The organism is Thioclava sp. GXIMD2076, from assembly GCF_037949795.1.
Classification (GTDB): Bacteria; Pseudomonadota; Alphaproteobacteria; order Rhodobacterales; family Rhodobacteraceae; genus Thioclava; species Thioclava kandeliae.
In genome coordinates this window covers 57672-114419 of sequence record NZ_CP149932.1, presented here as the reverse complement: position 1 = coordinate 114419, position 56748 = coordinate 57672, and the positions used below count along the sequence as shown (strand labels likewise).

Annotated in this window: 52 protein-coding genes and 1 pseudogene (2 of these 53 running past the window's edge); 37 read left to right on the top strand and 16 right to left on the bottom strand. The window is 61.4% G+C overall.

The window, feature by feature from the left end; translation table 11 throughout:
* The 3 genes from WDB91_RS00570 to WDB91_RS00560 form a co-directional block, all read left to right on the top strand.
* Window positions 1-247: the 3' portion of a DUF6691 family protein gene (locus WDB91_RS00570; protein ID WP_339113241.1), read on the top strand. 158 nt of this gene lie to the left of the window's left edge; only the last 247 of its 405 coding nucleotides appear in the window; its start codon lies off the left edge, out of view; it ends in the stop codon at window positions 245-247.
* 166 nt (window positions 248-413) lie between these two features.
* On the top strand, window positions 414-1790 hold the full coding sequence (locus tag WDB91_RS00565) for a nucleobase:cation symporter-2 family protein (RefSeq protein WP_339113240.1): 1377 nt from the start codon (window positions 414-416) through the stop codon (window positions 1788-1790).
* Between the two features lie 105 nt (window positions 1791-1895).
* Entirely contained in the window at window positions 1896-2900 is a 1005-nt protein-coding gene (locus tag WDB91_RS00560) for an FUSC family protein (RefSeq protein ID WP_339113239.1), read from the top strand.
* A gap of 89 nt (window positions 2901-2989) precedes the next feature.
* Here WDB91_RS00560 and ilvD read toward each other — a convergent pair whose 3' ends face one another.
* The gene (gene ilvD, locus WDB91_RS00555) at window positions 2990-4831 is read right to left on the bottom strand and encodes a dihydroxy-acid dehydratase (RefSeq protein WP_339113238.1); all 1842 of its coding nucleotides are present in this window, start codon (window positions 4829-4831) and stop codon (window positions 2990-2992) included.
* A 505-nt stretch (window positions 4832-5336) separates the two neighbouring features.
* Between ilvD and WDB91_RS00550 the strand changes: the two genes are divergently transcribed.
* Window positions 5337-6263, top strand: a complete 927-nt coding sequence (locus WDB91_RS00550; protein WP_339113237.1) for a lipid A-modifier LpxR family protein — start codon at window positions 5337-5339, stop codon at window positions 6261-6263.
* A 207-nt stretch (window positions 6264-6470) separates the two neighbouring features.
* Window positions 6471-7091, top strand: coding sequence for a 30S ribosomal protein S4 (gene rpsD, locus WDB91_RS00545; RefSeq protein ID WP_339113236.1), 621 nt, complete (start codon window positions 6471-6473; stop codon window positions 7089-7091).
* A 127-nt stretch (window positions 7092-7218) separates the two neighbouring features.
* Here rpsD and WDB91_RS00540 read toward each other — a convergent pair whose 3' ends face one another.
* Entirely contained in the window at window positions 7219-7509 is a 291-nt protein-coding gene (locus WDB91_RS00540) for a hypothetical protein (RefSeq protein WP_339113235.1), read from the bottom strand.
* Window positions 7510-7856: 347 nt separating this feature from the next.
* On the opposite strand from WDB91_RS00540, the gene hisC reads away from it, so the two are divergent.
* Both hisC and WDB91_RS00530 read left to right on the top strand, forming a co-directional pair.
* Entirely contained in the window at window positions 7857-8960 is a 1104-nt protein-coding gene (hisC, locus tag WDB91_RS00535; RefSeq protein WP_339113234.1) for a histidinol-phosphate transaminase, read from the top strand.
* Entirely contained in the window at window positions 8957-9880 is a 924-nt protein-coding gene (locus WDB91_RS00530) for a prephenate/arogenate dehydrogenase family protein (RefSeq protein WP_339113233.1), read from the top strand. Before hisC ends, WDB91_RS00530 begins: the two co-directional genes overlap by 4 nt.
* Window positions 9881-9907: 27 nt before the next feature.
* Here the strand turns inward: WDB91_RS00530 and WDB91_RS00525 are convergent, their stop codons facing one another.
* Complete coding sequence (locus WDB91_RS00525) at window positions 9908-10969, bottom strand: DUF2125 domain-containing protein (protein ID WP_339113232.1); 1062 nt, start codon at window positions 10967-10969, stop codon at window positions 9908-9910.
* A 63-nt stretch (window positions 10970-11032) separates the two neighbouring features.
* On the opposite strand from WDB91_RS00525, the gene WDB91_RS00520 reads away from it, so the two are divergent.
* The 4 genes and pseudogenes from WDB91_RS00520 to WDB91_RS00505 form a co-directional block, all read left to right on the top strand.
* A complete protein-coding gene (locus WDB91_RS00520) occupies window positions 11033-11572 on the top strand; it encodes a gamma-glutamylcyclotransferase (RefSeq protein ID WP_339113231.1) in 540 nt (179 codons plus the stop codon).
* A gap of 79 nt (window positions 11573-11651) precedes the next feature.
* Window positions 11652-12824, top strand: coding sequence for a biopolymer transporter ExbB (locus tag WDB91_RS00515; protein ID WP_339113230.1), 1173 nt, complete (start codon window positions 11652-11654; stop codon window positions 12822-12824).
* 1 nt (window position 12825) lies between these two features.
* Window positions 12826-14208, top strand: coding sequence for a peptidoglycan -binding protein (locus WDB91_RS00510; protein ID WP_339113229.1), 1383 nt, complete (start codon window positions 12826-12828; stop codon window positions 14206-14208).
* Between the two features lie 193 nt (window positions 14209-14401).
* Window positions 14402-15415 (top strand): annotated as a pseudogene (locus WDB91_RS00505) (IS3 family transposase); the annotation flags it as partial.
* 383 nt (window positions 15416-15798) lie between these two features.
* Here the strand turns inward: WDB91_RS00505 and clpA are convergent.
* Window positions 15799-18132: an ATP-dependent Clp protease ATP-binding subunit ClpA gene (clpA, locus tag WDB91_RS00500; protein ID WP_339113228.1), complete on the bottom strand. Its 2334-nt coding sequence runs from the start codon at window positions 18130-18132 to the stop codon at window positions 15799-15801.
* 487 nt (window positions 18133-18619) lie between these two features.
* On the opposite strand from clpA, the gene WDB91_RS00495 reads away from it, so the two are divergent.
* Window positions 18620-19984: a chloride channel protein gene (locus WDB91_RS00495; RefSeq protein ID WP_339113227.1), complete on the top strand. Its 1365-nt coding sequence runs from the start codon at window positions 18620-18622 to the stop codon at window positions 19982-19984.
* Here the strand turns inward: WDB91_RS00495 and gloB are convergent.
* Window positions 19975-20745 (bottom strand): hydroxyacylglutathione hydrolase, encoded by a 771-nt coding sequence (gloB, locus tag WDB91_RS00490; RefSeq protein WP_339113226.1) that lies wholly within the window; start codon window positions 20743-20745, stop codon window positions 19975-19977. The two genes, WDB91_RS00495 and gloB, sit on opposite strands and share 10 nt — an antisense overlap.
* A 62-nt stretch (window positions 20746-20807) precedes the next feature.
* On the opposite strand from gloB, the gene WDB91_RS00485 reads away from it, so the two are divergent.
* From WDB91_RS00485 to WDB91_RS00455, 7 genes are all read left to right on the top strand, one after another.
* A complete protein-coding gene (locus tag WDB91_RS00485) occupies window positions 20808-21623 on the top strand; it encodes a methyltransferase domain-containing protein (protein WP_339113225.1) in 816 nt (271 codons plus the stop codon).
* Between the two features lie 309 nt (window positions 21624-21932).
* Window positions 21933-22493: a F0F1 ATP synthase subunit delta gene (locus tag WDB91_RS00480; RefSeq protein ID WP_339113224.1), complete on the top strand. Its 561-nt coding sequence runs from the start codon at window positions 21933-21935 to the stop codon at window positions 22491-22493.
* Entirely contained in the window at window positions 22493-24022 is a 1530-nt protein-coding gene (gene atpA / locus WDB91_RS00475; protein WP_339113223.1) for a F0F1 ATP synthase subunit alpha, read from the top strand. Before WDB91_RS00480 ends, atpA begins: the two co-directional genes overlap by 1 nt.
* A gap of 21 nt (window positions 24023-24043) precedes the next feature.
* Complete coding sequence (locus tag WDB91_RS00470; RefSeq protein ID WP_339113222.1) at window positions 24044-24922, top strand: F0F1 ATP synthase subunit gamma; 879 nt, start codon at window positions 24044-24046, stop codon at window positions 24920-24922.
* A 22-nt stretch (window positions 24923-24944) separates the two neighbouring features.
* Complete coding sequence (gene atpD, locus WDB91_RS00465) at window positions 24945-26363, top strand: F0F1 ATP synthase subunit beta (RefSeq protein WP_339113221.1); 1419 nt, start codon at window positions 24945-24947, stop codon at window positions 26361-26363.
* Between the two features lie 11 nt (window positions 26364-26374).
* Window positions 26375-26773, top strand: a complete 399-nt coding sequence (locus WDB91_RS00460) for a F0F1 ATP synthase subunit epsilon (RefSeq protein WP_339113220.1) — start codon at window positions 26375-26377, stop codon at window positions 26771-26773.
* A 95-nt stretch (window positions 26774-26868) separates the two neighbouring features.
* Complete coding sequence (locus WDB91_RS00455) at window positions 26869-27219, top strand: H-type lectin domain-containing protein (RefSeq protein WP_339113219.1); 351 nt, start codon at window positions 26869-26871, stop codon at window positions 27217-27219.
* An 11-nt stretch (window positions 27220-27230) separates the two neighbouring features.
* Here WDB91_RS00455 and WDB91_RS00450 read toward each other — a convergent pair whose 3' ends face one another.
* From WDB91_RS00450 to groES, 3 genes are all read right to left on the bottom strand, one after another.
* Entirely contained in the window at window positions 27231-28463 is a 1233-nt protein-coding gene (locus WDB91_RS00450; protein WP_339113218.1) for an EAL domain-containing protein, read from the bottom strand.
* A 257-nt stretch (window positions 28464-28720) separates the two neighbouring features.
* Complete coding sequence (gene groL, locus WDB91_RS00445) at window positions 28721-30370, bottom strand: chaperonin GroEL (RefSeq protein WP_339113217.1); 1650 nt, start codon at window positions 30368-30370, stop codon at window positions 28721-28723.
* Between the two features lie 56 nt (window positions 30371-30426).
* On the bottom strand, window positions 30427-30714 hold the full coding sequence (gene groES, locus WDB91_RS00440) for a co-chaperone GroES (protein WP_339109315.1): 288 nt from the start codon (window positions 30712-30714) through the stop codon (window positions 30427-30429).
* Between the two features lie 264 nt (window positions 30715-30978).
* Here groES and WDB91_RS00435 point away from each other — a divergent pair, with 264 nt between their 5' ends.
* Both WDB91_RS00435 and WDB91_RS00430 read left to right on the top strand, forming a co-directional pair.
* Window positions 30979-32001, top strand: coding sequence for a TraB/GumN family protein (locus WDB91_RS00435; RefSeq protein ID WP_339113216.1), 1023 nt, complete (start codon window positions 30979-30981; stop codon window positions 31999-32001).
* A gap of 75 nt (window positions 32002-32076) precedes the next feature.
* Window positions 32077-32997, top strand: coding sequence for a manganese-dependent inorganic pyrophosphatase (locus tag WDB91_RS00430; protein WP_339113215.1), 921 nt, complete (start codon window positions 32077-32079; stop codon window positions 32995-32997).
* 45 nt (window positions 32998-33042) lie between these two features.
* Here the strand turns inward: WDB91_RS00430 and WDB91_RS00425 are convergent, their stop codons facing one another.
* Together WDB91_RS00425 and WDB91_RS00420 are read right to left on the bottom strand one after the other, a co-directional pair.
* Entirely contained in the window at window positions 33043-34161 is a 1119-nt protein-coding gene (locus tag WDB91_RS00425; RefSeq protein ID WP_339113214.1) for an alpha-D-ribose 1-methylphosphonate 5-triphosphate diphosphatase, read from the bottom strand.
* 70 nt (window positions 34162-34231) lie between these two features.
* Entirely contained in the window at window positions 34232-35089 is an 858-nt protein-coding gene (locus WDB91_RS00420; RefSeq protein WP_339113213.1) for a LysR family transcriptional regulator ArgP, read from the bottom strand.
* A gap of 85 nt (window positions 35090-35174) precedes the next feature.
* On the opposite strand from WDB91_RS00420, the gene WDB91_RS00415 reads away from it, so the two are divergent.
* Entirely contained in the window at window positions 35175-35780 is a 606-nt protein-coding gene (locus WDB91_RS00415; protein ID WP_339113212.1) for a LysE/ArgO family amino acid transporter, read from the top strand.
* A gap of 51 nt (window positions 35781-35831) precedes the next feature.
* Window positions 35832-36746: a DMT family transporter gene (locus tag WDB91_RS00410; protein ID WP_339113211.1), complete on the top strand. Its 915-nt coding sequence runs from the start codon at window positions 35832-35834 to the stop codon at window positions 36744-36746.
* 45 nt (window positions 36747-36791) lie between these two features.
* Here the strand turns inward: WDB91_RS00410 and choV are convergent, their stop codons facing one another.
* The 3 genes from choV to choX all read right to left on the bottom strand — a co-directional run bounded on the left by choV (window position 36792) and on the right by choX (window position 39673).
* Window positions 36792-37811: a choline ABC transporter ATP-binding protein gene (choV, locus tag WDB91_RS00405; RefSeq protein ID WP_339113210.1), complete on the bottom strand. Its 1020-nt coding sequence runs from the start codon at window positions 37809-37811 to the stop codon at window positions 36792-36794.
* 1 nt (window position 37812) lies between these two features.
* Window positions 37813-38655 carry a choline ABC transporter permease subunit gene (gene choW / locus WDB91_RS00400; protein WP_339113209.1) on the bottom strand — a complete coding sequence of 281 codons (843 nt, stop codon included), beginning with the start codon at window positions 38653-38655 and terminating at the stop codon, window positions 37813-37815.
* Window positions 38656-38740: 85 nt separating this feature from the next.
* The gene (choX, locus tag WDB91_RS00395) at window positions 38741-39673 is read right to left on the bottom strand and encodes a choline ABC transporter substrate-binding protein (protein WP_339113208.1); all 933 of its coding nucleotides are present in this window, start codon (window positions 39671-39673) and stop codon (window positions 38741-38743) included.
* Between the two features lie 101 nt (window positions 39674-39774).
* Here choX and betI point away from each other — a divergent pair, with 101 nt between their 5' ends.
* The 5 genes from betI (at window position 39775) to WDB91_RS00370 (ending at window position 44645) form a co-directional block, all read left to right on the top strand.
* Window positions 39775-40356 (top strand): transcriptional regulator BetI, encoded by a 582-nt coding sequence (betI, locus tag WDB91_RS00390; RefSeq protein WP_339113207.1) that lies wholly within the window; start codon window positions 39775-39777, stop codon window positions 40354-40356.
* On the top strand, window positions 40353-41798 hold the full coding sequence (betB, locus tag WDB91_RS00385) for a betaine-aldehyde dehydrogenase (protein ID WP_339113206.1): 1446 nt from the start codon (window positions 40353-40355) through the stop codon (window positions 41796-41798). The genes betI and betB overlap by 4 nt, the downstream gene beginning before the upstream one ends.
* 118 nt (window positions 41799-41916) lie before the next feature.
* Window positions 41917-43584, top strand: coding sequence for a choline dehydrogenase (gene betA, locus WDB91_RS00380; RefSeq protein WP_339113205.1), 1668 nt, complete (start codon window positions 41917-41919; stop codon window positions 43582-43584).
* A gap of 50 nt (window positions 43585-43634) precedes the next feature.
* Complete coding sequence (locus WDB91_RS00375) at window positions 43635-44312, top strand: thermonuclease family protein (RefSeq protein WP_339113204.1); 678 nt, start codon at window positions 43635-43637, stop codon at window positions 44310-44312.
* 81 nt (window positions 44313-44393) lie between these two features.
* Entirely contained in the window at window positions 44394-44645 is a 252-nt protein-coding gene (locus tag WDB91_RS00370; protein WP_339113203.1) for a DUF465 domain-containing protein, read from the top strand.
* Window positions 44646-44702: 57 nt separating this feature from the next.
* On the opposite strand, the gene WDB91_RS00365 is transcribed toward WDB91_RS00370, so the two are convergent.
* Complete coding sequence (locus WDB91_RS00365) at window positions 44703-46094, bottom strand: short-chain fatty acyl-CoA regulator family protein (protein WP_339113202.1); 1392 nt, start codon at window positions 46092-46094, stop codon at window positions 44703-44705.
* A 105-nt stretch (window positions 46095-46199) separates the two neighbouring features.
* Here WDB91_RS00365 and WDB91_RS00360 point away from each other — a divergent pair, with 105 nt between their 5' ends.
* From WDB91_RS00360 to WDB91_RS00330, 7 genes are all read left to right on the top strand, one after another.
* Window positions 46200-46796 carry a hypothetical protein gene (locus tag WDB91_RS00360; protein WP_339113201.1) on the top strand — a complete coding sequence of 199 codons (597 nt, stop codon included), beginning with the start codon at window positions 46200-46202 and terminating at the stop codon, window positions 46794-46796.
* Window positions 46797-47066: 270 nt separating this feature from the next.
* On the top strand, window positions 47067-48599 hold the full coding sequence (locus WDB91_RS00355; RefSeq protein ID WP_339113200.1) for an acyl-CoA carboxylase subunit beta: 1533 nt from the start codon (window positions 47067-47069) through the stop codon (window positions 48597-48599).
* A gap of 63 nt (window positions 48600-48662) precedes the next feature.
* Window positions 48663-49040 carry a DUF6497 family protein gene (locus WDB91_RS00350; RefSeq protein WP_339113199.1) on the top strand — a complete coding sequence of 126 codons (378 nt, stop codon included), beginning with the start codon at window positions 48663-48665 and terminating at the stop codon, window positions 49038-49040.
* 196 nt (window positions 49041-49236) lie between these two features.
* Window positions 49237-49365 (top strand): hypothetical protein, encoded by a 129-nt coding sequence (locus tag WDB91_RS00345; protein ID WP_339113198.1) that lies wholly within the window; start codon window positions 49237-49239, stop codon window positions 49363-49365.
* A gap of 231 nt (window positions 49366-49596) precedes the next feature.
* Window positions 49597-49989 carry a hypothetical protein gene (locus WDB91_RS00340; protein WP_339113197.1) on the top strand — a complete coding sequence of 131 codons (393 nt, stop codon included), beginning with the start codon at window positions 49597-49599 and terminating at the stop codon, window positions 49987-49989.
* Window positions 49990-50365: 376 nt separating this feature from the next.
* The gene (locus WDB91_RS00335; protein WP_339113196.1) at window positions 50366-50611 is read left to right on the top strand and encodes a hypothetical protein; all 246 of its coding nucleotides are present in this window, start codon (window positions 50366-50368) and stop codon (window positions 50609-50611) included.
* 181 nt (window positions 50612-50792) lie between these two features.
* Window positions 50793-52796 (top strand): acetyl/propionyl/methylcrotonyl-CoA carboxylase subunit alpha, encoded by a 2004-nt coding sequence (locus WDB91_RS00330; RefSeq protein WP_339113195.1) that lies wholly within the window; start codon window positions 50793-50795, stop codon window positions 52794-52796.
* Window positions 52797-52809: 13 nt separating this feature from the next.
* Here WDB91_RS00330 and WDB91_RS00325 read toward each other — a convergent pair whose 3' ends face one another.
* Entirely contained in the window at window positions 52810-53181 is a 372-nt protein-coding gene (locus WDB91_RS00325; RefSeq protein WP_339113194.1) for a DUF4174 domain-containing protein, read from the bottom strand.
* Window positions 53182-53566: 385 nt separating this feature from the next.
* On the opposite strand from WDB91_RS00325, the gene WDB91_RS00320 reads away from it, so the two are divergent.
* Entirely contained in the window at window positions 53567-54412 is an 846-nt protein-coding gene (locus tag WDB91_RS00320) for a hypothetical protein (RefSeq protein WP_339113193.1), read from the top strand.
* A complete protein-coding gene (gene scpA / locus WDB91_RS00315; RefSeq protein ID WP_339113192.1) occupies window positions 54369-56513 on the top strand; it encodes a methylmalonyl-CoA mutase in 2145 nt (714 codons plus the stop codon). Before WDB91_RS00320 ends, scpA begins: the two co-directional genes overlap by 44 nt.
* A gap of 10 nt (window positions 56514-56523) precedes the next feature.
* Here the strand turns inward: scpA and WDB91_RS00310 are convergent, their stop codons facing one another.
* Window positions 56524-56748: the end of an N-acetylmuramoyl-L-alanine amidase gene (locus WDB91_RS00310; RefSeq protein ID WP_339113191.1), read on the bottom strand. 465 nt of this gene lie beyond the right edge of the window; 225 of the gene's 690 nt are visible here — the last part of the coding sequence; its start codon lies beyond the right edge, outside the window; its stop codon occupies window positions 56524-56526.

Here is a 56748-nt window from a genome sequence, read left to right as displayed (position 1 = left end):
GGTGGTGGCGTGGCGTATTGCGGCCAAGCGCGAGCGCTCGCCGCTCGGAGAGCCCTATCCCGCGGCTCCCTCGCACCGGATCGATCGTAAGTTGATCCTGGGGGTGCTGATGTTCGGGGTGGGCTGGGGGTTGGGCGGGTTCTGCCCGGGTCCCGCGATTGCGTCACTCAGCTATGCCGGGCCGGGCGGGCTGGTCTTTGTGATTGCGATGTTCACCGGTATGGCGCTCGAGCGGCGTATCGCCTGATTTCCACTCTGATCCCTATTTGGGCGCGCCAAGCCGGCGCGCTCTTTTTTTTGGCAGAAGTGCGGCGGTTGGGGAAATACGTCTTTCAGTTGCAAGCTCCCATCTTTCCATCCCCATGGCAAACGCGCCCAATCAGGGGGCAATAGCCACCGAGGAGGAGCGCGACATGGCTGATCCCATCTCTCTGATCTACAGGCTGGAGGATCGCCCGCCGCCGGCAAAGGCCGCACTTGCGGGCTTCCAGCATATCCTCGCCGCCATCGTCGGGATCGTGACGCCCACTCTAGTGATCGGCGGGGTGCTAGGCTTAGGTGAGCAGGTGCCTTACCTGATTTCGATGGCGATCTTCGTCTCCGGTGTGGCAACCTTTATCCAGTGTCGCAGGATCGGGCCGGTGGGTTCGGGGCTCCTCAGCCTGCAGGGCACTTCCTTTGCCTTCCTCGGCGCGATTCTAGCCGCCGGTATGGCTGTGAAAGGGCGGGGTGGCTCGCCCGAAGATATCCTTGCGATGATCTTCGGCCTGTCGCTTGTGGGCTGCCTCGTGGAAATCGTGCTCTCGCAATTCATGGACAAGCTCAAGCGCATCATCAACCCGACCGTGACGGGTATCGTCATCACCATTATCGGGCTAAGCCTCGTGAAGGTGGGCTTTACCGACTTTGCCGGTGGCGCGATGGCGGGCGAGAATCTTGGCCAGCCGGTCAACCTGTTGCTGGGCGCGATCGTGACCGTGGTGATCCTGATCTGCACCTTCATGGGCAAGCCCATGCTGCGGATCGGGGCGATCATGGTGGGGCTGATCGTGGGCACTCTGGTGGCCATGGCGCTTGGCATGGTAAATTTCGCGCCGCTTGCCAATGCGCAGATCTTCGCGCTGCCGATCCCGTTCCGTTATGGTCTGAATTTCGACTTCGGGCTCTTCATTCCGATGGCCTTCCTCTATCTGGTGACCGCCATCGAGACCTCGGGGGACCTTACCGCCAGCTCCGTTGTGTCAGGCCAGCCGGTCTCGGGGCCGCTCTATCTCAAACGTATCAAAGGTGGTGTGCTGGGCGATGGGGTGAATTCGGGGATCGCGGCGATCTTCAACACTTTCCCCAACACGACCTTCAGCCAGAATAACGGCGTGATCCAGATGACCGGTGTGGCCTCGCGTCATGTCGGCCTTTATGTCGCGGGTATTCTGGTGATCATGGGCTTCTTCCCGATCCTCGGTGCGATCTTCATGCTGATTCCGAAGCCGGTTCTGGGCGGCGCGACGCTTGTGCTGTTCGGCACGATCGCGGTGGCCGGTATCCGCATCCTCTCGACCCAACCGATGGACCAGCGCCGCGTCTATATCATGGCGGTCAGCTTCGGTCTCGGCCTCGGTGTGACGCTGGTGCCCGAGGCGACCCAGCATCTGCCGACTCTTCTCAAGCAGGTCGTCGCGACGCCGATCACCCTGTCGGGCCTGAGCGCGATCATCCTGTCGCTGGTCCTGCCAGAGCCCAAGACCGCGCCCGAGGCTTCGGATCAGGAGGCGCATGCGCCTGCCGAATAAGGCGTTTCCCGAAAGAAGCTGAGACAGGCCTTCCTTCAGGGGGAGGCCCTTTGACTTGCAGCCTCGCCCGCGGCATCTAGCTATGACCGGATATGGGGGCGCGTGGTGGAAAAGCTGGAGACATTGAACTGGGTGCAGGCTGTGCCTGCCTTTATCGCGCTTTCTGTCGCGACATGGCTCTCGCAGGCAGGAGATCTGTCGCGTCCCGAACAGATCGCTGTGCTGGGGGTAACCTTCTCGGCCTCGACCGGGTTGGGGCGGCAGGTCGCCGGACGGCGTTGGTTGCTGGCGGTGCTGGATGTTCTGGGGAAGGGCTTCGCCATCGCTGCGGGTGTCCTGCTTGGAACGCTGACGCTCGGCGGCGTCAGCCTTGTCTGGCCCGCGATGATCTTTGGGGCCTGTCTGGTCGGGGCGTTGTCGCGGCTCGATAAGGCACTGTGGTGGCTCTCGATCCAGAGCTGGCTGTTTTTTGGCCTTTCTGCGCTATTTTTTGATCAGGCGGAGGCTCCGTGGCAATTGGTTATGCTGGTTGTGGCGACCCATATCCTTGTGCTGGGTTTCGAGCATTGCGTGATCCGGGGGCTGCGGTCCTGGTCGGGCTTCCGCCGCTGGGATAATGTGATGGGAGTTGATCACGAAGGGGCGCCGATCCTGACAATGGGGTGGCAGGCGGCACAATCGGGGGTGGCCGTGGCGCTGGCCTTGGGGCTGGCGTTGATGATGGGGCTGTCGCGGCCCTATTGGGCTCCGATGAGCACGCTTTTTGTCCTGCGCCCCGACCTGAAGGCCACCCGCGCGAGCCTTGTGACGCGATGTGTGACCACGGTGCTGGGCTGTTTGGCGGCGACGATAGTGGTGATGGTCCTGCCGGGCCATTGGGTGCTGCCGGTCCTGTTCGTGCTGACGGGCACCGCGGCGATCCTGTTTCTACCCTTGGGCTTTCCGGTCTTTGTCGCACTTCTATCGGCCACTATCGTCCTGATGGTCACGATGGGCAATGCGGCCTTGGTCGAGAATGCCGAGGTGCGGGTGATTGGCACTCTGATCGGCGGGGTGATGGCGCTGCTGACCCAGGTCGTGGCGCATGTCCTCTTCCGGCGCGCCGTTTAGCAAATGGAAAAACCCGTCCCTTGCGGGACGGGTTTTGCGCGATATGTCGGACAGGCCTTGCGGCCGGTCCTCCTGTTGGTGCCCCTTGGTTACTGGTCCTCGGGGAGGATACGCACGCCGCCTTTGGCTGCCGAAGAGGCCAGCATCGCGTAGGCTTTGAGCGCGGTCGACACGGCGCGTTTGCGCGGGGCGGCCGGTTTCCACGGCAGCGGACCCATTGCCTCGCGGCGCGCGGCCAGCTCGTTATCGGCCACAGCAAGGTTGATCGTGCGGTTCGGGATGTCGATCTCGATCAGATCGCCATCTTGCACAAGGGCGATCGTACCGCCTTCTTCTGCCTCCGGCGAGACGTGGCCGATGGAGAGGCCCGAGGTGCCGCCCGAGAAGCGCCCATCGGTCAGCAGCGCGCATTTCGCGCCAAGACCTTTGGATTTGAGATAGGAGGTCGGGTAGAGCATTTCCTGCATGCCCGGACCGCCGCGCGGGCCCTCGAAGCGGATCACCACCACCTCGCCTTCTTTCACCTTGCCGGTGAGGATGGCCGAGACGGAATCGTCTTGGCTCTCGAAGACGCGGGCAGGGCCCGAGAATTTGAGGATCGAGTCGTCCACGCCTGCGGTTTTCACGATACAGCCGTTTAGGGCGATATTCCCGAACAGCACCGCAAGGCCGCCATCCTTGGAAAACGCATGTTCGCCCGAGCGGATCACGCCATTCACGCGGTCACGATCGAGTTCCTTATAGCGGTTCTCGGTGGAGAAGGCTTCGGTGGTGCGCACGCCGCCCGGGGCCGCGCGATAGAAGCTGTCGACCTTGTCCGAATTCGAGGTGACGATATCCCATTTGGCCAGTGCCTCGGACATCGTCTCCGAGTGCACGGTGCGGCAATCGGCATGGATCAGCCCTGCGCGGTTCATCTCGCCAAGGATGCCCATGATGCCACCGGCGCGGTGGACATCTTCCATATGGACATCGGCCTTGGCGGGCGCGACCTTGCACAGGACCGGCACCTTGCGCGAGAGACGGTCGATATCGTCCATCGTGAAATCGACCTTGCCCTCATATGCGATGGCGAGGAGGTGCAGCACGGTATTGGTCGAACCGCCCATCGCGATATCGAGCGACATGGCGTTCTCGAAAGCGTTGAAATTGGCGATGTCGCGGGGCAGGAGGCCCGGCTTCTCGTCCTCGTAATGCGCCTTGGTGATCTCGACGATCTTGCGGCCCGCTTCGAGGAACAGCTCCTTGCGGTCGGCATGGGTGGCCAGAACCGAGCCGTTGCCCGGAAGCGCGAGACCGAGCGCCTCGGCGAGGCAGTTCATCGAGTTGGCGGTGAACATGCCCGAGCAGGAGCCACAGGTGGGGCAGGCATTGGCCTCGAACTCGGCCACTTCCTCATCGGTATATTTGTCATCGGCGGCCACGACCATCGCATCGACGAGGTCTACGGCCTTCTCGAGATCGTTGATGGTGACCTTGCCCGCTTCCATCGGGCCACCCGAAACGAAGATGACCGGAATATTGAGGCGCATCGCGGCCATCAGCATACCGGGGGTGATCTTGTCGCAGTTGGAGATGCAGACCATCGCATCGGCGCAATGCGCATTGACCATATATTCGACCGAATCCGCGATGATCTCGCGCGAGGGGAGCGAATAGAGCATGCCGTCATGGCCCATGGCGATCCCGTCATCGACCGCGATGGTATTGAATTCCTTGGCAACGCCGCCCGCGTTCTCGATCTCGCGGGCAACCATCTGGCCCAGATCCTTCAGGTGGACGTGGCCGGGGACGAATTGCGTGAAGGAGTTGACGACCGCAATGATCGGCTTGCCGAAATCGCCGTCCTTCATGCCGGTTGCGCGCCACAATCCGCGCGCCCCCGCCATATTGCGGCCATGGGTCGATCTGCGGGAACGATAATAGGGCATTGGCTGCTCCCTTTCTTTGGGCAATGGCTTGCGGGGATCACGGACACGAGCCCCGCTTTCGGGGCGCAGCTTTAGCGCAAGCGCGATCGGAAGAACAGGCAAAACCGCTATGCGCTTTCGCAATGTCTCGTTATGTGGGGGAAACGGGACATAAAATTTCGTGAGAAAGGGTGCCATCCCCGCGAGCAGCAAAGGATGGCACCCCCAATGCCCTCCGTGGCAGCGGTAGGGCGGATGTCCGTTACGCGTCTGAAGGTACCCGGCATCACGCGGTTTGGGCCGGTGGTGGATTCGCTTCAGGCTGTCGGAACCTTGTCCATCAAGCACCAAGTACAGGCCGGAGCAAGGGCTTTGCAGGGCTGGCGTGACTTATGAGTCACTGACGCGGCGTTCAGCGTGATCTTGCTGCAACGCAGGCCTCGGGCGCGGTGGCGGCGCAGAGGGAATATCTTGCACGTCTGCCCGGCTGTGGCAGTGTCGGTGCAGGGATAGATAGGGACATCCGATGTGCGCATCCTTCAGACTGATTGCCGGCCTTCTGGCGGCATATGCGGGGCTTGCGGCACCTGCCTGCTCCGAGAACGCTTCGGGCTTCCAGTATCTCGGCTGGTCGCGCTTCCAGTATAACGACCTGATCGGGGATGGTCATGACCGCTGGCAGAGCGGGGGGATCAGTGTCTCGGTTCTGGCGGGGCGCGAGCCGGAGGCCACACTTCCCGCGCAGCCCTTTGCCTTGTGGGAGTTCCGCCTGAGCGGGGCAGTGATCGCCCCGCAATCGCTGACCCGTCCCGCCGCGCAGGACCGGCGCTATGTCAGCCGCTCCGAGCTGAGCGCGCGCAGCTATTTCGAGCAAGGTGGCTGGCAGGGCATGGTCGGTTTCGGTCTGGTGGGGATCGGTCCGGACACATTGCCCGGCAAAGTCCAGAAAGAGCTGCATGATCTGCTGGACCAGCCCGATCCGAGCGCCGCGCAGGATGACCAGCTGGGTGACGAGATCTGGCCGATGGTCGCGGCAGAGTTGCGCTATCCGGTGGATCTGGGGCCGCAAACGCGGCTGGTGCCGTTCGTGTCTGGCAAGAGCGGCGACGAGGATCTGTTGACGGCCGGCGTCGATCTGCTGATCAATGCGCCGCAGCCGATGCTGTGGCTGCGCGACGATACGTTGGGCCGGCTCTATATGGGGTTGGGAGATAAATACACCGGCGGAACGACCTTCGGGCTGGGCGCGGATGTGACCCATGTCGGCCATAGCAATCTCTTCCCCGAAGGCGGCGTCGAGGCGGAGGACACTCGTTACCGGCTGCGTGCCTTTGTCAGCCATAGCTGGGACACTATGCGGTTGAGCTACGGGGCGACATGGCTCTCGGAGGAATATGTTGGCCAGCCCGAAGGGCAGGTCGTGGGCGATCTGCGGCTGGATATCCGGTTCTGAGCGCGGCGGGCTTTTCTCGCCTGAATCCCCGGAGGCGCCCGTGTTTTGCGTTGACAGTGGGGAAGGGGGCTGTATAAGCGCGCGGATCGGTGGCGCAGGCTGCCGGTTTTTCATTGGTGTTGGTGGATCTCGCAAGAGAAAACCTGTCGCCGGTCGCAAGGCCGGAGGAGGACAACGCCCTTCGGAACTTAGAGAAGGAGATCAGCCGTGACCAAACGCACGTCTGCCAAGTACAAAATCGACCGCCGCATGGGCGAGAACATCTGGGGCCGCGCAAAGTCCCCGGTCAACCGTCGTGAATACGGCCCGGGTCAGCACGGTCAGCGCCGCAAGGCAAAACTGTCGGACTTCGGTATCCAGCTGCGCGCCAAGCAGAAGCTGAAAGGCTACTACGGCGACCTGACCGAAAAGCAATTCCGTCGCATCTACGGCGAAGCAGAGCGTGTTAAAGGCGATACCGGTGAGAACCTGGTGGGTCTGCTCGAGCGCCGTCTGGACGCAGTTGTCTACCGCGCGAAATTCGTGCCGACCGTCTTCGCCGCACGTCAGTTCGTGAACCACGGCCACGTTCTGGTCAACGGCAAGCGCGTGAACATCCCCTCCTACCGCGTGAAAGAGGGTGACGTGATCGAAGTTCGCGAGAAGTCCAAGCAAATGGCTCTCGTGATCGAAGCTCAAGCGTCCGCAGAGCGCGACATCCCCGACTATCTGGAAGTCGACGGTTCGAAACTGACCGCGACCTTCACCCGTACCCCGGGTCTGTCGGACGTTCCGTATCCGGTCGTCATGGAACCGAACCTCGTCGTCGAATTCTACGCAAAGAACTAAGGGCGTGGGCCTTCGGGCCCCCCTTCGTCTTTGCCGATTACGATCGAAATACGAAAAGCCGCAGTGGATCACTGCGGCTTTTCACGTTTTCAAAGGGTCTGTTTCGCCGCTGTGGCGACGGCTGGCTTCAGCCGTCGTTGAACATGCTGAGGAATGACCAGAGCTGTGCATGGGCTTCCTTCTGGAAATAATCGCCGAAGTCCCCGTTCTGGAGCTTTTCGATATAGATAGCTGTATTCGCTTCGTTATTCAGCCGCGGACGGCTGTAGGAACTCGAGCGATATGCGATTTCCTCGGCACCGCGGCGCAAGGCGCGCTCGGTTCCGGGGGTCCAGCGCTCGTCGATCCGGCCGACAAAGAGCTGGTAACGGCTCAGGGTCTTCTTGACCGCGATCCGTTTGTCCTTGGGTAAGGACATGAAGACATCCTGCAGGCTGTCGGCCCTTGCCAAGGATGGTAGGCCCAATGCGCAGAGGAACGTCGTCGCAAAGGCCAGTGGGGGGGCCGTATATATCAGTGCATGAGACATTTCTGTTGGAGCTCCTTTCGCCTGATAACGCGTAAGTTGTGAATTCTAAATGAGGCGTAAATCTGTCAACGACGGAGCGATAAGCGGGGTGTAATTTTAAAACTTGAGTTAGTTTTTCATAAATATGTGGGGCATCTCCCACGCAATCCGGCCAATTCGGAACACTGGTCAAAGATTGCTGGAAAATCGCTTGGACCGCAGATAAAGAGACGGCGCAAGATGAGGGTAGATGCATCATGAATGACCAAATTCAACCGCAACCCGGAATTATGGATATCGCGCTCTACGAGGGCGGGGCGTCCAAAGTGGCTGGCCGCACGGATGCGGTGAAGCTCAGCTCGAACGAGAACCCGTTCGGGCCGTCCGACAAAGCCAAAGAAGCCTTTGCGCGTTGTGCCCATTCGATGCATCGATATCCGTCCACCGACCATGCGGGCCTGCGTCAGGCCATCGGGGATGTCTATAAGCTCGATCCGCAGAAGATCATCATCGGCGTGGGCTCGGACGAGATCATCCACATGCTCTGTCAGGCCTATGTCGGCGCGGGCTCCGAGGTGGTGTTCACCGAGCACGGTTTCCTGATGTACCGCATTTCGACCATGGCTGCCGGTGGCACGCCGGTAGAGGTGAAGGAACGTGACCGCACGACCGATGTGGATGCGATCCTCGCGGCCTGCAACGAGAACACCAAGCTTGTCTTTATTGCCAACCCGAACAACCCGACGGGCACGATGATCGCGCCCGCCGAGCTGGAGCGTCTGGCCAAGGGGCTGCCGGAGCAGACGATTCTGGTGATCGATTCCGCCTATTCCGAATATGTGGAAGGCTATGATGGCGGCGCCGATATCGCGACCCGTCTGGACAATGTCATCATGACCCGTACCTTCTCCAAGATCTATGGTCTTGGCGGGTTGCGTGTGGGCTGGGGCTATGGCTCGAAAACCATTATCGACGTGCTCAACCGCGTGCGCGGGCCGTTCAACATGTCCACCGCGCAGCTGGAAACCGCCGAGGCCGCCGTGCGCGATCAGGACTGGCTGGAACGCTGCCGCAATGACAATACCCGTCTGCGCGCATGGCTGGCCGAGGCGCTGGCCGAGAAGGGCGTGCCGTCGGATACCTCGACCGCGAATTTCATCCTCGCCCGTTTCACCTCGCCCGCTGAGGCCGAGGCCTGCGACGAGTATCTGAAATCCGAGGGCATTATCGTGCGCCGTGTCGCCAGCTACAACCTGCCGCATTGCCTGCGTATCACCGTGGGCGACGAGCCGTCCTGCCGCCGGGTGGCCCATCTGATCGGCCAGTTCAAGGCACAGTTCATGGCAGGTGATCTCTCATGATCTTTCCGAAAGTCGCGCTGATCGGGATGGGGCTCATTGCCTCTTCCGTGGCGCATGCGACCCGCTGGAAAAAGCTTGCCGGTTCCGTCGCGGGCTTTGACCGCGACGCGGAGGTGCGCGAGACGGCCCGCGAGATCGGGCTCGTGGATACGGTTTGTGACAGTCTGGCCGAGGTGGTGCGCGATGCCGATCTGGTCATGCTTTGCGTGCCGGTGGGCGCGATGGGCGCGGTTGCTGCCGAGATCGCCCCGCATCTGAAGCCGGGCGCGATCGTCACCGATACGGGGTCTGTCAAACAGGCGGTGGTGGAGGCCGTGGGTCCGCATATCCCCGAGGGTGTGCATTTTATCCCGGGGCACCCGCTGGCCGGCACCGAGCAATCGGGGCCGCGTTCGGGCTTTGCCACGCTCTTCGTCAACCGCTGGTGGCTGCTGACGCCATCCGAGGAGACCGAGCCTCAGGCGCTGGCCTTGCTGCGCGCCTATCTCGAGGGGTTCGGGGCGAGCGTTGATACAATGGATGCACCGCATCACGACATAACACTGGCGGTGACCTCGCATTGCCCGCACCTGATCGCCTATACGATGGTGGGTGTGGCTGACCATGTGCGCCGTGTCAGCCATCAGGAAATCATCAAGTATTCGGCCTCGGGCTTTCGCGATTTCACACGGATTGCGGCCTCCGATCCGACAATGTGGCGCGACGTCTTCCTGACCAACAAAGAGGCGACGCTGGATATCCTGGGCCGCTTCGCCGAGGAGTTGTTCGTGCTCCAACGCGCGATCCGCACTGGTGATGGCGAGATGCTGCACGAGTATTTCACCCGCACCCGCGCGATCCGCCGCGGCATCATCGATGCGGGACAGGATACCGACGCGCCCGATTTCGGGCGCCAGCCGAAGCCATCCGAAACGATGTAATGGAAAAGGGCCCCGAGGGGCCCTTTTTTAACCTTCCGCGGAGTCGGGGATCTGGATCACCGGTGCCTCGCCCAGCGGAATGGGCCCGAGCTTCATCTGTCCTGCGCGGATTGTCAGCGGCAGCTCCAGCTCCCCCGATTTTCCCGCCATCTGTGACACGAGGAGTTTCACCATATCCACGCGGTTGCGCGGGATCAGCCCCGCATCCACCGCCACGCCCAGCCAGGCCTGCCAGTCGGGCGTGCCCAGCGTGATCTCGCCCTCGGGCTGACCGGTCTCGGTGATGGTCAGCGCACCTTTGGCAGTGACCAGTTTCGAATCCCAGTCCAGCGTGAAATCATTGATCTTGACGGTCTGCAGGGCAGGGGCGCGCTCGAGGCTGCTATTGTCGAGCGGTGTCGCGGTACCCACCGCGCCATCCAGATGGATCTGGTCGATCTGGTCGGCCAGGAAGGAGCCAGCGGCTTTGGCCTGCGGAAGCAGGTCGGACAGCACATCCAGCGGGATCTGCACGGCGTCCATATCCATGCCGATCTTATAGGCATGGGCAGGGGTGAGCGTGCTGTCGGCCTCGTTCGGATCGGTGATGGCTGCGGCGCTGTCCTCGGCCTTCTGGAGCGATACGACAATCTGGTTGGCTCCGAAATCGATCTTCTCGCCGCTGATCTCGGGCTGGTCCAGCACCAGTTTCGCAGAATTCAGCGGCAGGGTCTTGGCCAGACCCAGAGATACATCCAGCCGGTTTGACAGGTTTGACAGGGTGAAATCGTGACCCGCATAGCCCAGATCCACCTCTTCGGGCAGGTTCATGGTGATATCGGTCGGGCGGAACACACCGGCGTTCAGCTGCGCGTATTCGGCCGACCAGGAGAAACCACCATCAGGCTGTGTCAGCTCGGGCGATTCGAAATTCGCGGTGAAACGGGTCGGGAAACCACCTACGGCCACCGCCTGCGCAGAGCCCCATCCGGCCGCCTCGGCCGTGGCAATCAGCGCTTTGGCCCGTGTTTCGATCTCGCGCGATACCAGCATCCAGTAGGCACCGAAGACCACGCACAGAATGATGATGAGACCTACCAGTTTGCGCATTATACACCTCTTCACAGCTCGTCGTATTTTCTCTATTCGGCCAAAGACGAAAGGACCAGAGGCATGAACAAAACGTTATGGGTCTTCGGATATGGCTCGCTCATCTGGAAACCGGGATTCGAGGTGGCGGAACAGTCCCTTGGTCGGCTCAAGGGCTGGCACCGTTCGTTTTGCATGACCTCCATCCATTATCGCGGCACCGAGGAAAATCCGGGGCTGGTGCTGGCGCTTGATGCACAGGAAAACGCCGTCTGTGCCGGTGTGGCGTTGCGCGCGAAAGCCGGCGAGGAAGCGGACGTGCTGGCCTATCTGCGTGATCGGGAGCTGGTCTCGAGCGCCTATGAGGAGCGGATCCTGCCGGTGGCGCTCGCCGACGGGCGGGTGGTCGAGGCGGTGACCTATGTGGTGGACCCCGCCAATCCCCAATATTGCCACCATACGCTCGAGGAACAGGCGCGGATCATTGCCCGATCCTGTGGCCGGATGGGCCCGAATTGCGACTACCTCTACAATACGGCGCAGCATCTGGGCACACTCGGCATCGCCGATCCCGATCTCGACTGGTTGGCCGCAAGAGTGCGCCATCTGACGGGATGCGCCTGATCTCCTGATAGCCCTTGGACAAATGCGCGCGGGCGGCTAGGGTCAACGCCAAGTTAACAGGTAAATCGGGCCCCTCCCCATGTCCAAGCTGAAACTCGAAGCGCAATTCTCCCAACCGGTCCGGCAGATCTTCATGATGCTGGTGGTTCTGGGGCTGGTGGCCGCAGGGGCCGTCTTCGCCTATGCGCGGATCTTCCCGATCTTCCTGTCGAACCCGTGGCTGAACGGGGTGATTCTGATCACCTTCGTGCTCGGGGTTCTGGCCTGTTTCTGGCAGGTGGTGCAGCTGATCAAGGCGGTCAGCTGGCTCGAGAGCTTTGCCGCTGACCGTCCAGGGCGTCCCAATGTGCGTGCGCCGGTAATGCTGGCGCCGCTGGCGGCTCTTTTGGGAGCACGCCAGCGTGCCGATATCTCGACCTCTGCAGGCCGCTCGATCCTCGAATCGGTGGCCGAGCGGATCGATGAGGGCCGCGATATCACCCGCTATGTTACGGGGCTTCTGATTTTTCTCGGGCTCTTGGGTACGTTTTACGGGCTGGCCACGACGGTGCCCGCCGTGGTCGATACGATCCGCGCGCTGGCTCCGCAGGACGGTCAGTCGGGGCTGAGTGTCTTCGACAATCTGATGACCGGTCTCGAGGGGCAGCTGGGGGGCATGGGCACGGCGTTCTCGTCCTCGCTCCTTGGGCTTGCGGGCTCGCTGATTGTCGGACTTCTGGAGCTGTTCGTGACCCATGGCCAGAACCGGTTCTACCGCGAGCTGGAGGAATGGATCAGCTCGATCAGCCGCCTCAGCTTTGCCGGAGGCGACGGCGAGGAATCGGCCGTGATCGAGGTTCTCGATCATATGGCTGAGCAGATGAACCAGCTCAACGGGCTCTTTGCCTCGAGCGAGGGCTCGCGCCGTCAGGTGGATGTGCGTCTGGGCCAGCTCGCGCATGTGATGGAGGGGCTCTCCGAGCGCCTTGATACGGAGATCGCCGCGCGCGCCGCACAGGCCGAGAGCCTGCAGCGCATGGCCGATGGTCAGGACCGGCTGGTGATGGCGCTCGAGACGATGGCTGCCTATTATGCCTCTGATCTCTCTGCCGAAAATGACGCCGAGATGCGGATGCGTCTGCGCTCGATGGATGGGCAGATGGCGCGGATTCTCGAGGAGATGTCGGCGGGCCGCCAGGAGAGCATGGCCGAGCTGCGCCATGATTTCGCCGCGATGACGCGCGCGATTCTCGCCCGCCCGCGGGAGAGCTGAGATGGCTCTGGCGCGGCGCGGGCGGCAACGCTTTTCTACCAATATCTGGCCCGGTTTCGTAGATGCGATGACCGCGCTTCTTCTGGTCGTGATCTTTGTGCTCTCGATTTTCATGGTGGTGCAATCGGTGCTGCGCCAGCAGGTCGACACTCAGGAAAACGAGCTGGCCTCGCTTAATGATACGGTCGATGGTCTGGCTCAGGCGCTCTCGCTCTCGCGCCAGAAAGTTGGATCGCTCGAAACCCGCCTGACCGATGCCGAGACGGCGGCCCAGCGTCAGGCGACCCTGATCGCCAATCTGACGGGGCAGCTGAAGGAGCGGCAATCCGATCTGGATGCCGCAGGGGAGAAAATCACTGCCTTCGAGGCGCAGGTCGCCCAGCTTCTGGCCGCCCAGCAGGCGCAGGCCGACGCATCTGACGAGAAGCTTCGTGTCTCGCAGGCGACGATCGATGATCTGCGCGCCAAGCTGCAATCCTCGGGCGACGAGATCTCTGCCATGACGCTGGCTTTGGAAGAGGCCCGCAAACAAGCCGAGGACACGCTGACCAAGCTGGCGGCGGCACAGGCCGCGCGGGAGGATCTACAGGGCAGGCTCGACCAACAGCTGACCGAAGCCGAGCGTCAGGCAGCGCTAAAGGCTGTGGCGGATAAGGCTCTGGCAGATCAGAAGTCGATTTCGACAGAGGCCGCCCGCAAGGTCGAGTTATTGAACCAGCAGATCGCTGCGCTTCGCGGGCAGCTCGGCCAGTTGCAAGCAGTGCTCGATGACAGCCAGAGCCGGTCTGTCGCATCCAGAAGCCAGATCGAATCTCTGGGAACTCAACTGAACTCCGCGCTGGCCCAGCTTGCCGCAGAGCAGAAAAGGCGTGCCGCGCTGGAAGAGGCGGCCCGCAAGAAGGCCGAAGCTGAGGCACAAGATCTGGCAAGTTATCGCTCGGAATTCTTCGGGCGTCTGTCGAAGATTCTGCAAGGGCGCGAAGGCGTGAAGGTCGTCGGCGACCGCTTCGTCTTCTCCTCAGAGGTGTTGTTCCCGCAAGGCTCGGCCACGCTGTCGGATGCCGGCAAGGCGCAGATCAAGCAGGTCACCGCGCTTCTTGACGAGCTTGCGTCCGAAATCCCACCTCAGCTCGACTGGATTATCCGTGTGGATGGCCATACCGATGACGTGCCGCTCTCGGGCAACGGACAGTTCCGCGACAACTGGGAGCTCAGTCAGGCCCGCGCGCTCTCGGTGGTGCGCTACATGATCGACGATCTGAAATTCCCGCCCGAGCGGCTTGCAGCGACCGGTTTTGGCCAATACCGTCCGGTGGCAGAGGGCGATAGTGCCGAGGCCCGCGCTGCGAACCGCCGGATCGAGCTGAAACTGACCGAGCGCTAAGGGGGCGATGAGCCTGCCTGCCTGATCCGGCCTGTGGCGCCGATGCGTCTCTATAGGATCATCGCGAGTAGAACCCGTGAGGTAGACGGGTAACCGCTTGGCGCAGGGGGAAGTCGTTGAGGTGGCCCGCGAAACCCGGAGAGTCTGGCTCGAGCTTGCCGTCAACGACGACGAGGAGGAACGGCATGGCTGGATAACGGAAGAACTATGGGGGCTTGCGTTCAAGGTGAAAGTGGCACTCGGGGCGATCCGCGATGAGGCAACGATCTCCGATCTGGTGGCTAAGTACGGCGTGCATCAGACGGTAATCAACGCATGGAAGCGCCAAGCGCATATCGGGGATCTTCTCGGGAAAGGCCGCAGCGAGCGAGGGCGAGATCGAGAAGCTGCATGCGAAGATCGGCCAGCTCGTGGTAGAGCGGGATTTTTGAGCGCGAGGCGAGCCGTTGTGGCGCCACCGCTTCGAGCGCCGCTGGCGACGGCGAGGGTATAGTTGTGGCGGGACATGATCGCTCCCCGACATCCCGAGCTGTCGATCCTGCGGCAATGCGCCTTGCTCGGGCTCAGCCGCTTGGCGTTTTACAGCCCGAGCAGACCCGAGCCGCCGCTGAACCTAGCCTTGATGAAGCTTGCCGACGCGCAGTTCATGGAGAGGTCGTTTTATGGTAGCCGCCAGATGGGGCGGCATCTGCGTGGTGAAGGATATTGCGTTGGGCGCAAGCGAGTCCGAAGGCTCATGGCCAGGATGGATCTGCGGGCTGTTTATCAAAGGCCCAGGACCTCGCGGCCATCTCTGGAGATCCGTAAGTGTATGTATTTTATATGGATTTACCAGACACGCGGCCCGATCACGTCTGGCAGGCTGACATCGCCTACATCGTGATGCAGCGCGGGTTCCGTTACCTGGTCGCCATTATGGATAGGGCGACGCGCCGGGTTCTGTCGTGGCGTCTGTCGAATACCATGGACGTGGAGTTCTGTATCCAGGCCTTGGAGGAAACCGCCACGGCATGGAAAGCCCGAGATATTCAACACGGACTAAAGCCGTCCGTTCACAAGCCCACGCTTCACGAAGATCCTCGCAGACGCAACTATGAAGATATCGGCGGACGGGCGAGGCAGATGGATGGATAACGTGATGATCGCGCGGCTTTTGCGGTCGCTGAACTACGAATGCGTCTATCTGAACGCGTTTGAGACCGGCACAGGAAAGTGGATGATATCCTAGAACACCAAGAGGCCATCAAGGTCTCGATTTGAAGGCTGCAGCATGACCTATAGGCAACCTCAGCGCCGCCGAAAAACGGTCCGGGAAATGGGGCGGCCCTTCCTTAAACCCGCAGATCAGGGAGGCAGATCGCCGATAGTTCCATGGGCGTAGAGCCTATGGATCGTTGAAACTGACTTTGGTCTGGCAGTCATCGGCTGTTTGCGGATGGGGCAATCAAGGCAGCTGGAGGACGGATCTCGAATTGGAATAGGGAAGGGCTTACGTACCGGTCGGTTCGTTCGCACCCATCAGGGTAGCCCTCAAAACGGTTTCGGCCCCGCAGCGCGGGGCCGAAACGAAAAGATACGCGAGGGCGCGGCTCACTCGGCCGTTAGAAGCGGCGGCTTGGAACCGGAGATGCGCGGCTTGCCGGGCTCTTCGGCTTCAATGACAATCTCGTCGTCCTTCACCGAGACCTTCGCAAGACCACCTTTGGTCAGCTTGCCGAAGAGCAGCTCTTCCGCCAGCGGTTTCTTGATGTGCTCTTGGATCACGCGACCCAGCGGGCGGGCGCCCATACGCTCGTCATAGCCTTTCTCGGCCAGCCAGTTGGCGGCTTCCGGCGTCAACTCGATATGGACGTTGCGGTCGATCAGCTGGGCCTCGAGTTGCAGCACGAACTTGTCGACCACCTGAATGATCGTCTCGCGCGGCAGAGGCGCGAAGCTGACCACGGCATCCAGACGGTTGCGGAATTCCGGCGTGAAGGTCCGCTCGATGGCGGCGGTATCTTCGCCCTCGCGCCGATCCCGACCGAAGCCGATGGCGGCTTTCGCCATATCCGATGCACCTGCGTTCGAGGTCATGATCAGGATAACATTGCGGAAATCGACCTGACGACCGTTATGATCGGTCAGCTTCCCGTTATCCATCACCTGCAGCAGGATGTTATAGACATCAGGGTGCGCTTTCTCGATCTCGTCCAGCAGCAAGACGCAATGCGGATGCTGGTCGACGCCATCGGTCAGAAGGCCACCCTGATCGAAGCCGACATAGCCCGGAGGTGCGCCGATCAGACGCGAGACTGCGTGTTTCTCCATATATTCCGACATGTCGAAACGCAGCATCTCGACGCCGAGCGAGCTGGCAAGCTGTTTGGCAACCTCGGTCTTACCTACACCGGTCGGACCGGCAAAGAGGTAGTTACCGATCGGCTTCTCGGGCTCGCGCAATCCGGCCCGCGCCAGCTTGATCGAAGCCGAAAGAACCTCGATTGCCTTGTCCTGACCGAAGACCACACGTTTGAGCGTTTTCTCCAGATCGCGCAGCACTTCGGCATCGTCTTTCGACACGCTTTTCGGGGGAATGCGCGCAATCTTGGCCACGACGCTTTCGATCTCTTTGGGAGAGATCGTCTTGCGGCGCTTGCTATCGGGCAGCAGGTGTTGCGCAGCCCCGGCCTCGTCGATCACGTCAATCGCCTTGTCGGGCAGTTTGCGGTCATGGATGTAACGGGCCGACAGTTCCACTGCAGTCTTGATGGCCTCGTTGGTGAAGCGGATGTCGTGGTGCTCCTCGAAATAGGGTTTTAGCCCCATGAGAATCTTGACGGCATCGGCGGTCGAGGGCTCGTTTACATCGATTTTCTGGAACCGGCGCGACAGGGCGCGGTCCTTCTCGAAGTGCTGGCGGAACTCCTTATAGGTGGTGGAGCCCATGCAGCGCAGCTTGCCGCCGGCCAGCGCCGGTTTCAGCAGGTTGGAGGCATCCATTGCACCGCCGGAAGTCGCACCCGCGCCAATGACCGTATGGATCTCGTCGATGAAGAGGATCGCATCGGGATGTTCTTCGAGTTCCTTCACGACCGCCTTCAAACGCTCTTCGAAATCACCGCGGTAGCGGGTGCCCGCCAGAAGGGCGCCCATATCGAGCGAGTAGATCGTCGAGCCCTTCAGGATATCGGGTGTCTCGCCGCGCGTAATTTTCAGCGCAAGACCTTCCGCGATCGCGGTTTTGCCCACGCCGGGATCACCCACGAGGAGCGGGTTGTTCTTGCGACGGCGGCAGAGCACTTGCACGCAGCGTTCGACCTCCTCATGACGACCGATCAGCGGATCGATGTCACCCTTCTTGGATTTCTTGTTCAGATCGACGCAGTATTTCGCCAGAGCCGACTCCTTACCTTCACGCTCGGACTGATGCGCGGTGGTATCGGCTTTGGGGGTTTCTTCCTCCTCGGCACCTGTCACCGAACGGTTCTCGCCGAATTCAGGATCTTTGGCCACGCCGTGTGCGATGAAATTCACCGCGTCATAACGGGTCATCTCCTGCTCCTGCAGGAAGAAGGCCGCATTCGACTCGCGCTCGGCGAAGATCGCGACAAGCACATTGGCGCCGGTCACCTCGGAGCGGCCGGAGGATTGGACATGGATGGCCGCGCGCTGGATCACGCGCTGGAAAGCAGCAGTGGGCACCGCTTCGGAGCCTTCGACCTCTGTGATCAGGGTCGACAGGTCATCATCGATGAAGTCGGTTAGGGTTTGACGAAGTTCGTCCAGATCGACCGAGCAGGCTCGCATGACACGGTTCGCGTCAGGTTCGTCGATCAGCGCCAGCAGCAGGTGCTCAAGCGTCGCCAGTTCGTGCCGGCGCGCGTTGGCCAGTGCCAGCGCACCATGGATTGCTTGTTCTAAAGTAGTCGAGAACGAAGGCATGTGGTGCTCCTTTCCTATGTTGGCGAGCGCGTCAGAACGACTCTCTCACCAACCTGGCCTCATACTATTAAACTTCGGTGGAAATTCGCGCTCTTCAAGACCCTTGATGCAAATTCCGGATAAGTTTCAGGCTCTGCTGGAAAAGTGAACAGAAGGTAACCAAAACGGCCTTTACCGAAGCTGGGCTGCCAAAATGGGGTATCGTGTCCATGAAATCAACAGGCTGTAAAAGATTTGACGTAAAATTTCGACAATTTTTGATTAAAAAATAGGCGGTGCGGGAGAGGGCTGATTCACCGCGTTCAGCGCTGGCCTCGGACGATGTCCGACGATGGGGCAGGGCACCTTGCCAATAATAAGCATGATTGCGACAATTCGCCCGCATTTTTCATGACAAGAGGGTTGAAACATATGACCTCGGGGCACTAGGGAGGCATGTCAGCCCGAAGGTTTGGATATGCGCAGATATAAAATTTCCCGAAACGCTATGCTGCGTCGGTCCCGTGCGATGGTGTCATCGCGCAGACTGTGGAAATCGCGCCTCATCTTCTGGCTCGGTGCGATTGCGATCGGGGTGATTTCGGTCGGTTTCGCCACTGCCGCCGACTATGCGCAGGAATTGTTCCGCCATATCACGGTGGGCTCGGGGCGCAGTTGGCTGCCCCTGATCATCACGCCTCTGGGGTTTCTGCTCTGCGCCTATCTGTCGCTCACCCTGTTCCCCGGAACCTCGGGTTCTGGTATTCCTCAGGCCATTGCCGCGCAATCGCTGACCGAGCCGGGAGAGCGCACGGCACTGTTGTCGCTCAAAATTGTCTTCGGGAAGATTTTCCTGACGGTGCTGGGGCTGTTCTCGGGAGGCTCGATCGGGCGCGAAGGGCCGACCGTGCAGATCGGCTCGGCGATCATGCTGCAATCGGCGAGCATCGGCGGGATGGCGCATTCGCGGGGGCTGATCCTCGCAGGCTCCGCCGCTGGAATTGCCGCAGCGTTCAACACTCCGCTGGCGGGGATCGTGTTCGCCATCGAGGAAATGAGCCGCAGCTACCAGTCGCGCACGAACGGGATCGTGCTCTCGGCGGTGATCATCGCGGGCGTCGCCTCGCTCAGCCTCCTTGGCAACTATACCTATTTCGGCATCTCGGACTCCATCGGCGAACTGCCGCGCGATCTGGGGCTCGTGGTCGTCTGCGGGGTCACGGGAGGGCTTTTTGGGGCGCTTTTCTCGCGGCTGGTAATCAATCTCACACGCCGGATCCGGCGCTGGAAAGCCAATGGTAACGGGTTCCGCCGCTCCCTCTGGCAAGCGCTCGCCTGCGGTATCATCACGGCCATCATCGGTTTCGCCTTTGCGGGGGCGACCTTTGGCACCGGGTATGGCGAGGCGCGCAGCGCCATCGAGGGCGAGGCGTTGCCGGTCACCTTCTTCTTCGGCAAACTGATCGTCACGGTCGCGGCCACTGTTTCGGGCATTCCGGGCGGGCTCTTTGCGCCATCATTGGCTGTAGGAGCTGGCCTTGGGTCCTCTATCGCATTGATTATGGGCACCAATATCGGCCTGTCGTCGATCCTCGGGATGGCCGGATATTTTGCGGGTGTGGTGCAATCACCGATGACCGCCTTTGTCATCATCATCGAGATGACGGGTAGCCACAGCAATATCGTGCCGGTCATGGCCGCCTCGATGATCGGCTACGGCACGGCCCGTTTTGTCTCGCCCGAGCCGCTTTACGGGACGCTGGCGCGGTTCTTTATTGCCGATGCTATCCGTCTGCGCCGTGCCAAGGCGCAAGCGGCGCGGGGGGATGATGCCGATCCCGCACCGGATGCAGCCGAAAGATCTCAGAACTGATCTTTCGCCTGACGCGCTTTGGTGAACACATCGAGTGCCGAGGCGGTCGAAGGCAGACCCAGAGCGGCACAGAGGTCGGGGTCGTCCGCCCGCAGGAACGGGTTCGTTGCCTTTTCCAGTGCCAAGGTCGAGGGCACTGTCGGTTCACCCCGTCCGCGCCGCGCCATCGTATCGCGCATCCGCGATTTCAGCGCCGGATTGGCGGGTTCGAGATTGAGCGCGAACCGGCCGTTGGACTCGGTATATTCATGGCCCGAGCAGACGATGACCCCCTCGGGCAGCGCCGCGATCCGGCGCAGGCTTTCGAGCATCTGGGCTGGCGAGCCCTCGAACAGGCGTCCACAGCCCCATGCCATCAGGCTGTCACCGGTAAAGACCATCCCCGATTGCGGAAAGTAGAAAGCCACATGGCCGACCGTATGGCCCGATACATCGATCACCTGCACGTCGTCCGACCCGATCCGGATCTGGTTGCCGGGCTCGACCACCACATCCAGCGGCGGCAGACGATGGCGATCGGCCGCCGCACCGATAACCTTGGCGCCGGTGCGGGCACGGATCTCGGCCACGCCCGCGATATGGTCGTCATGATGGTGGGTCAGCAGGATGCCGTCGAGTTTGAGATCCTGCGCCTTGAGCGCTTCCATAATCGGTCCCGCTTCCGGCGCATCGATCAGAGTTACGGCTCCGGTTGCGGTGTCCTTGGCGATATAGGCGTAATTGTCGCTCAGGCAGGGAACGACGGTAAGTTCGATGGTCATGGTGTTTTCGAGAACCTTCACTATGTTTAGGACAGGCTAAGCCGAATGGGACCCGAGCTGCAATGCATGTAGATGTGCTTGATTTGCGAAATTTCTATTACCGCACACAGTTGGGGCGCGTCGCACAACGCGCGCTACGGGACCGTGTGCTGTCTCTCTGGCCTGCGGAAGGGGCGGGGGCCACAGGGCGGACGGTCGCTGGTTTCGGGTTTGCGGCGCCCCTGTTGCGACCCTATCTGGCCAATTCCCGCCGGGTGATCTCGCTCATGCCTGCACCGCAAGGCGTGATGCCATGGCCTGCGGGCGAGCCGAATGTCTCGGTGCTGACCGAAGAGGTGCAATGGCCGCTCGAGACGGGATTGGTGGACCGGCTGGTAGTGATGCATGCCATCGAGCAATCCGATAACGCGGGCGAATTGCTGGAGGAATGCTGGCGTGTGCTGGGACCGGGAGGACGGGCGCTTCTGATCGTGCCGAACCGCGCGGGGCTCTGGGCACCGCGCGAGACAACGCCGTTCGGTTTTGGGAAACCCTATACGCTGTCGCAACTTGATGCTCTGGCGCGCCGCAACGGGTTCGTCCCCGAACGTCATACCGCAGCGCTCTATATTCCTCCCTCGCACCGGCGGTTCTGGTTGCGCTCGGCGCAGATGTGGGAAGGGGTCGGGCAAAAGATTTCGGGGCTGCTGGCGGCGGGGGTTGTCATGCTGGAAGTGTCGAAACAGGTGACACAGCCGCGCCGGCCGGGTCTTGGAGCACGGGTGCGCAAGCCACTGTCGATTCTGGAAGGGGCCACGAAGCCGGCAACCGAGCCGTCTTGGCGTGCAACGCATGGGCGCGACACAAATGTAACACCCAGAACCTTTCGGGAAATCTAGATGCTGGGGCATATTGCCGCAGATTCGTAACGCGCTACGCGCGGAATCCCTTGTTTTACGGGCAGCAGACAAGCCCATTGGCATAATCTGGAAGAAGATAGCGCGAGAAGCCTAAAAAACAGTCAAAAACTGTCGGCTATGTTCACGGGTTAGTGCGCAAGAAGGTTGCGGGGTGGGGATCGCTCTGTTACATCCTGACACCGAAACGAGGGCGAGCGTGGGCGCGCCCTGAGGAGATCTCCATATTTTCCTTCCGTTCCTTCAGGAGCGGGAGGCTGCATGTGGAGGATTAACATCGGAAGGGTGGCCGTGTCCGAACCAGCTTCAATTTCCGCAGGCATCGCCGACCGTTATGCAACGGCGGTTTTTGAAATTTCCAAAGACTCCGGTCAGCTCGATGCGCTGAAGGGCGAGATCGATGCTCTGGAGGTCGCGCTGTCTGAGAGCGCCGATCTGCAGGGGCTGATCAAGAGCCCGCTCTACTCGAGCGAAGAGCAGGAAGCCTCCATCGAGGCGATTGCAAAGGCCATGGGCCTGAGCGCAACGATGACCCACACGCTGGGCCTTCTGGCGCAAAAGCGCCGTCTGTATCTGCTGCCGATGCTCCTGAGTGCCTTGAGCGCGAAAATCGCGGAAGAAAAAGGCGAGGTCACCGCAAACGTGACTTCCGCAACCGAACTGTCCCAAGAGCAGCAGGCCAAACTGGCCGATGCGCTTGCGGCAAAGACGGGTAAAACCGTTCAACTGAACATTGCAGTCGATGAGACCCTCATCGGTGGCATGATCGTCAAGCTGGGCTCGCGCATGGTCGATACCTCGATCCGCTCGAAGCTCGCTTCCCTCCAGACTAGCATGAAAGAGGTTGGATAATGGGTATCCAGGCATCTGAGATCTCTGCGATCCTCAAGGAGCAGATCAAGAATTTCGGGCAGGATGCCCAGGTCGCCGAAGTCGGCCGCGTGCTCTCCGTCGGTGACGGTATCGCGCGCGTCTACGGTCTGGACAATGTCCAGGCGGGCGAGATGGTCGAATTCCCGGGCGGCATCCGCGGCATGGCGCTCAACCTCGAAGCCGACAATGTCGGTATCGTTATCTTCGGCTCCGACCGGGACATCAAAGAAGGCGACACCGTCAAGCGCACCAACTCGATCGTTGACGTGCCCGCCGGTGACGCGCTCCTGGGTCGTGTGGTTGACGCACTTGGTAACCCGCTTGACGGCAAGGGCCCGATCGAAGCGACCGAGCGCCGTGTGGCCGACGTCAAGGCACCGGGCATCATTCCGCGTAAATCGGTGCACGAGCCGATGGCAACCGGCATCAAGTCGGTTGACGCGATGATCCCGATCGGCCGTGGCCAGCGCGAGCTGATCATTGGTGACCGTCAGACCGGCAAGACCGCAATCGCGCTCGACACCATCCTGAACCAGAAAGTCTACAATGACGCAGATCCGGCGAATGCGCTGCACTGCTTCTATGTGGCTATCGGTCAGAAACGTTCGACCGTTGCCCAGCTGGTGAAGAAGCTCGAAGAGTCGGGCGCTATGGCCTACACCACCGTGATCGCGGCAACAGCCTCCGATCCGGCACCGATGCAGTATCTGGCCCCGTATGCGGCAACCGCAATGGCCGAATACTACCGTGATAACGGCAAGCACGCCCTGATCATCTATGATGACCTCACCAAGCAGGCTGTAGCCTACCGTCAGATGTCGCTTCTTCTGCGTCGTCCGCCGGGGCGTGAAGCCTTCCCGGGCGACGTGTTCTATCTCCACTCGCGCCTGCTGGAACGTTCGGCCAAGCTGAACGAAGAGTTCGGCCTCGGCTCGCTGACCGCTCTGCCGGTTATCGAAACCCAAGGCGGTGACGTGGGTGCGTTCATCCCGACCAACGTGATCTCGATCACCGATGGTCAGATCTTCCTTGAAACCGACCTGTTCTACCAAGGCATCCGCCCTGCAGTGAACACCGGTCTGTCGGTTTCGCGTGTGGGTTCGTCCGCTCAGACCAACTCGATGAAATCGGTGGCTGGTGCCGTGAAGCTGGAACTCGCGCAATACCGCGAGATGGCCGCCTTTGCCCAGTTCGGCTCCGACCTCGACGCCGCGACCCAGAAGCTTCTGAACCGTGGTGCACGTCTGACCGAGCTGATGAAACAGCCGCAATATTCGCCGCTGACCAATGCCGAGATCGTTGCTGTGATCTTCGCAGGGACCCACGGGTTCCTCGACAAGGTCGACGTGAAGGAAGTGACCCGCTGGGAAGCCGGTCTGATCACCTTCCTGCGCTCGTCCAAGAAAGACGTGCTTGACTGGATCACCAACGAAGATCCCAAGATCAAGGGCGAAGCAGCTGACAAGCTGAAAGCAGCAATCGAAGCATACGCAAAGACGTTCGCGTAAGCGGCCCGGAAGGATAGGGATATGCCCAGCCTTAAGGACCTCAAAAACCGGATCGCGAGTGTCAAGAACACTCGTAAGATCACGAAGGCGATGCAGATGGTCGCGGCAGCAAAATTGCGCCGCGCCCAAGAAGCAGCCGAAAACGCGCGGCCCTTCGCCGAGCGTATGAACGCTGTAATGTCATCGCTGGCCGCCTCGGTGGGCGGCTCTGATAGCGCGCCCCGGCTTCTGGCCGGGACGGGTTCCGAGCAGGTGCATCTTCTCGTGGTGATGACGGCGGAGCGCGGCCTTTGCGGCGGCTTCAACGTCAATATCGCGAAGAAGGCAAAGCAAGCTGCCGCAAAACTCAAGGCCGAAGGCAAGACGGTGAAAATCATCACCGTCGGCAAAAAAGGCCGCGATTCGATGCGCCGCGAGCTTGGTGACCTGTTCATCGATCACGTCGATCTGTCGGGGGTGAAGAACCTTCGTTATGTCGATGCGCAATCCATTGCGAAGAACGTTCTGGCCCGCTTCGATGCAGGCGAGTTCGATGTTGCGACGATTTTCTATTCGCGCTTCCAGTCGGTGATCAGCCAGATCCCGACCGCGCAGCAGATCATCCCTGCGACCTTCGACGCACCGGAAGAGGCAGCTGGTGCCTCGGCAGTCTATGACTACGAGCCCAGCGAAGAAGCGATCCTGCATGACCTGCTGCCGCGTGGTGTGGCAACGCAGATCTTCACGGCGCTTCTTGAAAACGCTGCCTCTGAGCAAGGCGCGCGGATGTCCGCAATGGACAACGCAACGCGCAACGCCGGCGATATGATCGACGACCTGACCGTGGAATTCAACCGTTCCCGCCAGGCCGCAATCACCACCGAGCTTACGGAAATTATTTCGGGCGCCGAGGCGCTCTGACCGAACCGGAGAAAACACACAAATGGCAAAGCATGGCAAAGTGACGCAGGTCATCGGCGCCGTCGTGGACGTTCAGTTCGAAGACGGCCTGCCCGAGATCCTCAACGCACTCGAGACCACCAACAACGGCAACCGCCTCGTGCTGGAGGTTGCCCAGCACCTCGGTCAAGGCACCGTCCGCACCATCGCGATGGATTCGACCGAAGGTCTGGTCCGTGGCGCGCCCGTGACCGATATCGGCGCTCCGATCTCGGTGCCGGTTGGTCCGGCGACCCTCGGTCGCATCATGAACGTCATCGGCGAGCCCGTTGACGAACAGGGCCCCGTGGCCAAGGACGAAGTCCGCGCGATCCACCAGCCCGCGCCGGACTTCGCCGAGCAATCCACCGAAAGCTCGGTCCTCGTGACCGGCATCAAGGTGATCGACCTTCTCGCGCCCTATGCAAAAGGCGGCAAGATCGGTCTGTTCGGCGGCGCAGGTGTTGGTAAAACCGTTCTGATCATGGAACTGATCAACAACATCGCAAAAGTGCACTCGGGTTACTCCGTGTTCGCTGGTGTTGGTGAACGGACCCGTGAAGGGAACGACCTTTATCACGAAATGATCGAATCCGGCGTTATCATCCCCGATAACCTTGCGGAATCGAAAGTGGCACTGGTCTACGGCCAGATGAACGAGCCTCCGGGGGCCCGTGCACGTATCGCTCTGACCGGTCTGACGATCGCAGAGCAGTTCCGCGACACCTCGGGTTCGGACGTTCTGTTCTTCGTGGACAACATCTTCCGCTTCACCCAAGCAGGTTCGGAAGTGTCCGCACTTCTGGGTCGTATTCCTTCGGCAGTGGGCTACCAGCCGACGCTCGCCACGGATATGGGTGCGATGCAGGAACGCATCACCTCGACGAAGAAGGGCTCGATCACCTCGATCCAGGCCGTCTACGTTCCGGCGGACGACCTTACCGACCCGGCACCGGCGACCACCTTCGCCCACCTCGACGCAACCACCGTTCTGTCGCGTGCGATCTCCGAACTGGGTATCTACCCGGCCGTGGACCCGCTCGACAGCTCCTCGCGCATGATGGATCCGCAGATCCTCGGCGAAGAGCACTATAACGTGGCTCGCGAAGTCCAGAACATCCTGCAACGCTACAAATCGCTGCAGGACATCATCGCGATCCTCGGCATGGACGAACTGTCGGAAGAAGATAAGATCACCGTGCAACGCGCGCGTAAGATCCAGCGCTTCCTCTCGCAGCCGTTCGATGTGGCAAAAGTCTTCACCGGCTCCGACGGTGTTCAGGTTCCGCTGGAAGATACGATCGCGTCCTTCAAGGCCGTTGTCGCTGGCGAATATGACCACCTGCCGGAAGCAGCCTTCTACATGGTTGGCGGCATCGAGGAAGTGAAAGCCAAAGCCGAGAAACTCGCGGCTAACGCGTAAGGAGGCGGCTGATGGCCAATACGATGCAAGCCGATCTCGTGGCCCCCGAACGGAAGCTCGCTTCCGTTCAAGCCACGCAGGTTCTCGTCCCCGGTGCCGAGGGCGACATGACGGTGATGCCGGGCCATGCGCCTACCATCACCTCGTTGCGCCCCGGCAAGCTGACGATCGTGTCCGAGAAGGGCGAGGAAAGCTATGCCGTAACAGGCGGCTTTGCCGAGATCTCCGAAGAGGGGATCTCCGTTCTGGCCGAGCGCGCCCTTCCTGCCTCCGAGTTCACGGCAGAGATTGCCGCCGAACTGGTGGCGGAAGCGCGTAAGGCCAATGACGAAGCCAGCCCGTCGGTGGCCGAAATGACCGCGAAAATGCTCGCGGACATGGAGGCTCTCGGGTCGCATATGCTCGGCTGAGACAGCAACCTTTTCAGAAAAAGCCCCGCAATGTTGTGGGGCTTTTTTTTACTTAATGGGTCCAGAGTAGTAGTGTTTGCAGACGGAGCGCCTTGATGCTGAAGATAGATGCACAGATTGTTGGCATTAGCCAAGGAACACTCGTGCTCTTTTCCGATTATCAGGATGGTGGCCAGATGTGGACGGGCACCGGCCCGCGCGAGCTGCGCCGCATCGTCACGTTCGACGAGCCCTATGCAGCCGTGCCCAAGGTGCAGGTCACGCTATCCATGTGGGATATTGACCAGCAACATAATCCGCGGATGGATATCTCCGCCGATATGATTACCACGGAAGGCTTCGTCATCGTGTTCCGCACATGGGGAGATTCCAAGATCGCGCGCGTGCGTTCGGACTGGCTAGCTATCGGTCCTGTGCGCCATGACGACGACTGGGACGTGTATTAAAAGATTACGCCCTAATGCAGGAGGGGGAGGGGGGCCGGACGGCCCAGATGGAAGCCCTGACCCAGCTCGACACCCAGCTCCATCAGGATCGCGCGCTCGGTCTCTCGCTCGATGCCTTCGGCAATCAGTTCACAGCCGATATCCTTGGCAAACCGCAGAAGTGCGCGCACCATCGCGCGGTTCTCGCGATGCGCCTCGAGACCCGCAACCACGACACGGTCCAGCTTGATGAGATCGGGTTTGAGGGCGAGGATATGTGCTAGGCCCGCATTGCCCTGACCGACATCATCCAGCGCGATCTTGACGCCGATCTCGCGGAGCGCCGAGAGGCGATGCTCGAGCCTGCTGAAATCCTGTATGACAGCCTGTTCCGAAATCTCGATCGCAAGGCCGCGCTGCCGATCACTCTTCAGGTAGCTCTCGAGCCGTGCCTGTAGGGAAGGGGCCAGAAGGCTGTCAGGGGAGTGGTTGAGGAAGACTAGCGAGCGGCACTGCATGCGCTCTGCCTCGTCAAGAATGCTGTTGGTGGCGTTCAGCTCCAGCTTGGGCCCCATTCCATATTGGGTAGCCAGCCTGAACATGTCCTGCGGGCTGTAGTGCGGCATGTCTGTAAAGCGCGATAGCCCCTCGAAGCCATAGGTTCTGCCCGAGGCAAAATGGAGGATGGGTTGGAATACGGGCCGGATGCTCGGGGCGCTGAGCATACGAGCCAGATCTTCCCCGATCGGTTCGACAAAGCCCGATATCTTCGCCTGAAGCCGCAGGTTGGTCGAGATCATATCGGCCATCGTGCGGAATATGCGGATTTCCTGATCGCTGAGCGGCGCGCGCTCTTTCATCGAGAAGCAGCAGATCGTTCCGAAGGGTAGTCCTGGATGGATGGTGATCGGCACCGACATGTGCAGGCCGATCTGGAAATTCTTGTCCTCGCGGAGGCGACGGACGGTCTGCATGACCGGATCATTCCCCTGAATGATCTGAGGCAGGATGTCATTGCAGACCCAGTAGCACAATGTCCGGTCGAGCTTTATGCAGTTATCGGGGATCAGCGGCGTCAGAAAGGGCGACGCTTCATCGACGGCGAGGAACCAAAGCTGCCCGTCCTCTATTTCGGAAACGAAGATCGTTTCCATGCCAAGAAAGTCACGCAAGGCCGAAAGCGATTCCTTGAGGGATTCGATGACGGCATTCCGCAGATCGGCATGTTTGGGTCGGCTCAGGGCCGAAGAGAAATCAGCATTCATTTCAGACCCGCTTCCGAGGCCACCACAGACTATTTACGCACAAAACTTAGTTAATGATTCGTATTCGAGGAAGTTTCGGCGAGCAACCGCTGATTGTGAAAAATCAGGTTGTATTATCCGAAATTCTGATTGCGTTGCATAATAGTTCACCCCGTGAACATTTGTTCATCTTTCGTTGCTGTCCGGGGCATCGCGCAAAGAAAAAGGGTGCCCGAAGGCACCCTTTCCCGAAGCTTCCACAAATGGAAGGGGGCTGATTACATCATGCCGCCCATGCCACCCATGCCGCCCATGCCGCCCATATCCGGCGCGCCTGCGCCTTCTTTAGCGGGCTTGTCGGCAACCATCGCCTCGGTGGTGATCAGCAGGCCTGCGATCGAGGCTGCATCTTCCAGCGCGGTGCGAGTCACTTTGGCGGGGTCGATGACACCAAATGCGAACATGTCGCCATATTCTTCGGTCTGCGCGTTGAAGCCGAACTTCAGATCGGTCGATTCACGGATCTTGCCAGCGACAACCGCGCCGTCAACACCTGCGTTTTCCGCGATCTGGCGCAGCGGCGCTTCCAGCGCGCGGCGCACGATGGCGATACCTGCGTTCACGTCGCTATTGGCGCCAGTCAGGCCTTCAAGCGCTTTCGCACCCTGAACCAGAGCAACACCACCACCCACAACGATGCCCTCTTGGACAGCGGCGCGGGTTGCGTTCAGCGCGTCATCAACGCGGTCTTTACGCTCTTTCACTTCGACTTCGGTCAGGCCGCCCACGCGGATGACAGCAACACCGCCTGCCAGTTTGGCAACGCGCTCTTGCAGCTTCTCGCGGTCGTAATCCGAGGTGGTTTCCTCGATCTGGGTGCGGATCTGCGAAACGCGTGCTTCGATCTCGGCCTTGTCGCCAGCACCGTCCACGATGGTGGTGTTGTCTTTGGTGATCGAGACTTTTTTCGCGGTGCCCAGCATGTCCATGCCGACGCTTTCCAGCTTCATGCCCAGATCTTCCGAGATCACCTGACCGCCGGTCAGGATCGCGATGTCCTGCAGCATGGCCTTACGGCGATCGCCGAAGCCCGGTGCCTTGACCGCAGCAATTTTCAGGCCGCCGCGCAGTTTGTTGACAACGAGGGTCGCCAGCGCTTCGCCTTCAACGTCTTCCGCGATGATCAGCAGCGGCTTTTGCGACTGGATCACTTGCTCGAGAAGCGGGACCATCGGCTGCAGCGACGAGAGTTTTTTCTCGTGCAGCAGGATGAGGCAGTCTTCGAGCTCTGCGGTCATCTTGTCGTGGTTGGTGGCGAAGTAGGGCGAGAGGTAGCCGCGGTCGAACTGCATGCCTTCGACGACTTCGACTTCGGTCTCCATGCCTTTGTTTTCTTCGACAGTGATCACGCCGTCATTGCCGACGCGCTGCATCGCTTCCGCGATCTGCGTGCCGATCGAGGCTTCGCCGTTTGCCGAGATGGTGCCGACCTGAGCCACTTCGTTGGTGTCGTTGACCGGACGCGAAGCCGCTTTGATCGCTTCGACAACCTTGGTGGTGGCCAGATCGATGCCGCGCTTCAGGTCCATCGGGTTCATGCCCGCTGCGACCGACTTCATGCCTTCGCGAACGATGGCTTGAGCGAGAACGGTTGCGGTGGTGGTGCCGTCGCCGGCTTCGTCATTGGTGCGGGAAGCGACTTCCTTCACCATTTGCGCGCCCATGTTCTCGAACTTGTCTTCGAGTTCGATCTCTTTCGCGACCGAGACACCGTCTTTGGTGATGCGCGGTGCGCCGAAGGATTTGTCGAGAACGACGTTACGGCCTTTGGGGCCCAGCGTCACTTTGACTGCGTCTGCGAGGATGTTGACACCCTTGAGCATGCGGTTGCGTGCGTCGGTGCCGAATTTTACGTCCTTGGCTGCCATATCTTTGGCTCCTTGACTGGAATTTCTTGAAATCAGGGATCAGGTAAGCGGGTGGCTTACGCGATGATGCCCATGATGTCGGATTCTTTCATGATCAGATACTCGACGCCTTCCAGCGTGATCTCGGTGCCCGACCATTTGCCGAACAGAACGCGATCGCCTGCTTTGACGGAGGGTGCGATCAGCTCGCCCGAATCTTTACGTGCGCCTTCGCCCACCGAAACGATTTCGCCTTCTGCCGGCTTCTCTTTCGCGCTGTCGGGGATGATCAGGCCGCCCTTGGTCTTTTCTTCGCTCTCGACGCGCTTGACCAGAACACGGTCATGAAGCGGTTTGAATGCCATCTGGGTCACTCCCAAAACTGAGTTGTTGCTTTTAGCACTCGTTGTTGCTGAGTGCTAACGATGCCGGAGTTAGGCATTGCCCCCCCTTCGTGTCAACACCCCGCCCCAGATTTTTTGCGACAAATTTCATAACGCCTGACATGTGCCTCGACAGGGGCGGATTTTGCGATTTCCACCGCGCTCGGCCAGATCGGTTCCTATTGGGGGGATGGCATTGAGGGGCGCGCGCGCTAGAGTGGGGAAGGTCATCACGGGAGGGGTCGGATGCTGCGCAAACACCTGAAGTCACGTCTGTTGCAGGCGGTGTTGGTTCTGGGCGGAGTTCTTGCGCCCATAGCCGCGGAAGCGGCCTGTACGGGGCGTAATCTCTTTGATGCGATGCCCCGCGCCACGCGGATGGCGCTCACCGAGAAGGCCCGTCAGACGGCTTACGGACAGGGTGTTGTCTGGCGCGCGACCAAGGGCACGCAGTCCATCATTCTGGTCGGAACCAACCATGTGCCCGATCCGCGCCATCTGGCCCTGCAACAGGCTCTTCTGCCCGAATTCGACAAGATCTCCGCGTTGCTGGTCGAAGCGGGGCCGGATGAGGAAGCCGCGCTTCAGAAGGCGATGGGTGAGCGGTCCGATCTGATGTTCATGGCGGACAAGACGCTGCCCGACATGATGTCGCAGCGTGATTGGCAGGCGTTGCGACAGCTTGGGGCCGATCGCGGTATTCCCGCGCCGCTGCTGGCCAAGATGCAGCCCTCCTTCGTGATGATTACCCTGTCGATGCCGCGCTGTATGCTTGGCAGTCTGCAGGCGGGGCAGGGCGGGGTGGACAAGCGTATGATGGCCGAGGCGCAGGCCCGCAACGTGCCAATCATGCCGCTCGAACCCTTTGACACGCTGTTCACCCTGATGGAGGGCGTCCCGCAAGAGGACGAGATCGCCATGCTGAAATCGGCGATGGAGGCGACGGAGGATGGCGATGCCACGATGGCGACCATGGCCGATCTCTATGCCCGCGGCGAGATCCAGCTGATCTGGGAGTTCGAACGTCAGCAGGCGCTTGATCGCGGGGAGGATCCGGCCGCGGTGACCCACCAGCTGGCGATCACCCATGATCTTCTGATCACCACCCGCAACCGCAACTGGATGCCCGTCATTGAGAAGGCGGCAGCCAAAGGGCCGATCATGGTGGCGGCAGGGGCGCTGCACATGGTGGGCGGGGACGGCCTTCTGACGCTGCTTGCGCAGGAAGGCTGGCAGATTTCGCCGGTGATGCGGAAGCTGACCTTCTGAGCGGCGGCGCTAGGTGACAATCCCGCGCGCAGCGTCTAAGACATTGTCCAAAGTCATTCAAATCCGAGGAATCCGATGACCACCAAGGTTTTTGGCCATAAATCGCCCGACACCGACTCGACCGGTTCGCCCATCATCTGGGCGTGGTATCTCAACGAAGTGAAGGGCATCGACGCCAAGCCCTGCCTTCTGGGCGAGCCCAACACCGAAGCCGCCTTCGTGCTCGAGCATTTCGGTCTGGACAAGCCCGAGATCATCTCGGGCGTCGAGGCCGGCGAGAAGGTCGTCATCGTCGACACCAACAACCCCGCCGAACTGCCCGCTGATATCAACGCCGCCGATATCACCGCGATCATCGATCACCACAAGCTGGTCGGCGGTCTGGAAACCAAAGGTCCGATCGATATCACGATCCGTCCGCTGGCCTGCACGGCAACCATCATGCATGATCTGATCGGCGAGGATCTGGCCAAGGCGCCTGCGGGGATCAAGGGCGCAATGCTGGCCTGCATCCTGTCGGATACGCTCGAATTCCGCTCGCCCACCACGACCGATCATGACCGCGCCGTCTGCGAGAAGCTGGCCGCCGATCTCGGTATCTCGATCAATGATCTGGCGACCAAGATGTTCGAGGCGAAATCCGATGTGTCGGAATTCTCCGAAGCCGAGCTGCTGCGTATGGATTCCAAGGAATATACCGTGGGCTCGACCGGTCTGCGCGTCTCGGTTCTGGAAACCACCGCACCGAAGGTTCTTCTGGACCGCAAGGATGCGCTGATGGCGGCGATGCCCGCCGTGGCCAAGGAAGACGACGCCGATGAGGTTCTGCTGTTCATCATCGATATCCTCAACGAGGAAGCCACGCTCTTGGTGCCCAATGACACCGTAAAGCAGATCGCCGAAGCGTCCTTCGGGTGCTCGGTATCGGGCGATACCGTCGTGTTACCGGGCATCATGTCGCGCAAGAAACAGATCATCCCGAACCTCAAGGCCTGAGGCCCGCGGGAAACACTCAGAAGGTCGGGGATTTCCCCGACCTTTTCAGTTCAGCCGCTCCGCCAGCTCGCCCGACAGGAATACCGGACGTCCGGCCGCAAAACAGCCCATCACCCGCCGGCGCTCGGGGCACAGGATCACCACATCGCCGCGCAGGCCCATCTCCAGCCGGCCACGATCCTCGAGCCCCATCACCCGTGCAGGCCCTGCCGAGACCAATCGCCATGCCTGGGCCAGATCGCAGATGCCCCGCTCGATCAGCGCGAAGACCGCACCGATCATCGCCGGATAGTGGTAATCCGAGGCCAGCGCATCCACTAGACCTTCGGCTACCAGATCGGAGGCACTGACCGAGCCGCGGTTATGCGAGCCGCCCCGTAGCACATTGGGCGCGCCCATAATCACCGCCTGATCCTGCGCCTTGCTGGCTGCAGCATGCGACACGGGAAATTCCGAGATCCGGACTCCGCGACCCGCCCAGATGTCGCGCAGATCCGCGTCATCATCATGCGACCCGAAACGCAAGGTGGGTAGGGCGCGCAGGATGGCGCGCACGAAGCTGTCGACCTCTGGGTCGCGGGTTTTGAGGGCCAGCATCATCTCGTGATGTGCCTCGGGGGAGCGCCCCGCCTTGAGCGCCGAGCCATTCAGCCGTGGCGGCTTCCGTCCGGTTTCCAGCGCCTTATGCGGCAGATGGTCGTTGAACACGAGATAATCGATCCCCGTCTCGCGGATCAGGTCGCAAACGGGCCCGAGATCGTGGGTCATATGGGTCTCGAGCCTGAGCTGCATCCGCATATCGAGGCGCAGGTCGGCGGCCTGCAGGGCTCGTGCCAGACGGGTGGCAAATTCGGGGCCACGCATGCCGCCCTCCCAAGACCAGAATTGCGCAAGCCACGCCGTAGTGATGCCACAGGCGGCCAGCTCGCCTTCGACAAAGTCCAGATTGGCGCCCAGATCCGCCACCATGCCGCGACGCGGAGCCAGATGGCGCTCGAAGGCATCACCATGCAGATCGACAATGCCCGGCAGCACCCAGAAGCCCGTCGCATCCAGATGGCGGGAGGCCGGACCCGTGCCGATCAGGCCGTGATCGAGCGTCAATCCACCCTCTGCCAGCCCATCCTGCGTCAGAACCTCTCCACCCGTAATCTGCCAGCCCATTGCCTGTCTCCTTCTCGCCCGCGATCTCCCGCGCGGGCTTTCCCTAACGCGCCCGGAGGGCCTGCACCAGCTAAACCATCGGGCTCAGCGCGCCCCGTGCCGCATGGCGCAGCGCCTGTGACAGCGGCGCCAGCGCGTCTTTGAGGTTACGCAGCGATTGCCAGTAAAGCGCGACCTCCATCGGTTTCTCGTCCAGCACGACAAGCGCGCCGGAGGCCAGATGGTCGCGCACCAATGCTTCGGGATGGAGCGCCCAGCCCATCCCCAGACATCCCGCCCGCACAAAATCATGCGTCGATCCGATGTGATGCGCGGGCAGGGGGCGGGTCATCGCGTGACGCTCGCGCGCCCAGAGTGCCTGTAGCCCGTCCTTGGCCGAAAAGACCAGCGCGGGGGCTGTCTCCAGTGTCTGTGCCGTGACGCCCTGCGGGAAATGGCGGGCGATGAAACCGGGCGTTGCGCAGGCGATATAGCGCATCCTGCCCAAAGGGCTCAGATCGCAGCCTGCCACGGCAACCGGATTGGTGGTGACCGCGGCCATCACCTCGCCGCGCCTGAGCCAGCCTTCGGATTGTGTTTCGTCCTCGATCACCAGATCGAAAAGCGCCCCTAGCCCCGCCAGCGCCGGAAGCGCCCAGCTCGCAAGGCTGTCGGCATTGATCGCCACCCGCAGCCTCGCGGTGCCTTGCCCCGTAAGCCCCTGTTCCAGCAGCCGGACCTGCGCCAGATGATGCGCCAGCCGCAGACCCTCGGCGGTGCCGGTGCAGGGCTGGCCGCGCACCACCAGAACCGCGCCCATCCGGTCCTCCAGCGATCTGATCCGCTGCGAGACCGCCGATGACGTGACGCGCAGCGCCTGTGCCGCGGCCTCGAAACTGCCGGTCTCGATGACCATGGCCAGCGCCTGAAGGGCGGGATAGTCCAGCATTAGCCTGCCTTAATTAGATGTAATCCAATTCAGTATGCCTGAAGCACCGCCTATGCGATAGAGCGCAAAACGGAAAGGACAGACTATGGATGCGGCATTTGCAGGGTTCCGGATCGGGCTGGGGTTGATCGTGGCGATCGGGGCGCAGAACGCCTATGTGCTGCGGCAGGGGCTCAGGGGCGAGCATGTCTTTGCGGTGGCGCTGTTCTGTGCCGTCTCGGATGCGGCGCTGATCGCGCTTGGCGTGTCGGGCTTCGGGGCGCTGACCTCTGGGCTGCCATGGCTTGCGCCGCTCCTGCGCTGGGGGGGCGTGGTATTCCTGACCTATTATGCCCTGCGCGCTTTCGGGTCCGCATGGCGGGGCGGGGCGCATCTGAACCCGGCCCACGGTCCGGCCGAGCCCCTGCGCAAGGTTCTGGGGGTGATGGTGGTGCTCACATGGGCCAATCCGCATGTCTGGATCGATACGGTTCTGCTGCTGGGGGCAGTGTCGGCGCAGTTTCCCGCGCAGGGCCTGCAGTTCGGCTTCAGCGCGGTGGTGGCCTCGTTCAGCTTCTTCTTTGCGCTGGCCTATGGGGCGCGCCTGTTCGCGCCGGTTTTCGCCAAGCCGCGGGCGTGGCAGATCCTCGATCTTGGCGTCGGCTGTCTCTTGCTGTCGGTGGCATGGCGGTTGGCTGTGATGGAAATGTAAGCATACATGTGAACGCTTGTGTTCCCCAAGGGCTGTGCCAAAACTCGCGCCATGGAACACAAGACCCAAATCGCGGGCAATGCGCCCACAATCGCCATACTGTGGATGCTGGCCATGACGCTGTGCTTCACCATGGTCAATATCATCGTGCATTATCTGGGGGCCGAGCTGCCCGCCGCGCAATCGGGGTTTATCCGCTATGCGTGGGGGATCGTGTTCATGGCGCCGGTGCTATGGCGGATCCTGCGCAAGGGCTATCCGGCTAAAACATGGGGCCTCTTCGGGCTGCGCGGGGCGTTCAATGCGGCGGGGGTGCTGCTGTGGTTCTACGCGATGGCGCGGATCCCGATCGCCGATGTCACCGCCATCGGATATCTCAACCCGATCGTGGTCACGCTCGGCGCGGCGCTTCTGCTGGGCGAGGGGATCGCATGGCGGCGGATACTTGCGATCGTCGTGGCGCTGGTCGGCGCTCTGATCATCCTGCGTCCGGGTCTGCGCGAGATCACGCCGGGCCATTATTCGCAGCTGGCGGCGGCGGTGATGTTCGGCGGCTCCTACCTTCTGGCCAAGCGCCTGACGGGCATCGCCGCGCCGACCGAGATCGTCGGGATGCTGACGCTGGTTGTGGCGGTCTGCCTCGCGCCATTGGCGATTGCGCAATGGCAGCCGGTCACGCTCAAGGAAGCGGGGCTTCTGGGGCTGGTGGCGGTGCTGGCAACGTTGGCCCATTATGCCATGACACGGGCCTTTGCGGCGGCCCCCATCAGTGCGACCCAGCCGGTGGTCTTCCTGCAGCTGGTCTGGGCGTCGGCTGCGGGCTGGTTCATCTTTGGCGAGGCGGTCGACCCCTATGTGATCGCTGGCGGGGCGATCATCGTGTCGTCGGTCAGCTATATGGCGTGGCGCGAGGCGCGGCTGAAGCGGCGTGTGACGCCCTTGGCCGGTGCCACCAAGCAGATCTGAAAAACGCGCCCCTCGGGGCGCGTTCTCGTTTGTCGGTGCTATGGCTTATGCCGCTGATCCCTGTGGGTCGATCAGCTTGCCGATCACCCCTTCGCGGGTGATCTTGCGCCCGTCGTCAAGCGCGACGACAGGATGCGTGCGCAGGAGCTGCATCACGTCCTTGACCGGTGCATGCGCGGCCAGAACCGGTCCCTCGGCGGGGCCATCCTCGGCCAGATCCTCGGCGGTCAGCACGCCCATCGGGTTCATATGCGCGACGAAATCCTGCACATATTCGTCGATCGGGTTGGCGATGATCTCGCGGGCGGTGCCCACCTGAACGATACGCCCGCCTTCCATCAGCGCGATGCGGTTGCCGATCTTGAAGGCCTCGTCGAGATCGTGGCTCACGAAGATGATCGTGCGTTTCAGCTTGGCCTGCAGCTCCAGAAGCTCGTCCTGCAGCTTGGCGCGGATCAGCGGGTCGAGCGCGGAGAAGGGCTCGTCCATCAGCAGGATCGGTGCGTCAGTGGCAAAGGCACGCGCCAGACCCACACGCTGCTGCATGCCGCCCGACAGCTCGCCCACACGGACATCCGCCCATTGCGCAAGACCCACCAGCTCCAGCTGGTGCTCGACCTTCGCACGACGTTCCGCCTTGGACATGCCGCCAAGCTCCAGACCGAGGCCCACATTCTCGCGCACCGAGCGCCAGGGAAGCAGGCCGAATTGCTGGAAGACCATCGCGATATGGTGGCGGCGGACATTGAGAAGGTCCTTGCCCTTGGCATGGCTGACATCCACACGGCCTTTGGGCGTGTTCACCAGAACCGAGCCGCGGCAGACGGGGTTGAGCGCATTGACCGCGCGCAGGAGCGTCGATTTGCCCGAGCCCGAGAGCCCCATCAGCACGAGGATCTCGCCCTCGGCCACTTTGAGCGAGCAGTTATGCACACCCAGCACCTGGCCGGTGGCGTCCTTCACCTCGGCGCGGGTTTTTCCTTCGTCCATCAAGGGCAGGGCCGACAGGGGAGCTTCGCCGAAGACGATGGAAACATTGTCGAATTCGATTGCAGGTTTCGCCATCTTACTTCTCCTTACGCACTTCGAGCATCAGGCGAAGCACGGTCGCCAGCGCCACGATGACAAAGCCCGATTCAAAGCCCAGATCGGGTTTCATGCGGTTGAGCCCGTTCATCACCGGCGTGCCGAGGCCACCCGCGCCCACGAGCGTGGCGATCACCACCATCGACAGCGAGAGCATGATGGTCTGGTTGAGGCCCACCATGATCTGCGGGAAGGCGGCAGGAAGCTCGACCTTCCACAGCTTCTGGAACGAGGTCGCACCGAAGGCTTCGGCGGCTTCGGTCAGCGCGGTGGGGGTCGAGGAGATGCCCAGATAGGTGAGGCGGATGGAGGCGGGCAGCGAGAAGATCACTGTCGCGATCAGGCCGGGCACCATGCCGAGGCCGAAGAAGATCACGGCGGGGATCAGATAGACGAAGGTCGGCAGCGTCTGCATCAGATCGAGCACGGGCTCCATGCCGGAATAGATCCAGCGTTTGCGCGCGGCCAGAATGCCCAGAGGCACCCCGATACCCATACAGACGATACAGCTGACAAGGATCAGCGACAGCGTCTCGGTCGTGTCTTTCCAGTAATCCTGATTGAGGATGAACAACATCCCCAATGCAACGATCAGGCATTTCTTCCAGCTGCGCTGCAGGCCCCATGTCAGCGCCACGAAGACGAGGATCAGCACCAGCGGCGGAGGCGTCTGCAAGAGCCACAGCACCGCGTCGATCAGGTTTTCCATCACCATCGACAGCCAGTCGAAGAAGCCTGCCGCATTGTCCTTGAGCCAGTCGACCACCGTTTCGGCGGCGTCACCTACGGGGATCTTCCAGTCGATCCCTGAGAACCATTCCATAATGAGTGTACTCCGTCATTCCCTGGTTCTTGCTCCGGCCTCCCGGAGCAAGGTGGAGCGGCAGATATTCTACCGCTCTCTGTTATTACTTGTTCATCGCAGCCTGAAAGGCGGTGAAAGCGTCCTTGCCGTCACGGGTGGTCACGCCCTCGAGCCACGGCGCGACCGCGTCCTGATGCGCTTCCAGCCAGTCTGTGGCCGCGTCTTCGGGGTCCTCGCCCTCATCGAGAATGGCCCCCATCAGTGTATTTTCCGCATCGAGCGAGAATTCGAGGTTCTGCAGCAATTTCCCGACATTGGGGCAGGCATCGACATAGCCTGCGGTGGTATTGGTGCGCACTTCCGCGCCACCGTAATCCGGCCCGAACCAGTCATCGCCGCCCGAAAGATAGGTCAGCGTGTAATTGGCATTCATCGGATGCGGTGCCCAGCCCAGAAAAACGATGGGCTTATCACGGTTGGTTGCACGACCAACTTGCGCCAGCATCCCCTGTTCTGAACTTTCGACTACGTTAAAATCGGCAAGATTGAACGCGTTTGCGTCAATCATGTCTTCAATAAGCCGGTTTCCGTCATTGCCCGGCTCGATGCCATAGATCTGATTTCCCAGCTCGTCGGCATGTTTGGCGATATCGGAGAAATCCTTGATGCCGAGCGCGGCGCCGGCGGCATTGGTGGCCAGCGTATATTTCGCACCGGTGAGATTCGTGCGCACGGTATCGACGGTGCCTGCCTCCACATAGGGGGCGATATCGGCCTGCATGGTGGGCATCCAGTTGCCCAAGAATACATCAACATCGCCATTTGCAAGGGCGGTATAGGTGACGGGGACGGAAAGAACGCGGGTTTCGGTCCGGTAGCCCAGCGTTTCGAGTAGTTTGGTCGTTACAGCGGTTGTCGCGGTGATATCGGTCCAGCCGACATCGGAAAATACCACTTCGTCGCATCCTTTCGCCTGCGCCGAAACCGCAAAGGTCATCGAGGCAGCAGTCGCGATAAGAAGGGAACGATAGGTCATAAGCACTCCAGATTTTTTCTAAGATTTTTCTTGATTGACGAGTCAATAAACTATCTTGTAGCCAAGGAATGCAAGTAATTTCTGAGTCAGGAATAGAGCTAATGCCCAAAGTCGGCGCGCAACCGATTAGAAAAGCAGCGTTGATCGACGCCACCATCGCCTGTGTCGGCGAGGCCCGTTCGCTGGAGGTAACGGTGGCGCAGATCGCCAAACGTGCAGGGATGTCCTCGGCGCTGGCGCATCACTATTTCGGATCGAAAGACCAGATCTTTCTGGCCGCGATGCAGCATATCCTGAGCACCTACGGGCAGGAGGTGCGCGACGCGCTGCGCGGAAAAACCGATCCGGAAGAACGGCTTCGGGCGATCGTGCGGGGCAATTTTGCCGAAGGCAGCTTCCAGACTGAAGCGATCTCGGCATGGCTGAACTTCTATGTTCTGGCGCAGAAAAACGAGAATGCACGCAGGCTGCTGGCCATCTACCAGCGCCGTCTGCAATCGAATCTTCTCTACGCGTTGCGGCCTCTGGTGGGCCGCCACGCGATGGCTGTGGCCGAGGGGCTGGGGGCGTTGATCGACGGCGTCTATATTCGTGCCGCTCTGGTCGACGGGCCTGCCGACCCCAAACGCGCGGTCGGAATCATCATGGAATATCTGGATCGAGAGTTGGAGGGTCACCGGTGAAGGCACAACCCAAAGCAAGCCACTTTGTTGATGGCGACTATATCGAGGATACCGCAGGCGAGGTGATCGAGGTCACCTATGCCTATACGGGCGAGGTTATCGCGAAACTTCATGCCGCAACGTCTGCGGTCATGGAAAAGGCCATTACGTCTGCCGTGCGCGCGCAGAAGGAATGGGCCGCACTGGCACCGGCCGAGCGCGGGCGCATCCTCAACCGCGCCGTGGCAATCATCCGCGCGCGCAATGACGAGCTGGCCGCATTGGAGACGCTCGATACCGGCAAGCCGCTGCAGGAAACGCTGGTGGCGGACTGGCCGTCGGGGGCGGATTCGCTCGAGTATTTCGCGGGTCTTGCGGCGACGCTGACCGGCGAGACCATGCCGCTGGGCGGGGATTTCGCCTATACGCTGCGCGAGCCTCTGGGCGTTTGCGGCGGGATCGGTGCGTGGAACTACCCCAGCCAGATCGCCTGCTGGAAAGCCGCGCCCGCACTCTCGACCGGCAATGCGATGGTGTTCAAGCCCTCCGAGGTGACGCCGCTCGGCGCGCTGAAACTGGCCGAGATCTTCATCGAGGCGGGTGTGCCTGCGGGCGTCTATAACGTCGTGCAGGGCTTTGGTGCCGTGGGCGCACAGCTCGCCACCGATCCGCGCATCGCCAAGGTCTCGCTGACGGGCTCGGTGCCGACAGGGGCCAAGGTCTATGCCGCAGCCGCGCCGCATATGAAACATGTGACGATGGAACTGGGCGGTAAATCGCCCCTGATCGTGTTCGAGGATGCCTCGATCAAGGACGCGGTTGGCGCTGCGATGCTGGGGAATTTCTATTCCTCGGGGCAGATCTGCTCGAACGGCACCCGCGTTTTCGTGCATAAGTCGATCAAGGAGCAGTTCCTCAAGGAGCTGGCCGAGCGCACCGCCAAGATCCGTATGGGCGATCCGATGGATATGGCGACCGATTTCGGCCCGCTGATCACCAAGCGCCAATACGAGCAGGTGGCGGGCTATCTCGAGAAAGCCAAGGCCGAAGGCGCGCGGCTGGTCTGTGGCGGCACTGCGCTCGACGGCCAATTTGTCGAGCCGACCGTCTTTGCCGATGTGAAGGACGATATGTCCATCGCCTGCGAGGAGATCTTCGGCCCCGTCATGTCGGTGCTCGATTTCGAGACCGAGGACGAGGTCGTGGCACGGGCCAATGACACGCAATTCGGTCTGGCGGCGGGTGTCTTTACCCGTGATCTGGCGCGCGCCCATCGCGTGGTCGCCAATCTGGAAGCCGGCACCACATGGATCAATGCCTATAACCTGACGCCGGTGGAGATGCCCTTCGGTCCGGTGAAAGCTTCCGGTTTTGGGCGCGAGAATTCGCGCCATGCGATCGAGGCCTATACGCAGGTCAAAGGCGTCTATGTCGGCCTGAATCCTGTCGACAGCCCTTGGTAACAATTGAAGCGGGGGGCGTGCGCGCCCCCCTGAACCGGCGTCCTGTTTTCCCCCGTGCGTGACGGCCTGAAAGGCAATGGTCCCCGAGTGATGGCCCGAGTGATGGAGCGATTGGAATATGAGCGTAGAAGCTGATTATGTTGTGATTGGTGCAGGCTCCGGCGGCACGGCTTTGGCCTACCGTCTGGCCGAGGCCGGAAAGCGCGTGGTGATCATCGAGCATGGGGGGTCGGATGCCGGCCCCTTCATCCAGATGCCGGGCGCTCTGTCCTATCCGATGAATATGGGCATGTATGACTGGGGCTTCCAGTCCGAACCCGAGCCGGGTCTGGGCGGGCGCGTGCTGGCGACCCCGCGCGGCAAGGTGATCGGCGGGTCGTCCTCGATCAACGGGATGGTCTATGTGCGTGGCCATGCAGGGGATTACGAGCACTGGGCCGAGCAAGGCGCCGAGGGCTGGAGCTATGCCGATGTGCTGCCCTATTTCAAACGGCAGGAAACATGGCATGGCGCCGGAGATGGCGGTGACCGTGACTGGCGCGGCACGTCCGGTCCGTTGCATGTCAGCCGTGGCCCGCGCAAGAACCCTCTCTTCGATGCCTTCGTGCAGGCGGGGCAGGAGGCGGGCTATGCCTATACCGCCGATTACAACGGCGAGCGCCAGGAAGGCTTCGGCCCGATGGAGGCCACCATCTATAAAGGCCGTCGCTGGTCCGTGGCCAATGCCTATCTGCGCCCCGGCCAGAAGGCGTTCGGGGACCGTCTGGCTGTGGTCAAGGCGCTGGCTTTGCGCGTGGTCTTTGACGGCAAGCGTGCGATCGGTGTCGAGGTCGAGAAGGCGGGCAAGAAGCAGGTCATTTCTGCCCGCGCCGAGGTGATCGTGGCCGCAAGCTCGATCAATACGCCAAAGATCCTGATGCTCTCGGGCGTGGGGCCTGCGGCCCATCTGCGCGAGCATGGGATCGAGGTTCTGGCCGACCGTCCCGGTGTGGGCGGCAACCTGCAGGACCATCTCGAGGTCTATTTCCAATATGCCGCGAAGGAGCCGATCACGCTCTACAAATACTGGAATATCTTCGGCAAGGCTTGGGTGGGGGCGCAATGGCTCTTTACCAAGACCGGTCTGGGCGCGTCGAACCAGTTCGAGGCCTGCGGGTTTATCCGTTCGGACAAGGGCGTGCGCTATCCTGATATCCAGTATCACTTCCTGCCGCTGGCCGTGCGTTATGACGGCAAGGCTTCGGCCGAGGGGCATGGCTTCCAGGTCCATGTCGGGCCGATGCGGGCGGCCTCGCGCGGCCGTGTCTCGCTGCGTTCAGGCGATGTGCGCGACAAGCCAAGGATCTTCTTCAATTATATGAGCGAGGATCAGGACTGGGTGGATTGGCGCAAGACCCTGCGTCTGACGCGCGAGATCTTCGATCAGCCCTCGATGGCCCGCCATGTGGCGCGCGAGATCCAGCCGGGCTCGGATGTGACCTCGGATGAGGCGCTGGATGATTTCGTGCGCGAGCATGCCGAGAGCGCCTATCATCCCTGTGGCACTGCGCGTATGGGCCGTGCCGATGACATCAATGCGGTGGTCGATCCCGATGGCCGTGTGATCGGGGTCGAGGGGCTGCGCGTGGCCGATAGTTCGATCTTCCCGCGCGTGACCAACGGCAACCTGAACGGTCCGTCAATCATGGTGGGCGAGAAGATCGCCGACCATATCCTTGGCCGCCGTTTGCCTGCCGAGAATAGCGAGCCGTGGTTCCACCCCGACTGGGAGAACTCCCAGCGTTAATCCGCCGCTAGCCCCTTGGGTTAACTGCGATATCTCTGGACAATACCGGCATGCCCCGCGATATGTGGGGCATGTTTCGTTTTGTTTATGTTCTGCTGATCGCTTTGATCGCCTGCGCCCCGCCCGTGCTGGCCGAAACCGTGTCCGGCAAGGCGCGTGTCGTCGATGGCGATACGCTGGAGATCAACCATCGCAAGATCCGTATCTCCGGGATCGACGCGCCCGAAAGCAGCCAGAACTGCACCCGAGCGGATGGTCGTGGCTGGGCGTGTGGACGCGAGGCGACAGGTCTCATGCGTAAACTCGCCGCAGGCAAAGTGGCCTGCACGGGCGGCAGTTCGGATCGCTATGGCCGGTTGATTGCGGTCTGCAAGGCCAAAGGGCAGGATATCGGCGCGCAGATGGTCGTGCAGGGCTATGCGATGGCCTATCAGACCTATTCCAAAGCCTATGTCTCGCAGGAGAAATCCGCGATGATCGCCAAGCGCGGCCTCTGGGCAGGGACATTCCAGACCCCCGCCGAATACCGCGCGCATAAGAACGACGCCCCCGACAGCAGGGCCTCGGCAGGCTGCACGATCAAGGGCAATATCTCGAAAAACGGCAAGCTCTACCACATGCCGGGCTCGGCCTCCTATGCCGCCACCAAGATCAGCACGGCCAAGGGGGAGCGGTGGTTCTGCAGCGAGGCCGAGGCCCGGAAGGCCGGTTGGGTCCGCGCGCATTGACACCGCCTTGATCCGTATCAAAGAGCGTCACCCGCGCCTTTGGTATCATGACCTCGCAAACCAGAAAGGCGGAGGTCCGGAATGACTGAACATCTTCATACCCTGAGTGTCGAATTCCCCGCATATCGTGTCCAGCTGCGCGAGTTGAAGGCGGCCGATCCGCATGCCGCGCGTCTGATGGAGGAATACGAGGCCATCAACGAGCAGGTCCAGCGCGCGATGGAGGGAGTGCAGCCAATAGAGGCGCTGGCCGAGGTGGATCTGCGCAAGAAACGCGCGATGCTCAAGGACCAGATCGCACGGGCTCTGGCGCAGGAAGTGACAGCGGCCTGAGGTGTCCACCATCGAGATCCTGAAGCCTCCGGTCCTCGGGCCGGAGGCTTCGTCATGTCAGGCGATGTCGTAGGGCAGAAGGCCGCGCCGGTCGAGATCGACGGTCAGTTTGCGCTCGAGCGGCGGCACCGAGCGCTGGTGGCAGTTGCGGCGCTCGCAGATCCGGCAGGAGATGCCGATCGGCTCATAGGCGCGTGGATTACCCAGCTCCATATCATCGGCATAGACCACATCCTTGGCATGGCTGACCTCGCAGCCCAGACAGAGCGAATAGCGCCGCACGGGGGCATGGAAGCTGCCACCCTGCTTGGACACGTCCTTCGCGATACACAGATAACGCGCGCCGTCCGGCGTCTCCGCCAGCTGGCGCAGGAAGCGGGTGGGGGTTTCAAACGCCTGATGCGCGATCCAGAGCGGGCAGGAGCCCCCGAACCGCGCGAATTGCAGCCGTGTGGCCGAGTGGCGCTTGGTAATGGTGCCTGCCTGATCGAGGCGCATGAAGAAGAAGGGGAGCCCCTTGGCGCCGGGTCGCTGGAGCGTGGAGAGGCGGTGGGCGACCTGCTCGATGGAGGCACCGAACAGCTCGGCGAGGATTTCCAGATCGTGGCGGTTGTCCTGCGCGGATTCCAGAAACTCGACATAGGGCATCACGGCCGCGCCCGCGAAATAGTTGGCCAGCCCGATCTTGGCGATGGAACGTGCGGTTTCCGACTGGAAGCGCGCCAGATCCAGAGTGGCCTCCAGAAGCTCGTTCTGGGTGATCAGCGCCACCTGATGCATCAGCTGGAAGGCCTGAGTGGATTTCTTGGCATGGCGGGCAATGGTGATGATGCGCCCGTCGCGCTCGCGCACGCCCGAGATATCGGCGAATTGCACGCGGATGCCACGGGCCTCCAGCGCCTCGATCGCCCGCGGGATCGGCTCGGCGCGTGTGCCATCGGGGCGAGCGAAATGTTCGGCTGCACGGTCGACCGCATCGATGTAATTGTCGCAGTAATGGAAGAAATCGCGCACCTCTTCCCAAGGGCTCTGCACGGTGCTGGCATCCTGACCGAGAGCGGCATTCAGCGAGGCGAGTTTCTCGTGGGTGCGGCGATAGGCGCTGTGGAGTTCGAGGAAGGATCGCGCCAGCGCCGGTGCATTGGAGGCCGCAAGCCGCAGATCGGCCATCGGTGTCGAGGCGTCGGCGAAGATCGGGTCGGCCAGGGCCTCGGTCATGTCCGAGACCAGACGTTCGGCATCGCCTGCAGAAAGCTCGGTCACATCCAGCCCGAATTCGGAGGCGAGCGCCAGCACCACCTGTGCCGAGACGGGGCGATGGTTGTTTTCCATCTGGTTGAGATAGGGCAGGGACACGCCCAGCCTGTCGGCAAAGACCTTCTGGGTCAGGCTCAGACGGGTGCGGGTCTCGCGCAGTTTGATGCCTGCATAGAGTTTGGGTGTCGCCATGCCTGATCTCCTTTGCAAACCCGCTGATACATATGCAAACCCCGTTTGGTCAATTGCCTTTGCGTGCGGTTTCGGTTTAGCTGCCGCCAGTTTTCGGGGGTGGATATGCGTCAATTCGGTCTGGTTGTGCTGATGGCCTGCGGGCTTGGGTCCGGTCTGGCAGGCTGTGCGCCCGAGCCTCTGACGCAGGCCGATCTGGCGCAGATGGCGCATCCTTCCGCACAGATCCGTGCGCAAGTGGAGGCGCTGATGCCCGCCGCGATGGCGGAGCTGGACCCGATGGAGGCGCGTATCCTCTCCGAGGGGCGTCCGCTGAACGCGGTCGAGACGGGTTATGCGCTAAAGGCCGGTGTGCATCACCCCGAGCGGGTGCGTGTTCTCGCATGGCAGGGGAGGTTCCCCACGCCGAAGGATAAGGCCCTTGCCAGGGTCTATAAGCCCGGAAACGCGCTGGCGATCACCTTCGGCTACGGGATCGCGGCGCGTCAGGAGGACCCGTATCTGATCGCGCATGAGCTGGTACATGTAGCGCAATACGAGCGACTTGGCGGGCGCGAGACCTTCACGCGCGAATATCTGACGCAGGCGCTTAGTCTGGGGGGCTACGCGACCCCGCTGGAGCGCGAAGCTTTCAAACGCGGCCACCGGATCGCGCCGGTGCCGGCGGGGGCAACCCGCCGCTGGATCGAGTCGCTGGATTAAGTATTTCGCATTTGCGGCGAAAGCGGTGTTGATTTTGGGCCGCTGACCTATTGCGCGCTTGACCCGCGCCGCGCTCCGCGTAAGGCTGGCCAGTAGAATGTGCCGGCGACCATCGGCTTGTTGCGTGACGAATAGCCTGATTTCCTTCGGTTTATTAGCAGATTATGCAATTCGCAACGCAGGCTTTGCCAATAGTTTGCAAATTTTCCGAATTCCGCTTTGATATTACCCTGCGCCTGCATACTGTCGGGGCAAGGAGAGGGGAGTTTCATGAGAGATATTCTGCAAGAGCTTGAGGACCGTCGTGCACAGGCCCGTCTGGGCGGAGGGGAGCGCCGCATTGCCGCGCAGCACAAGAAGGGCAAGCTGACGGCGCGCGAGCGGATCGAGCTGTTGCTCGATGAGGGCTCCTTTGAAGAATTCGACATGTTCAAGACCCATCGCTGCGTGGATTTCGACATGCAGGCTGACAAACCTTATGGCGATGGGGTGGTGACCGGCTGGGGCACGATCAATGGCCGTATGGTTTATGTGTTCTCGCAGGATTTCACCGTCTTCGGTGGCTCGCTTTCCGAGACTCATGCCGAGAAGATCTGCAAGATCATGGACATGGCGATGCAGAATGGCGCGCCGGTGATCGGGCTGAACGACTCGGGCGGGGCGCGGATCCAGGAGGGTGTGGCCTCGCTTGCGGGCTATGCCGATGTGTTCCAGCGCAATGTCGAGGCGTCTGGCGTGATCCCGCAGATCTCGGTGATCATGGGGCCCTGTGCGGGCGGCGCGGTCTACAGCCCCGCGATGACCGACTTCATCTTCATGGTGAAGGACAGCTCCTATATGTTCGTGACCGGCCCCGATGTGGTGAAGACGGTCACCAACGAGGTGGTGACCGCAGAAGAGCTGGGCGGCGCGCTGACACATACCAAGAAATCCTCGGTGGCGGATGGGGCCTTCGAGAATGATGTCGAAGCACTTTACGAGGTCCGCCGTCTGGTGGATTTCCTGCCGCTGTCAAACCGTGAGAAAGCGCCCGTGCGGCCCTTCTTCGATGACGTGGCGCGGGTTGAGGACAGCCTCGACACGCTGATCCCCGCCAATCCGAACATGCCCTATGATATGAAAGAGCTGATCACCAAGGTTGCGGATGAAGGCGATTTTTACGAGATCCAGCGCGATTTCGCGGGCAATATCATCACTGGTTTCATCCGGCTCGAAGGGCAGACCGTGGGGGTGGTGGCCAACCAGCCGACAGTGCTGGCAGGATGTCTCGATATCGACAGCTCGCGCAAGGCCGCGCGCTTCGTGCGCTTCTGCGACTGTTTCGAGATTCCGATCCTGACCTTTGTCGATGTGCCCGGCTTCCTGCCGGGGACGGCGCAGGAATATAACGGAGTTATCAAACACGGGGCAAAACTCCTGTTCGCCTATGGCGAGGCGACGGTGCCCAAGGTCACGGTGATTACCCGCAAGGCCTATGGCGGCGCCTATGACGTGATGAGCTCGAAACATCTGAAGGGCGATTTCAACTACGCATGGCCCACGGCAGAGATTGCGGTGATGGGCGCCAAAGGAGCGGTGGAAATCCTCTACCGGTCCGAGCTGGGCGAGCCCGAGAAGATCGCCGCGCGGGTGAAAAACTACGAGGACCGCTTCGCCAATCCATTCGTTGCGGCCGAGAAGGGGTTCATAGACGAGGTGATCCAGCCCCGCTCGACGCGCCGCCGTGTGGCGCGGGCCTTTGCGTCGCTGCGCTCCAAGAAACGCAGTATGCCGATGAAGAAGCACGATAATATTCCGCTGTAAGAGGTCAGGATGAGGGTTTGGGGGTGTCTGCCCATAACGCTGTGCCGGAGGGTGTTGGCTCTGGTGGCTGTTATTGGTGCGGGGCAGGTCGCGGCGGCGGATATGCCGGCGTCGGGGGTGGCGGTCGCTGTTCCCTCGGGGCGCCATGTCGAATGGCTGACCAGCCAGACCGATGCCAGCGGACCCGAGGGGCTGACGATCCGGCATTTCTTCCTCATGCGCGATCTGACCGAGGATGACGACACCGCGATGGGGGATATGCTGGCGCTGTGCGAGAGCTTCGCGCTTCCACATCTGTCCGCTGTCGGACCGCAGCCCCAACAGATTGTGATCTCGCTTGCCGACCGTCCCGTGGTGTTCGGCACATCCGACCCCGAAGCCACGCAACTTATTGCAGGATATGCGATTTCCGGCGAGCGCTGCGAAGAAGAGATGTTCTGATGCGCCATCGGCGGGAAAATGATAATGGGAATGTGATGGCTCTGTGCAAGCCTTTAGAATCTGCTAGGATCTGCGTGAGCCGTACCGGCTTGGGGTCGTTGGCCACAGGGGGTTTCACCTGTGTCTTAACGGCGTCCTTCCCAATCATGCTCACCCCGTTCGGGATGCGTTCCCAGGGTGTGAAAAGGAGAAGAACATGTCGACCAAACTCATTCTCGCGCTTGGCCTCGTTGGTTTCATGGCTGCCTGCGCGCCCAAGCCCGCTCCGGCGCCGATGCCGGCCGAGCCGGTCACCGCAGAGCCGGTTTACCACAGCAAGCTCTGACCTTATTCGCGGGCAGGGGGCATCCCCTGCCTGCACCCCCGAAAAACCTTTGATCCGCTCCCAACTTATGGCCGATTGCGCTAATCTGGGACGGACAGCGCCTTCAGAAGTGTTTATGAGGACTATGCCAGCGCAGACGCGTCTGGCCATGATCCCGCATCCGGCATGGGGCATCCCCTGCCGCGTGACGAACACTAGACCGGAGACCGCTCCGGAGAAGAGAGGCGCCAAATGCTGAAACACCGTGGTTTCCCCGGGCGTTTGCCCAGCACCGATTACCAATTCGTCATCCGCCGTGCCAACAAAAAGGGCGCGACGAAGATCATCCGCCGTGAGCGGTTCAAGGACCGTGCGGCGATGGACCGTAAGGCCGATGAAGGCTTCATGGCCGCTTTGTGGAATTATTTCGGCGAGGAGCCTTTCGAGCGCGGAAATCTGGATGCGGGCCGCATCAGCTGGCTGTTCGGCCGTGAGGTCGTGGCCGCGGAAGATCCGTTCGATCCCGAGTCCTATGAGGCGCTTCTGAAGATCGACCGGCGTCGGGCCGAAAGTTCCTTCCCCGAGGTCTTCGCCGATCCCGGCGCGTTCGACTGGGACGAGAATGACGAGGACGATTGGGACTGATGCGACACGGGTCTGATAGAAAACGGCAATTTCTTGCTGCTGCCTCCGCGTCGGGGGTTGCAAGAGACGCCCATCGCGCGCAGGTTGATTTCTATCAGCCCGGAGCTATCTGGACTGATGCCTCTCTCGAGAGGAAACTCCCTGTTGGAACTTGCCGACCTGACCTCATGGTGCATCCTGCCCATGTCAGGTCGGATTTTTTCCGCAGCGTCAGCGTGTCTTCCTCCGGTTTTTCTAAGCGGATTTTTTCTCAGCTTCGGCAAGGCTTTGCCGAGGGGCGCGCGCCTGCGCGCAGCTGTGCACGAATCCGCTTTTCTTCTTCGTATTCCGCACTAGGTTCACATCGGAACACAGTTTTTCACGGAGTAGAAATCCTATGCGTAAATCGGCAATTCTCGTCGCGATCCTCGGCGCAACCGCAGCACTCGCAGGCTGCCAGTCGGGTAACGGTTATGGCAATGGCGGCTTCCTCAACAGCGATGGTGGCCGCGCGCTCGTGGGCGCAGGTGCAGGCGCGCTCGTTGCCGACGCGACCGACAATAACGTTGTTGCAGGTGCCGCACTTGGCGCGGGCGCAGGTGCGCTCTGCGACGACGCGGGTGTCTGCTCGCGCAGCTACTGAGTTTCGCGACACGGACGCTCGCCGTCCGTGCCGTAGGACTATTCGGGAAACGCCATCGGTGCCATGCGCTCCGGTGGCGTTTTTCGTGCCGGATGACAGAAGGAACAGAGTGGGATGGAGGGAAGGCCGCGGCTGACCTTCGGGCCCGCGGGCTTGCCTTCCCCCCGAGGGAGGAAAGCCGATGTTCAAGAAGATCCTGATTGCCAACCGTGGCGAGATCGCCTGTCGCGTGATGAAGACCGCACGCGAGATGGGCATCCAGACGGTGGCCGTCTATTCGGATGCCGATGCGCAGGCGTTGCATGTGCAAATGGCCGATGAGGCGGTGCATATCGGCCCGCCACCCGCCAACCAGTCCTATATCGTGATCGACAGGATCATGGAGGCGATCGCCAAGACCGGCGCCGAGGCCGTGCATCCGGGCTATGGCTTCCTGTCGGAGAACTCCAAGTTTGCCGAGGCACTGGAGGCGGCTGGCGTGGCCTTTATCGGCCCGCCGGTGAAGGCGATCGAGGCGATGGGCGACAAGATTACCTCGAAAAAGATCGCGCAGGAGGCGGGGGTCAATACGGTTCCGGGCTATATGGGACTGATCGGGGATGCCGAGGAGGCGGTGAGGATCTCGGAAGAGATCGGCTATCCGGTGATGATCAAGGCCTCTGCCGGTGGCGGTGGCAAGGGGATGCGGATTGCGTGGAACGCGCAGGAGGCCCGAGAGGGGTTCCAGTCCTCCAAGAACGAGGCGGCCAGTTCTTTCGGCGATGACCGGATCTTTATCGAGAAATTCGTCACCCAGCCGCGCCATATCGAGATCCAGGTGCTCTGTGATGCGCATGGCAATGGTATCTGGCTGAACGAGCGCGAGTGCTCGATCCAGCGGCGGAACCAGAAGGTGATCGAGGAGGCGCCCTCGCCCTTCCTCGATGCCGAGACCCGCAGGGCTATGGGCGAGCAATCCGTCGCTCTGGCCAAGGCGGTGGGCTATACTTCGGCTGGGACGGTCGAGTTTATTGTCGATGGTGACAAAAACTTCTATTTCCTCGAGATGAATACCCGCCTGCAGGTCGAACATCCGGTGACCGAGCTGATCACCGGTATCGATCTGGTCGAGCAGATGATCCGCGTGGCCAATGGCGAGCCTTTGTCGATCCGCCAAGATGATGTGAAGATCAATGGCTGGGCGATGGAGAGCCGGCTTTATGCCGAGGATCCCTATCGCAACTTCCTGCCCTCTATCGGCCGGTTGACGCGGTACCGTCCGCCGGTTCAGGGGCAGACCGCCTCTGGCGGGATCGTGCGCAACGATACCGGCGTCTACGAGGGTGGCGAGATCTCGATGTTCTACGACCCGATGATCGCCAAGCTCTGCACATGGGGCCCGACCCGCGCCGATGCGATCGAGGAGATGCGCGTGGCGCTCGACCGGTTCGAGGTGGAAGGCATCGGGCATAACCTGCCGTTCTGCGCCGCCGTGATGGACCATGAGCGATTCATCTCGGGCAATATCACCACCGCCTTCATTGCCGAGGAATATCCCGAAGGGTTCGAGGGGGTGACGCTCGGGGCGGATATGCTGAAGCAGGTGGCGGCCTCGGTTGCGGCGATGGAGCGGGTCGCCGAGATCCGGCGCACGCGGATTTCCGGAACGCTGGGCAATCACGAGCGCAAGGTGGGCGATGACTGGGTGGTGACGCTTCAGGGCGAGACCTATCGCGTGACGATCCATGCCGATCGTGCGGGGGCCGATGTCGGCTTCGACGATGGCACCACGCTGCGTGTCAGCTCGGACTGGACGCCCGGGGACCAGCTGGCCGAGCTGCTGGTGGACGGGGCGCCTCTGGTGCTGAAGGTCGGCAAGGTCTCGATGGGCTATCGTATCCGGCTGCGTGGCGCGGATCTGAAGGTTCTGGTGCAGACACCCCGCCAGCACGAGCTTTATCAGCTGATGCCCGAGAAGCTGCCGCCCGACACCTCGAAACTGCTTCTGTGCCCGATGCCTGGACTGGTCGTGAAGATCAATGTCGCGGCGGGCGAGGAAGTGCAGGAAGGTCAGGCGCTGGCCACCGTCGAGGCGATGAAGATGGAGAATATCCTGCGCGCGGAGCGCCGCGGCGTGGTGAAATCGGTCAATGCCGAAGCGGGTGCCTCGCTAAAGGTGGATGACGTGATCATGGAGTTCGAATGAGCGCCACGGTCGATCATAGAATGCCTGCGAGGCGCGGGGGGCTCTCCGCGCTGAGGGCGCCGCGGCGGATCTCCTCGCGGCGCAGCGGCATCTTGTCGATCGACCGGATCACCTCGCGCCCCGTCCATGGTAGCGGCTTGCGCAGCGCCACTGTGCCGTCTTTGGCGAGGATCACCAGCGCGAACCCCGTGGGGCGCAGCTTGCGGCGGATCTCGCTGGGCGTGGCGGGGTCGGTATCGGTGATCACCACCACATCTCGGGCCGCAAGTTCGGGCCAGCGGTCTTCCAGCTCGGCGATCTGGTCGGCAAACGCGGGGTCTGCGGGGCTGTCGGCAAAGACCACGACGGGGCGTTTCTGCCAGACGAAATCATTCAAATTCGCCATATCTGCGGGAATCGGAGCGAAAGGGACTACTGGCTGGGCCTGCGCCAGACGTGGTTCATCCTTCGGTTGCGCCGGATCCTGCGCAAGAGCGCTGTGTATTGGAAAGGCAAGAAAAAATGCCGCTAACCAGAATGGTGCCATTGTCGTCATTCCGGCGACAGATTGTTTAGCGACCCGTCGGCCCCTGATTTCGTTATTAAAACTCAATTCAAATCCTCCCGTTAAGCAGTTTTCCAGAGATCGCGGCGCATACTCGGCCTCGGGGCCTGTCCCCGCGTGGAGTCGCGGCACATTGCCAGACGCGCTTTCTGGAAAGAGCTTTCTCTTGGACGTTATACTACATTTAGGGGTCCACCGCACGGCCACAACCTCGTTTCAGAACTGGATGCTTGCGAATTCGGGCATCCTGTCGCGTCAGGGGGTGGCTTTCTGGGGACCGGAGCGCACGCGGGCGGGGCTGTTCTCGGGCTTGATCAAGCGCGCCGATCTGGTCTCGGCGCAGGATATCCTCTCGGCGCGGCGCTCGGCCACGCGGATCCGGATGGAGATCGACAGGATCGAGGATCAGGGCTTCCACACCTTGATCATCAGCGAGGAGAACCTCATCGGGTCGATCCCGCATTGCCTGAGCCACGGGATGCTCTACCCCGATGCGCGCGGACGACTGGAACGGGTGGCAATGGTGCTCGGCCCGCATCTGACGGGCGTCGCAATGGGGATCCGGCGCTATGATGCGTGGTGGGCCTCGATGCTGGCGGTCGAGCGGGTGCGTGGCGGCGAGGCGGCAACGCCCCAGCGGCTGCGGATGCTGGCGCAGAACGGGCGTGGCTGGCCCTGTGTGATCGATGCGGTCGAGGGCGCTTTCGGGGTGCGCCCTCAGGTCTGGACGCATGAGGCGATGGCGGGCCGTCACGAGATTCTTCTGCGACGGTTGGCGCCGAAACTCAGCCTGACGCCGGGCCTCACCGTTGCGGTTGAGCGCGCGAATGCCGCCGCCGCCGTTCAGGGGCAATTGGGCCGGGGCTATATGCCGTTCAGCATTATGCAGCGGGGTCAGATGACCGCGCGTTATCAGGCAGAGCTGGAAACCCTGCGCCGTGGTCGCAGGGATCTGGCAATCATGGAAACGGGAGGTGCCGCGCCGGGAGGATATTCGGCCATGCCTCTCACGGAGGAAGGATGGGTCGATGACCAGCAAAACCGAGGCCGACAAGCAAGCGGAATGGGCTGAACTCGCGGCGAAGGAGCTGCGCGGCAAGCCTCTGGACAGCCTCGACTGGGAGACGCTGGAGGGCATCCGTGTGAAGCCGCTCTATACGGCGGCCGATACCGAAGGGCTGGACCATCTGGGCACGATGCCCGGGATCGCGCCCTATACCCGCGGCCCCAAGGCTACGATGTATGCCGGCCGCCCATGGACGATCCGGCAATATGCGGGCTTCTCCACGGCCGAGGAATCGAATGCCTTCTATCGCCGTGCGCTGGCGGCGGGCCAGCAGGGGATCTCGGTCGCCTTCGATCTGGCGACCCATCGCGGCTATGACAGTGACCATCCCCGCGTGGTGGGCGATGTCGGCAAGGCCGGTGTGGCGATCGACTCGGTCGAGGACATGAAGATCCTGTTCGATGGCATTCCGCTGGATAAGGTCTCGGTCTCGATGACGATGAATGGCGCGGTCATCCCGATTCTGGCGAATTTCATCGTGGTGGGGCAGGAGCAGGGCCATGACAAGGCCGTGCTTTCGGGCACGATCCAGAACGATATTCTCAAGGAATTCATGGTGCGGAATACCTATATCTATCCGCCCGAACCCTCGATGCGGATCATCGCGGATATTATCGAGTATACCGCGAACGAGATGCCGAAGTTCAATTCGATATCGATTTCCGGCTATCATATGCAGGAGGCAGGCGCGAATCTCGTGCAGGAGTTGGCCTATACGCTGGCCGACGGACGCGAATATGTGCGCACGGCCATTGCCGCCGGTATGGATGTGGATAAATTCGCCGGTCGTTTGTCCTTCTTCTTCGCGATCGGGATGAATTTCTTCATGGAGGCGGCCAAGCTGCGCGCGGCCCGCACGCTCTGGTCGCGGATCATGGCGGAATTTTCGCCCCAGAACCCGCAATCGAGCATCCTGCGCACCCATTGCCAGACCTCGGGCGTGTCTTTGCAGGAGCAGGACCCCTATAACAACGTCATCCGCACCGCCTATGAGGCAATGGCGGCGGCTTTGGGGGGCACGCAATCGCTCCATACCAATGCGCTCGACGAGGCAATTGCGCTGCCAACCGATTTCTCGGCGCGGATCGCCCGCAATACCCAACTGATCTTGCAGGAAGAAACCGGCATCACCAATGTGATCGATCCGCTTGCGGGCAGCTATTATGTCGAGAGCCTGACGGCCAACCTGATCGAGGAGGCATGGAAGCTGATCGAGGAGGTCGAGGAGATGGGCGGCATGACCAAGGCCGTCGCCTCGGGCATGCCCAAGCTGCGGATCGAGGAGACGGCGGCCAGACGTCAGGCGCTGATCGACCGTGGTCAGGATGTCATTGTGGGGGTCAACAAATACCGTCTGGCGCAGGAAGAGCCGATCGATATTCTCGATATCGACAACGTCAAGGTGCGCGAGAGCCAGATCGCGCGGCTGACGCAGATGCGGGCGAGCCGCGACGAGGCGGCCTGTCAAGCGGCGCTGGCCGAACTGTCCCGCCGCGCGAAAGAGGGTGGCAACCTGCTCGAGGCCGCGGTCGAGGCCGCGCGGGCGCGGGCCTCGGTGGGGGAGATCTCGATGGCGATGGAAAAGGAATTCGGGCGTCACCGCGCCGAGGTGAAGACCCTCGCGGGGGTCTATGGGTCGGCCTATGAGGGGGATGAGGGCTTTGCCCAGATCCAGCGTGATGTGGAGGCCTTTGCCGAGGCCGAGGGCCGCCGCCCGCGGATGCTGGTGGTGAAGATGGGGCAGGACGGTCATGACCGCGGTGCAAAGGTCATCGCCACGGCTTTCGCCGATATCGGCTTCGACGTGGATGTGGGGCCGCTGTTCCAGACGCCGGAAGAGGCGGCGCAGGATGCGGTGGATAATGATGTCCATGTGGTGGGCATCTCGTCGCAGGCAGCCGGTCACAAGACACTTGCGCCCCAGCTGATCGAGGCGCTGAAAGCCAAGGATGCCGGGGACATCATCGTGATCTGCGGCGGCGTCATCCCGCAGCAGGATTATGACTTCCTGAAAAAGGCGGGGGTTAAGGCGATCTTCGGTCCGGGCACCAACATCCCGACCGCCGCCAAGGAGATCCTGCAGATCCTCGAGGCGCAGCGCGGCTAGGGGCGCCGCGCTAGCAGGCTCGCCACTGGTCGCCATCCTGCCCGTAATCGCGGGCGAGGGCGGCGATCAGGCCCATATCGGTGCTGTCGAGCGGTCCGTCATGGAAGGGGCGGAAACGCAGACGGACAGCAGGCAGGATATGATCGTGATCGGGCGAGGTATAGCCGAAGAGCTGCGCCAGCGTCAGGAATTGCGCCATATCCGGTGCCAGACCGTCTACCGGTTGCGAGGGCAT

What these genes read in the sequence shown, in the direction of transcription:
- gloB (WP_339113226.1), bottom strand. Translation starts at nt 20,745, where the DNA reads ATGACCATCGAACTTACCGTCGTTCCCTGCCTGAGCGACAATTACGCC.
- betA (WP_339113205.1), top strand. Translation starts at nt 41,917, where the DNA reads ATGAGCGTAGAAGCTGATTATGTTGTGATTGGTGCAGGCTCCGGCGGC.
- WDB91_RS00375 (WP_339113204.1), top strand. Translation starts at nt 43,635, where the DNA reads ATGCCCCGCGATATGTGGGGCATGTTTCGTTTTGTTTATGTTCTGCTG.
- WDB91_RS00340 (WP_339113197.1), top strand. Translation starts at nt 49,597, where the DNA reads ATGCTGAAACACCGTGGTTTCCCCGGGCGTTTGCCCAGCACCGATTAC.
- WDB91_RS00365 (WP_339113202.1), bottom strand. Translation starts at nt 46,094, where the DNA reads ATGGCGACACCCAAACTCTATGCAGGCATCAAACTGCGCGAGACCCGC.
- WDB91_RS00455 (WP_339113219.1), top strand. Translation starts at nt 26,869, where the DNA reads ATGCTGAAGATAGATGCACAGATTGTTGGCATTAGCCAAGGAACACTC.
- WDB91_RS00495 (WP_339113227.1), top strand. Translation starts at nt 18,620, where the DNA reads ATGCTGCGTCGGTCCCGTGCGATGGTGTCATCGCGCAGACTGTGGAAA.
- WDB91_RS00345 (WP_339113198.1), top strand. Translation starts at nt 49,237, where the DNA reads ATGTCGACCAAACTCATTCTCGCGCTTGGCCTCGTTGGTTTCATGGCT.
- choV (WP_339113210.1), bottom strand. Translation starts at nt 37,811, where the DNA reads ATGGCGAAACCTGCAATCGAATTCGACAATGTTTCCATCGTCTTCGGC.
- WDB91_RS00550 (WP_339113237.1), top strand. Translation starts at nt 5,337, where the DNA reads ATGTGCGCATCCTTCAGACTGATTGCCGGCCTTCTGGCGGCATATGCG.
- WDB91_RS00530 (WP_339113233.1), top strand. Translation starts at nt 8,957, where the DNA reads ATGATCTTTCCGAAAGTCGCGCTGATCGGGATGGGGCTCATTGCCTCT.
- WDB91_RS00470 (WP_339113222.1), top strand. Translation starts at nt 24,044, where the DNA reads ATGCCCAGCCTTAAGGACCTCAAAAACCGGATCGCGAGTGTCAAGAAC.
- WDB91_RS00370 (WP_339113203.1), top strand. Translation starts at nt 44,394, where the DNA reads ATGACTGAACATCTTCATACCCTGAGTGTCGAATTCCCCGCATATCGT.
- WDB91_RS00355 (WP_339113200.1), top strand. Translation starts at nt 47,067, where the DNA reads ATGAGAGATATTCTGCAAGAGCTTGAGGACCGTCGTGCACAGGCCCGT.
- choX (WP_339113208.1), bottom strand. Translation starts at nt 39,673, where the DNA reads ATGACCTATCGTTCCCTTCTTATCGCGACTGCTGCCTCGATGACCTTT.
- WDB91_RS00415 (WP_339113212.1), top strand. Translation starts at nt 35,175, where the DNA reads ATGGATGCGGCATTTGCAGGGTTCCGGATCGGGCTGGGGTTGATCGTG.
- atpD (WP_339113221.1), top strand. Translation starts at nt 24,945, where the DNA reads ATGGCAAAGCATGGCAAAGTGACGCAGGTCATCGGCGCCGTCGTGGAC.
- WDB91_RS00320 (WP_339113193.1), top strand. Translation starts at nt 53,567, where the DNA reads ATGCTTGCGAATTCGGGCATCCTGTCGCGTCAGGGGGTGGCTTTCTGG.
- WDB91_RS00460 (WP_339113220.1), top strand. Translation starts at nt 26,375, where the DNA reads ATGGCCAATACGATGCAAGCCGATCTCGTGGCCCCCGAACGGAAGCTC.
- choW (WP_339113209.1), bottom strand. Translation starts at nt 38,655, where the DNA reads ATGGAATGGTTCTCAGGGATCGACTGGAAGATCCCCGTAGGTGACGCC.
- WDB91_RS00435 (WP_339113216.1), top strand. Translation starts at nt 30,979, where the DNA reads ATGCTGCGCAAACACCTGAAGTCACGTCTGTTGCAGGCGGTGTTGGTT.
- groES (WP_339109315.1), bottom strand. Translation starts at nt 30,714, where the DNA reads ATGGCATTCAAACCGCTTCATGACCGTGTTCTGGTCAAGCGCGTCGAG.
- WDB91_RS00485 (WP_339113225.1), top strand. Translation starts at nt 20,808, where the DNA reads ATGCATGTAGATGTGCTTGATTTGCGAAATTTCTATTACCGCACACAG.
- WDB91_RS00510 (WP_339113229.1), top strand. Translation starts at nt 12,826, where the DNA reads ATGGCTCTGGCGCGGCGCGGGCGGCAACGCTTTTCTACCAATATCTGG.
- hisC (WP_339113234.1), top strand. Translation starts at nt 7,857, where the DNA reads ATGAATGACCAAATTCAACCGCAACCCGGAATTATGGATATCGCGCTC.
- WDB91_RS00430 (WP_339113215.1), top strand. Translation starts at nt 32,077, where the DNA reads ATGACCACCAAGGTTTTTGGCCATAAATCGCCCGACACCGACTCGACC.
- scpA (WP_339113192.1), top strand. Translation starts at nt 54,369, where the DNA reads ATGACCAGCAAAACCGAGGCCGACAAGCAAGCGGAATGGGCTGAACTC.
- WDB91_RS00335 (WP_339113196.1), top strand. Translation starts at nt 50,366, where the DNA reads ATGCGTAAATCGGCAATTCTCGTCGCGATCCTCGGCGCAACCGCAGCA.
- WDB91_RS00520 (WP_339113231.1), top strand. Translation starts at nt 11,033, where the DNA reads ATGAACAAAACGTTATGGGTCTTCGGATATGGCTCGCTCATCTGGAAA.
- WDB91_RS00360 (WP_339113201.1), top strand. Translation starts at nt 46,200, where the DNA reads ATGCGTCAATTCGGTCTGGTTGTGCTGATGGCCTGCGGGCTTGGGTCC.
- WDB91_RS00515 (WP_339113230.1), top strand. Translation starts at nt 11,652, where the DNA reads ATGTCCAAGCTGAAACTCGAAGCGCAATTCTCCCAACCGGTCCGGCAG.
- WDB91_RS00420 (WP_339113213.1), bottom strand. Translation starts at nt 35,089, where the DNA reads ATGCTGGACTATCCCGCCCTTCAGGCGCTGGCCATGGTCATCGAGACC.
- WDB91_RS00525 (WP_339113232.1), bottom strand. Translation starts at nt 10,969, where the DNA reads ATGCGCAAACTGGTAGGTCTCATCATCATTCTGTGCGTGGTCTTCGGT.
- ilvD (WP_339113238.1), bottom strand. Translation starts at nt 4,831, where the DNA reads ATGCCCTATTATCGTTCCCGCAGATCGACCCATGGCCGCAATATGGCG.
- WDB91_RS00565 (WP_339113240.1), top strand. Translation starts at nt 414, where the DNA reads ATGGCTGATCCCATCTCTCTGATCTACAGGCTGGAGGATCGCCCGCCG.
- groL (WP_339113217.1), bottom strand. Translation starts at nt 30,370, where the DNA reads ATGGCAGCCAAGGACGTAAAATTCGGCACCGACGCACGCAACCGCATG.
- betI (WP_339113207.1), top strand. Translation starts at nt 39,775, where the DNA reads ATGCCCAAAGTCGGCGCGCAACCGATTAGAAAAGCAGCGTTGATCGAC.
- WDB91_RS00325 (WP_339113194.1), bottom strand. Translation starts at nt 53,181, where the DNA reads ATGGCGAATTTGAATGATTTCGTCTGGCAGAAACGCCCCGTCGTGGTC.
- WDB91_RS00540 (WP_339113235.1), bottom strand. Translation starts at nt 7,509, where the DNA reads ATGTCCTTACCCAAGGACAAACGGATCGCGGTCAAGAAGACCCTGAGC.
- WDB91_RS00330 (WP_339113195.1), top strand. Translation starts at nt 50,793, where the DNA reads ATGTTCAAGAAGATCCTGATTGCCAACCGTGGCGAGATCGCCTGTCGC.
- WDB91_RS00450 (WP_339113218.1), bottom strand. Translation starts at nt 28,463, where the DNA reads ATGAATGCTGATTTCTCTTCGGCCCTGAGCCGACCCAAACATGCCGAT.
- WDB91_RS00425 (WP_339113214.1), bottom strand. Translation starts at nt 34,161, where the DNA reads ATGGGCTGGCAGATTACGGGTGGAGAGGTTCTGACGCAGGATGGGCTG.
- atpA (WP_339113223.1), top strand. Translation starts at nt 22,493, where the DNA reads ATGGGTATCCAGGCATCTGAGATCTCTGCGATCCTCAAGGAGCAGATC.
- WDB91_RS00410 (WP_339113211.1), top strand. Translation starts at nt 35,832, where the DNA reads ATGGAACACAAGACCCAAATCGCGGGCAATGCGCCCACAATCGCCATA.
- clpA (WP_339113228.1), bottom strand. Translation starts at nt 18,132, where the DNA reads ATGCCTTCGTTCTCGACTACTTTAGAACAAGCAATCCATGGTGCGCTG.